55 protein-coding genes and 3 pseudogenes (2 of these 58 cut by a window edge) are annotated in these 56,487 nt (G+C 61.8%); 49 read left to right on the forward strand and 9 right to left on the reverse strand.

Going from position 1 to position 56,487, the window contains the following annotated elements; genetic code table 11:
* Both M5B99_RS14150 and M5B99_RS14155 read left to right on the forward strand, forming a co-directional pair.
* Positions 1–701, forward strand: the 3' portion of a protein-coding gene (locus M5B99_RS14150) for an ABC transporter ATP-binding protein (RefSeq protein WP_248796982.1). Its footprint begins 232 nt before the window's first position; only the last 701 of its 933 coding nucleotides appear in the window; the start codon falls outside the window, past its left edge; its stop codon occupies positions 699–701.
* A complete protein-coding gene (locus M5B99_RS14155) occupies positions 698–1,477 on the forward strand; it encodes an ABC transporter permease (RefSeq protein WP_248796983.1) in 780 nt (259 codons plus the stop codon). The genes M5B99_RS14150 and M5B99_RS14155 overlap by 4 nt, the downstream gene beginning before the upstream one ends.
* Positions 1,478–1,483: 6 nt before the next feature.
* Here the strand turns inward: M5B99_RS14155 and M5B99_RS14160 are convergent, their stop codons facing one another.
* Entirely contained in the window at positions 1,484–2,005 is a 522-nt protein-coding gene (locus M5B99_RS14160) for a DUF2062 domain-containing protein (protein WP_248804599.1), read from the reverse strand.
* 136 nt (positions 2,006–2,141) lie between these two features.
* On the opposite strand from M5B99_RS14160, the gene M5B99_RS14165 reads away from it, so the two are divergent.
* The 14 genes and pseudogenes from M5B99_RS14165 to M5B99_RS14230 all read left to right on the forward strand — a co-directional run bounded on the left by M5B99_RS14165 (position 2,142) and on the right by M5B99_RS14230 (position 15,052).
* Complete coding sequence (locus M5B99_RS14165; RefSeq protein WP_248804600.1) at positions 2,142–4,358, forward strand: DNA internalization-related competence protein ComEC/Rec2; 2,217 nt, start codon at positions 2,142–2,144, stop codon at positions 4,356–4,358.
* A gap of 116 nt (positions 4,359–4,474) precedes the next feature.
* The gene (locus M5B99_RS14170) at positions 4,475–5,110 is read left to right on the forward strand and encodes a MotA/TolQ/ExbB proton channel family protein (RefSeq protein ID WP_248804601.1); all 636 of its coding nucleotides are present in this window, start codon (positions 4,475–4,477) and stop codon (positions 5,108–5,110) included.
* The gene (locus M5B99_RS14175) at positions 5,107–5,535 is read left to right on the forward strand and encodes an ExbD/TolR family protein (RefSeq protein WP_248804602.1); all 429 of its coding nucleotides are present in this window, start codon (positions 5,107–5,109) and stop codon (positions 5,533–5,535) included. Before M5B99_RS14170 ends, M5B99_RS14175 begins: the two co-directional genes overlap by 4 nt.
* The gene (gene lpxK, locus M5B99_RS14180) at positions 5,535–6,545 is read left to right on the forward strand and encodes a tetraacyldisaccharide 4'-kinase (RefSeq protein ID WP_248804603.1); all 1,011 of its coding nucleotides are present in this window, start codon (positions 5,535–5,537) and stop codon (positions 6,543–6,545) included. Before M5B99_RS14175 ends, lpxK begins: the two co-directional genes overlap by 1 nt.
* A 25-nt stretch (positions 6,546–6,570) precedes the next feature.
* A complete protein-coding gene (locus M5B99_RS14185; protein ID WP_007931663.1) occupies positions 6,571–6,756 on the forward strand; it encodes a Trm112 family protein in 186 nt (61 codons plus the stop codon).
* Positions 6,753–7,517, forward strand: a complete 765-nt coding sequence (gene kdsB, locus M5B99_RS14190) for a 3-deoxy-manno-octulosonate cytidylyltransferase (protein ID WP_248804604.1) — start codon at positions 6,753–6,755, stop codon at positions 7,515–7,517. Before M5B99_RS14185 ends, kdsB begins: the two co-directional genes overlap by 4 nt.
* A complete protein-coding gene (locus M5B99_RS14195) occupies positions 7,517–7,981 on the forward strand; it encodes a low molecular weight protein-tyrosine-phosphatase (protein WP_248804605.1) in 465 nt (154 codons plus the stop codon). Before kdsB ends, M5B99_RS14195 begins: the two co-directional genes overlap by 1 nt.
* Positions 7,978–8,997, forward strand: a complete 1,020-nt coding sequence (gene murB / locus M5B99_RS14200; protein ID WP_248804606.1) for a UDP-N-acetylmuramate dehydrogenase — start codon at positions 7,978–7,980, stop codon at positions 8,995–8,997. The genes M5B99_RS14195 and murB overlap by 4 nt, the downstream gene beginning before the upstream one ends.
* 361 nt (positions 8,998–9,358) lie before the next feature.
* Complete coding sequence (locus tag M5B99_RS14205; protein ID WP_177144212.1) at positions 9,359–9,829, forward strand: (2Fe-2S)-binding protein; 471 nt, start codon at positions 9,359–9,361, stop codon at positions 9,827–9,829.
* Complete coding sequence (locus tag M5B99_RS14210; protein ID WP_248804607.1) at positions 9,826–12,144, forward strand: xanthine dehydrogenase family protein molybdopterin-binding subunit; 2,319 nt, start codon at positions 9,826–9,828, stop codon at positions 12,142–12,144. The genes M5B99_RS14205 and M5B99_RS14210 overlap by 4 nt, the downstream gene beginning before the upstream one ends.
* Positions 12,144–13,130 carry an XdhC family protein gene (locus M5B99_RS14215; RefSeq protein ID WP_248804608.1) on the forward strand — a complete coding sequence of 329 codons (987 nt, stop codon included), beginning with the start codon at positions 12,144–12,146 and terminating at the stop codon, positions 13,128–13,130. The genes M5B99_RS14210 and M5B99_RS14215 overlap by 1 nt, the downstream gene beginning before the upstream one ends.
* Positions 13,123–13,719, forward strand: coding sequence for an NTP transferase domain-containing protein (locus M5B99_RS14220; protein ID WP_248804609.1), 597 nt, complete (start codon positions 13,123–13,125; stop codon positions 13,717–13,719). Before M5B99_RS14215 ends, M5B99_RS14220 begins: the two co-directional genes overlap by 8 nt.
* 470 nt (positions 13,720–14,189) lie before the next feature.
* Positions 14,190–14,444, forward strand: a pseudogene (locus tag M5B99_RS14225) (DUF2515 family protein); the annotation flags it as partial.
* Positions 14,441–15,052, forward strand: a pseudogene (locus M5B99_RS14230) (hypothetical protein). The pseudogenes M5B99_RS14225 and M5B99_RS14230, both read left to right, overlap by 4 nt.
* A 104-nt stretch (positions 15,053–15,156) precedes the next feature.
* Here M5B99_RS14230 and rne read toward each other — a convergent pair.
* Complete coding sequence (gene rne, locus M5B99_RS14235) at positions 15,157–18,450, reverse strand: ribonuclease E (protein ID WP_248804610.1); 3,294 nt, start codon at positions 18,448–18,450, stop codon at positions 15,157–15,159.
* Positions 18,451–19,162: 712 nt separating this feature from the next.
* On the opposite strand from rne, the gene rluC reads away from it, so the two are divergent.
* Genes rluC through M5B99_RS14250 form a run of 3 tightly spaced genes read left to right on the forward strand, consistent with a single transcriptional unit; the run spans position 19,163 to position 21,787 of the window.
* Complete coding sequence (gene rluC, locus M5B99_RS14240) at positions 19,163–20,119, forward strand: 23S rRNA pseudouridine(955/2504/2580) synthase RluC (protein WP_103496768.1); 957 nt, start codon at positions 19,163–19,165, stop codon at positions 20,117–20,119.
* Positions 20,109–20,771: an HAD-IA family hydrolase gene (locus M5B99_RS14245; RefSeq protein WP_248804611.1), complete on the forward strand. Its 663-nt coding sequence runs from the start codon at positions 20,109–20,111 to the stop codon at positions 20,769–20,771. The genes rluC and M5B99_RS14245 overlap by 11 nt, the downstream gene beginning before the upstream one ends.
* Positions 20,772–20,791: 20 nt before the next feature.
* Positions 20,792–21,787 (forward strand): S49 family peptidase, encoded by a 996-nt coding sequence (locus M5B99_RS14250; protein ID WP_248804612.1) that lies wholly within the window; start codon positions 20,792–20,794, stop codon positions 21,785–21,787.
* Between the two features lie 125 nt (positions 21,788–21,912).
* Here M5B99_RS14250 and M5B99_RS14255 read toward each other — a convergent pair whose 3' ends face one another.
* Positions 21,913–22,491 carry a Maf family protein gene (locus tag M5B99_RS14255; RefSeq protein WP_248804613.1) on the reverse strand — a complete coding sequence of 193 codons (579 nt, stop codon included), beginning with the start codon at positions 22,489–22,491 and terminating at the stop codon, positions 21,913–21,915.
* Between the two features lie 106 nt (positions 22,492–22,597).
* Between M5B99_RS14255 and M5B99_RS14260 the strand changes: the two genes are divergently transcribed.
* The 22 genes from M5B99_RS14260 (at position 22,598) to lpxO (ending at position 42,065) form a co-directional block, all read left to right on the forward strand.
* Entirely contained in the window at positions 22,598–23,125 is a 528-nt protein-coding gene (locus M5B99_RS14260) for a YceD family protein (RefSeq protein WP_100940760.1), read from the forward strand.
* Positions 23,126–23,138: 13 nt separating this feature from the next.
* Entirely contained in the window at positions 23,139–23,321 is a 183-nt protein-coding gene (gene rpmF, locus M5B99_RS14265; RefSeq protein ID WP_003179396.1) for a 50S ribosomal protein L32, read from the forward strand.
* Between the two features lie 3 nt (positions 23,322–23,324).
* Positions 23,325–24,335, forward strand: a complete 1,011-nt coding sequence (gene plsX / locus M5B99_RS14270) for a phosphate acyltransferase PlsX (RefSeq protein WP_263860513.1) — start codon at positions 23,325–23,327, stop codon at positions 24,333–24,335.
* 127 nt (positions 24,336–24,462) lie between these two features.
* Positions 24,463–25,401 (forward strand): ACP S-malonyltransferase, encoded by a 939-nt coding sequence (fabD, locus tag M5B99_RS14275; protein WP_248804614.1) that lies wholly within the window; start codon positions 24,463–24,465, stop codon positions 25,399–25,401.
* Between the two features lie 16 nt (positions 25,402–25,417).
* A complete protein-coding gene (gene fabG / locus M5B99_RS14280) occupies positions 25,418–26,158 on the forward strand; it encodes a 3-oxoacyl-ACP reductase FabG (RefSeq protein ID WP_121133400.1) in 741 nt (246 codons plus the stop codon).
* A gap of 196 nt (positions 26,159–26,354) precedes the next feature.
* Positions 26,355–26,591, forward strand: coding sequence for an acyl carrier protein (acpP, locus tag M5B99_RS14285; protein WP_248797004.1), 237 nt, complete (start codon positions 26,355–26,357; stop codon positions 26,589–26,591).
* Between the two features lie 111 nt (positions 26,592–26,702).
* Entirely contained in the window at positions 26,703–27,947 is a 1,245-nt protein-coding gene (gene fabF, locus M5B99_RS14290) for a beta-ketoacyl-ACP synthase II (protein WP_248804615.1), read from the forward strand.
* Positions 27,947–28,762, forward strand: coding sequence for an aminodeoxychorismate lyase (gene pabC, locus M5B99_RS14295; protein ID WP_248804645.1), 816 nt, complete (start codon positions 27,947–27,949; stop codon positions 28,760–28,762). Before fabF ends, pabC begins: the two co-directional genes overlap by 1 nt.
* 1 nt (position 28,763) lies before the next feature.
* The gene (mltG, locus tag M5B99_RS14300) at positions 28,764–29,996 is read left to right on the forward strand and encodes an endolytic transglycosylase MltG (protein ID WP_248804616.1); all 1,233 of its coding nucleotides are present in this window, start codon (positions 28,764–28,766) and stop codon (positions 29,994–29,996) included.
* Between the two features lie 19 nt (positions 29,997–30,015).
* Complete coding sequence (gene tmk, locus M5B99_RS14305; protein ID WP_248804617.1) at positions 30,016–30,648, forward strand: dTMP kinase; 633 nt, start codon at positions 30,016–30,018, stop codon at positions 30,646–30,648.
* Positions 30,641–31,627 (forward strand): DNA polymerase III subunit delta', encoded by a 987-nt coding sequence (locus M5B99_RS14310; protein ID WP_248804618.1) that lies wholly within the window; start codon positions 30,641–30,643, stop codon positions 31,625–31,627. The genes tmk and M5B99_RS14310 overlap by 8 nt, the downstream gene beginning before the upstream one ends.
* Positions 31,628–31,670: 43 nt before the next feature.
* Entirely contained in the window at positions 31,671–32,027 is a 357-nt protein-coding gene (locus tag M5B99_RS14315) for a PilZ domain-containing protein (protein ID WP_248804619.1), read from the forward strand.
* Between the two features lie 12 nt (positions 32,028–32,039).
* Complete coding sequence (locus tag M5B99_RS14320) at positions 32,040–32,828, forward strand: TatD family hydrolase (RefSeq protein ID WP_248804620.1); 789 nt, start codon at positions 32,040–32,042, stop codon at positions 32,826–32,828.
* Between the two features lie 542 nt (positions 32,829–33,370).
* The gene (locus tag M5B99_RS14325; protein WP_191485062.1) at positions 33,371–34,009 is read left to right on the forward strand and encodes a TetR/AcrR family transcriptional regulator; all 639 of its coding nucleotides are present in this window, start codon (positions 33,371–33,373) and stop codon (positions 34,007–34,009) included.
* Positions 34,010–34,190: 181 nt separating this feature from the next.
* On the forward strand, positions 34,191–35,159 hold the full coding sequence (locus tag M5B99_RS14330; RefSeq protein WP_248804621.1) for a GTP 3',8-cyclase MoaA: 969 nt from the start codon (positions 34,191–34,193) through the stop codon (positions 35,157–35,159).
* A gap of 195 nt (positions 35,160–35,354) precedes the next feature.
* Positions 35,355–35,972 (forward strand): DUF4823 domain-containing protein, encoded by a 618-nt coding sequence (locus M5B99_RS14335; protein WP_248804622.1) that lies wholly within the window; start codon positions 35,355–35,357, stop codon positions 35,970–35,972.
* Between the two features lie 2 nt (positions 35,973–35,974).
* Positions 35,975–36,541: a DUF1285 domain-containing protein gene (locus tag M5B99_RS14340; RefSeq protein ID WP_248804646.1), complete on the forward strand. Its 567-nt coding sequence runs from the start codon at positions 35,975–35,977 to the stop codon at positions 36,539–36,541.
* Between the two features lie 102 nt (positions 36,542–36,643).
* Positions 36,644–37,357, forward strand: coding sequence for a GntR family transcriptional regulator (locus tag M5B99_RS14345; protein WP_248804623.1), 714 nt, complete (start codon positions 36,644–36,646; stop codon positions 37,355–37,357).
* Positions 37,354–38,358: an ADP-ribosylglycohydrolase family protein gene (locus M5B99_RS14350; RefSeq protein WP_248804624.1), complete on the forward strand. Its 1,005-nt coding sequence runs from the start codon at positions 37,354–37,356 to the stop codon at positions 38,356–38,358. The genes M5B99_RS14345 and M5B99_RS14350 overlap by 4 nt, the downstream gene beginning before the upstream one ends.
* Before the next feature lie 115 nt (positions 38,359–38,473).
* Positions 38,474–39,940 carry a purine-cytosine permease family protein gene (locus M5B99_RS14355; protein WP_248804625.1) on the forward strand — a complete coding sequence of 489 codons (1,467 nt, stop codon included), beginning with the start codon at positions 38,474–38,476 and terminating at the stop codon, positions 39,938–39,940.
* Positions 39,933–40,853, forward strand: coding sequence for a PfkB family carbohydrate kinase (locus M5B99_RS14360; RefSeq protein ID WP_248804626.1), 921 nt, complete (start codon positions 39,933–39,935; stop codon positions 40,851–40,853). Before M5B99_RS14355 ends, M5B99_RS14360 begins: the two co-directional genes overlap by 8 nt.
* Positions 40,854–41,165: 312 nt before the next feature.
* On the forward strand, positions 41,166–42,065 hold the full coding sequence (gene lpxO / locus M5B99_RS14365; protein WP_248804627.1) for a lipid A hydroxylase LpxO: 900 nt from the start codon (positions 41,166–41,168) through the stop codon (positions 42,063–42,065).
* 81 nt (positions 42,066–42,146) lie between these two features.
* On the opposite strand, the gene M5B99_RS14370 is transcribed toward lpxO, so the two are convergent.
* Both M5B99_RS14370 and M5B99_RS14375 read right to left on the reverse strand, forming a co-directional pair.
* Positions 42,147–42,749 carry a hypothetical protein gene (locus tag M5B99_RS14370; protein WP_248804628.1) on the reverse strand — a complete coding sequence of 201 codons (603 nt, stop codon included), beginning with the start codon at positions 42,747–42,749 and terminating at the stop codon, positions 42,147–42,149.
* Between the two features lie 123 nt (positions 42,750–42,872).
* Positions 42,873–43,612, reverse strand: a pseudogene (locus M5B99_RS14375) (LysR substrate-binding domain-containing protein); the annotation flags it as partial.
* Between the two features lie 11 nt (positions 43,613–43,623).
* Here M5B99_RS14375 and M5B99_RS14380 point away from each other — a divergent pair.
* The 3 genes from M5B99_RS14380 to M5B99_RS14390 all read left to right on the forward strand — a co-directional run bounded on the left by M5B99_RS14380 (position 43,624) and on the right by M5B99_RS14390 (position 44,557).
* Positions 43,624–43,878 carry a DUF4865 family protein gene (locus M5B99_RS14380; protein ID WP_248804629.1) on the forward strand — a complete coding sequence of 85 codons (255 nt, stop codon included), beginning with the start codon at positions 43,624–43,626 and terminating at the stop codon, positions 43,876–43,878.
* Positions 43,868–44,008, forward strand: a complete 141-nt coding sequence (locus tag M5B99_RS14385; protein ID WP_248804630.1) for a hypothetical protein — start codon at positions 43,868–43,870, stop codon at positions 44,006–44,008. The genes M5B99_RS14380 and M5B99_RS14385 overlap by 11 nt, the downstream gene beginning before the upstream one ends.
* A 63-nt stretch (positions 44,009–44,071) precedes the next feature.
* Entirely contained in the window at positions 44,072–44,557 is a 486-nt protein-coding gene (locus tag M5B99_RS14390) for a GNAT family N-acetyltransferase (protein WP_248797022.1), read from the forward strand.
* Between the two features lie 108 nt (positions 44,558–44,665).
* Here M5B99_RS14390 and M5B99_RS14395 read toward each other — a convergent pair whose 3' ends face one another.
* The 3 genes from M5B99_RS14395 to copC all read right to left on the reverse strand — a co-directional run bounded on the left by M5B99_RS14395 (position 44,666) and on the right by copC (position 47,420).
* Entirely contained in the window at positions 44,666–46,036 is a 1,371-nt protein-coding gene (locus tag M5B99_RS14395; RefSeq protein ID WP_248804631.1) for a gluconate:H+ symporter, read from the reverse strand.
* Positions 46,037–46,189: 153 nt separating this feature from the next.
* Positions 46,190–47,041, reverse strand: coding sequence for a copper homeostasis membrane protein CopD (gene copD, locus M5B99_RS14400; RefSeq protein WP_248804632.1), 852 nt, complete (start codon positions 47,039–47,041; stop codon positions 46,190–46,192).
* A 4-nt stretch (positions 47,042–47,045) separates the two neighbouring features.
* Positions 47,046–47,420 carry a copper homeostasis periplasmic binding protein CopC gene (copC, locus tag M5B99_RS14405; protein ID WP_248804633.1) on the reverse strand — a complete coding sequence of 125 codons (375 nt, stop codon included), beginning with the start codon at positions 47,418–47,420 and terminating at the stop codon, positions 47,046–47,048.
* Positions 47,421–47,584: 164 nt separating this feature from the next.
* Here copC and M5B99_RS14410 point away from each other — a divergent pair, with 164 nt between their 5' ends.
* From M5B99_RS14410 to M5B99_RS14430, 5 genes are all read left to right on the forward strand, one after another.
* Positions 47,585–48,130 carry a histidine phosphatase family protein gene (locus tag M5B99_RS14410; RefSeq protein WP_248804634.1) on the forward strand — a complete coding sequence of 182 codons (546 nt, stop codon included), beginning with the start codon at positions 47,585–47,587 and terminating at the stop codon, positions 48,128–48,130.
* A 239-nt stretch (positions 48,131–48,369) separates the two neighbouring features.
* On the forward strand, positions 48,370–48,912 hold the full coding sequence (locus M5B99_RS14415; protein ID WP_248804635.1) for a cysteine hydrolase family protein: 543 nt from the start codon (positions 48,370–48,372) through the stop codon (positions 48,910–48,912).
* A 290-nt stretch (positions 48,913–49,202) separates the two neighbouring features.
* Positions 49,203–51,254, forward strand: coding sequence for a hypothetical protein (locus tag M5B99_RS14420; protein WP_248804636.1), 2,052 nt, complete (start codon positions 49,203–49,205; stop codon positions 51,252–51,254).
* A 230-nt stretch (positions 51,255–51,484) separates the two neighbouring features.
* On the forward strand, positions 51,485–53,695 hold the full coding sequence (locus M5B99_RS14425) for an autotransporter outer membrane beta-barrel domain-containing protein (protein ID WP_248804637.1): 2,211 nt from the start codon (positions 51,485–51,487) through the stop codon (positions 53,693–53,695).
* 310 nt (positions 53,696–54,005) lie between these two features.
* Positions 54,006–55,487, forward strand: a complete 1,482-nt coding sequence (locus tag M5B99_RS14430; RefSeq protein WP_248804638.1) for a hypothetical protein — start codon at positions 54,006–54,008, stop codon at positions 55,485–55,487.
* A 49-nt stretch (positions 55,488–55,536) separates the two neighbouring features.
* Here M5B99_RS14430 and M5B99_RS14435 read toward each other — a convergent pair whose 3' ends face one another.
* Positions 55,537–56,487, reverse strand: the 3' portion of a protein-coding gene (locus tag M5B99_RS14435) for a fimbrial protein (protein ID WP_248804639.1). Its footprint extends 126 nt past the window's final position; the window shows 951 of its 1,077 coding nt (coding positions 127–1,077); the start codon falls outside the window, past its right edge — the gene reads right to left on this strand; its stop codon occupies positions 55,537–55,539.

The following is a 56,487-nucleotide window of genomic DNA, read 5'->3' on the forward strand; positions in this document are numbered from 1 at the left end:
GCTGCATTGGCGTGGTGCCGCAGGAGTTCAACTTCAACCAGTTCGAGAAGACCTTCGATATCGTCGTGACCCAGGCCGGCTATTACGGCATTCCGGCGAAAATCGCCAAGGAGCGCGCCGAACAGTACCTGACCCAACTGGGCCTGTGGGACAAGCGCGACGTACCGTCGCGGTCGTTGTCCGGCGGCATGAAACGTCGCCTGATGATCGCCCGGGCGCTGGTGCATGAACCGCGCCTGTTGATCCTCGACGAGCCGACCGCGGGGGTCGATATCGAACTGCGTCGTTCGATGTGGACCTTCCTCACCGAACTGAACCAGAAAGGCATCACCATCATCCTCACCACCCATTACCTGGAGGAGGCTGAGCAGTTGTGCCGTAATATCGGCATCATCGATCACGGCACCATTGTCGAAAATACCAGCATGCGCCAGTTGCTCAGCCAGCTGCATGTGGAGACCTTCCTGCTCGACCTGAAGAACGATCTGCAGCAGCCGCCGCAATTGATCGGCTATCCGAGCAAGTTGCTGGACAGTCGCACCCTGGAAGTCCAGGTCGACAAGGACGCGGGTATCACGGCGTTGTTCGGGCAGTTGGCCACGCAGCAGGTCGAAGTCCTGAGCCTGCGTAACAAAACCAATCGCCTCGAGGAGCTGTTCGTGTCCCTGGTGGAAAAAAACCTGTCGAAGGTGGCGGTATGAGTTCGGAACTGCAACCCAACCTGGTCGCGCTCAACACCATCGTTTACCGCGAAGTCCGGCGGTTTACCCGGATCTGGCCACAGACCCTGCTCCCCCCGGCCATCACCATGGTCCTGTACTTCGTGATCTTCGGCAACCTGATCGGCCGGCAGATCGGCGGCATGGGTGGCTTCACCTACATGGAGTACATCGTGCCGGGCCTGATCATGATGTCGGTGATCACCAACTCCTACGGCAACGTGGTCTCGAGTTTCTTCGGCAGCAAGTTCCAGCGCTCCATCGAAGAGTTGATGGTTTCGCCGGTCTCGCCCCATACCATCCTGATCGGCTACACCCTCGGCGGTGTCCTGCGCGGGCTGATGGTGGGGATCATCGTGACCTTGCTCTCGCTGTTCTTCACCCACTTGCAGGTCCATCACCTGGGCGTGACCCTGCTGGTGGTGATCCTGACGGCGACGATCTTCTCGCTTCTGGGGTTCATCAACGCGGTCTTTGCACGTAATTTCGACGATATCTCGATTATCCCGACTTTCGTGCTGACGCCGCTGACCTACCTCGGCGGGGTCTTCTACTCGATTACCCTGCTGCCACCGTTCTGGCAGACCGTGTCGCTGGCCAACCCGGTGCTGCACATGGTCAACGCCTTCCGCTACGGCATTCTCGGGGTGTCGGACATCCGCATCAGCGTGGCCATCACCTTCATGCTGGTGGCGACGGTAGCCCTCTACATCGGTTGTGCGCGGTTGCTGGTCAGCGGCCGCGGTATGCGTCAGTAAGGGTTTTCATGGACGACGGCGTCGCTCCTGGCGCCGTTTCCATTGCCTGGCCACCCACCAGCGCCAGTAGCTCATGGTCAGGTAGTAACCCAGCGCGCCGAGCGTCATTCCCAATACCAGCGAACCGAGCAACAGCGGTTGCCAGAGCGTCGACAGTTGCCCGCTGATCCAGGCCCAGGTCAACTCGTCCGGCAGGCCGCGGGGTGGCACGTGCAGCAACCAGGCACCGAGCTGGTAGGCACAATAGAAAATCGGCGGAATCGTCAGCGGATTGGTCAGCCACACCAGGCTGACGGCAATCGGCATATTGCCACGCACGAGAATTGCCAGGAACGCTGCCAGCAGCATCTGCAAGGGCATCGGCATCAAGGCCGCAAACAAACCCACCGCCATGGCCCGCGCCACCGAGTGCCGATTGAGGTGCCAGAGGTTCGGATCGTGGAGCAGGGGACCGAAAAAACGTAAGTGTTTGTGTTCCCTGATGCGGGTCGGGTCCGGCATGTAGCGTTTGAATAAGCGACGCGGCATAAGGCTTCTCGGGCGATTCAGGCGGGCAGTATGCCCGGATTTTACGGGCGGCCGATTCAGACTTTGTGACAGTAAATAAAGCACCGTCCGCGTAACCCGGCTATTCCGAGAACTGAACGGGTTCAAGGAGGGGGTTATGCGCACAGGGATGTTGGCGTTGGCAGCGGGGTTTGTGGCCTTGCGTTTCCTACCACAACTGCCACCCGGCGGGCTGTTGCTGGTGCTGCCGGTACTCGGGCTGATGTTGTTGCCGTTTCGCACCTACCCGCTGGCGTTGTTTCTGTTCGGCTGCAGTTGGGCCTGCTTCCAGGCGCAGCGGGCGCTGGACGATCGGCTGGCGCCGGTGCTGGACGGCCAGACCCTGTGGGTGGAGGGCCGGGTGGTCGGTTTGCCGCAACGGGATGAACAGGTCGTGCGCTTCGAACTGGAGGGTGCGACTTCGCGCCGGGCACCGCTGCCGGCGCGTTTGCGCTTGTCCTGGTTCGGCGGCCCGGATCTGCGCAGTGGCGAGCGCTGGCGCCTGGCGGTGCAGCTCAAGCGTGGACAGGGTTTGCTCAATCCCGCCGGGTTCGACTATGAGGCCTGGCTGCTCGCCCGGCGCATCGGCGCCACCGGCACGATCAAGGATGGGCAGTTGCTGGCGCCCGCCAGTGGCGCCTGGCGCGATGGGATCAGGCGGCGCTTGCTGCAAGTCGATGCCCTGGGGCAATCGGCAGCCCTGGTGGCACTGGTACTCGGTGACGGTTCAGGTCTGTCGGCGCAGACCTGGCGTGTGCTGCAGGACACCGGCACCCTGCATCTGCTGGTGATTTCCGGCCAGCATATCGGCCTGTTCGCGGGACTGGTCTACACCCTGATCGCCGGACTGGCGCGTTACGGCCTGTGGCCGGGCCGTTGGCCCTGGCTGCCCTGGGCGTGTGGTCTGGCCTTTGCGGCGGCATTGGGTTACGCACTGCTGGCCGGGTTCGGCGTGCCGGTGCGCCGGGCCTGCGTGATGCTCGCCATGGTGCTGTTGTGGCGTTTGCGCTATCGCCACCTGGGGGCGCTGGTGCCGCTGCTGGCGGCCTTGAACCTGGTACTGTTGTTCGACCCGCTGGTGAGTCTGCAGGCGGGATTCTGGTTGTCCTTTGCCGCCGTGGCGGTGCTGATCTTCACCTTCAGTGGACGACTGGGCGCCTGGAGCTTCTGGCAGAGCTGGACCCGTGGGCAATGGGTGATCGCCCTCGGCCTGTTTCCGGCGCTGCTGTTACTGGGCCTGCCGGTCAGTCTCAGTGCACCGCTGGCCAACTGGATCGCGGTCCCGTTGGTCGGCCTGCTGGTATTGCCCCTGGCCTTGTTCGGCACACTGCTGTTGCCGCTGCCCTGGCTGGGGGAGGCGCTGCTGTGGCTGGCCGGCGGTTTGCTCGGCGGATTGTTTCAAGGGCTCGAATGGCTGGCCGCGCAAGTGCCGGCCTGGGTCCCGGCGAGCGTTCCACTATGGGCCTGGGCGCTGAGTGGCCTGGGTATCCTGCTGCTGTTGCTGCCTGCCGGCATGCCCTTGCGCCCTTTGGGTTGGCCGCTGGCGGCGCTGGCGGTATTTGCACCTGCAACGCAAGTGGCGCCGGGCGAGGCCGAGGTCTGGCAGCTGGATGTCGGCCAGGGGTTGGCGATCCTTGTCCGAACCCGTGGGCACAGCCTGTTGTACGACGCCGGACCGCGCTTCGGCGAGTTTGACCAGGGGGAGCGGGTGGTGCTGCCGTCTTTGCGCAAGCTGGGGGTGCGCAGGCTCGATACGCTGCTGCTCAGCCATGCCGATGCCGATCACGCCGGCGGGGCCCTGGCCGTGCGCCGCGGCTTGCCGGTGGGCGAGGTGCTCGGCGGCGACATCGAGGGTTTGCCCGCGGCGTTGCAGGCCCAGCCGTGTATCAACGGCCGGCACTGGCAGTGGGACGGTGTGCGTTTTGCCCTGTGGCGCTGGTCCGAGGCCCGGGACAGCAACCAATCTTCCTGCGTCTTGCAGATCGAGGCCAATGGCGAACGTCTGCTGCTGACCGGTGATATCGATGTCGAGGCCGAACGAGCCTTCCTCGACAGTCCGCTGGCGATAAGCAGCGACTGGCTGCAGGCTCCCCATCACGGCAGCCGCAGTTCCTCGTCAGTGGTTTTCCTGCAACGCCTGTCCCCCCGTGGGGTGCTGGTTTCCCGTGGGCGCGGCAATGCCTTCGGCCATCCTCACCCGCAGGTCATCGCGCGTTACAAAGCCTTGGACATGGCCATATTCGACAGCGCGGAACAGGGCGCGGTGCGTCTGATGCTCGGTCGTTTCGACGAGCCGCGGGCCCTGCAGGCCGAGCGGCGTTTCTGGCGGCAATAGCCTGGGGCTTTTCAATAACCCAGGGTTATTAAAGTACTCCGGGTTGCGACATCACGATCTTCGGCCCGTGCACCCCCTATGTTAGAGTGGCGCACTTTTTCGAGGGGACTGTCACTGTGTGGGAATTGGTCAAGTCCGGCGGCTGGATGATGCTGCCGATCATTTTGAGTTCCATCGCTGCAACGGGCATCGTTGCCGAGCGCCTGTGGACGCTGCGGGCCAGCCGCGTGACCCCGGAGCATCTGCTCGGGCAGGTCTGGCGCTGGATCAAGGACAAGCAACTGGACAAGGAAAAACTCAAGCAACTGCGTGCCGATTCCCCCCTGGGCGAGATCCTCGCCGCGGGCCTGGCGAACTCCAAGCATGGTCGCGAGATCATGAAAGAGTGTATTCAGGAAGCCGCCGCCCGGGTCATCCATGAACTGGAACGCTACCTCAGCGCCCTCGGCACCATCGCCGCCATGTCGCCCCTGCTCGGGCTGCTGGGCACGGTGCTGGGCATGATCGATATCTTCAGTTCGTTCATGAGTACCGGCATGACCACCAACGCCGCCGTGCTTGCCGGGGGTATTTCCAAGGCGCTGGTCACCACGGCTTCGGGTCTGATGGTCGGGATTCCGGCGGTGTTCTTCCATCGTTTCCTGTTGCGCCGGGTCGATGAGCTGGTGGTGGGCATGGAGCAGGAAGCGATCAAGCTGGTCGAGGTGGTGCAGGGCGATCGCGACGTCGACATGCCAGAGGGCAAAGCGTGAAATTCCGCCGCAAGCCCCTGGAACCGGTGGATATCAACGTGACGTCGTTGATCGACGTGGTGTTCGTCCTGCTGCTGTTTTTCGTCACCACCACCACCTTTACCCGCCAGACCGAGTTGCGGGTCGACCTGCCGCAGGCGGTCAGCGGCTCGCCGGCCGAGGACCATATTCCCAAGCAACTGGACATCGCCATCAGTGCCGATGGCGTCTACACGGTGAACAACCAGCGCCTGCCGACCAATGACCTGGCCAGCCTGATGGAGGCGGTGCAGAAAGAGTCCGGCGGCGATACCAGCCTGCCACTGTCGATCAGCGCCGATGGCAAGACCCAGCACCAGGCGGTGATCACCGCAATGGATGCGGCCGGCAAACTGGGCTTCAGCCATCTGCGCATGACCACCGTCGAAGCGGCGCCGGCACCCTGATGAGCTTCTCCGAGCGTCTGCTCGCCGCCTGGTACGACGGTCATCCGGCGTTGGTCCTGCTGCGTCCGCTGGAGTGGCTGTATCGCCGGGTGGTCAATGGCAAACGCGCGCGTTTCGTCGCCGGCGAAGGCGCGATCTACCAGCCGCCGGTGCCGTTGGTCGTGGTGGGCAATATCACCATCGGCGGCACCGGCAAGACCCCCATGATTCTCTGGCTGATCGAGCATTGTCGGCGGCGTGGCCTGCGGGTCGGCGTGGTCAGTCGTGGCTACGGCGCCAAGCCGCCGCAGCTGCCCTGGCGCGTGCGGGCCGACCAGGCCGCGGCGGTAGTCGGTGACGAACCGCTGCTGATCGTCCAGCGCAACGGCGTGCCGTTGATGATCGACCCGGACCGCAGTCGAGCGGTGCAGGCCTTGCTGGCGACGGAGAAGCTCGACCTGATCCTCTCCGATGATGGCCTGCAGCATTACCGCCTGGCCCGCGATCTGGAACTGGTGCTGATCGATGCCGTGCGGGGCCTGGGCAACGGCCGTTGCCTGCCCGCCGGGCCGCTGCGAGAACCGATTGAACGCCTGCAAAGTGTCGATGGCGTGCTTTACAACGGTGCCAGTGAGGACCGTGCGAACGGCTTCGCCTTTCGCCTGCAACCGACGGCGCTGGTCAACCTGCTGACCGGCGAGCGCAAGCCGGTCGATTATTTTCCACCCGGACAGGCCGTGCACGCGGTCGCCGGTATCGGTAACCCGCAACGTTTCTTCAATACCCTCGAAACGCTACACTGGCAGCCTGTGCCCCATGCTTTTGCCGACCATGCCGAGTACAGCGCCGGCGCCTTGAGCTTCGAACCGACGCTGCCGCTGGTGATGACCGAAAAGGATGCGGTGAAATGCCGGGCCTTCGCGGCGCCCGACTGGTGGTACCTGGCAGTGGATGCGTTGCCGTCCGAGGCCTTCACGGCCTGGTTCGACACCCAGCTGCTGCGCCTGTTGCCCGACCGTCTCTTGCCCTAAACCCGTTTTTATCCAGGGAACCCTCATGGACACCAAACTGCTCGACATCCTCGCCTGCCCGATCTGCAAAGGTCCCCTCAAGCTCAGCGCCGACAAGACCGAGCTGATCAGCAAGGGCGCGGGCCTGGCCTATCCGATCCGCGACGGTATCCCGGTGATGCTGGAAAGCGAAGCCCGTACCCTGAGCACCGACGAGCGTCTGGACAAATGACCACCCCGTTCGTCGTCGTCATTCCGGCGCGCTTTTCCTCCACCCGCCTGCCGGCCAAGCCGCTGCAACTGATCGCCGGCAAGCCGATGATCCAGCACACCTGGGAACAGGCGCGCAAAAGCAGCGCCCAGCGGGTGGTGGTGGCCACCGATGATGTGCGTATCGTCGAGGCCTGCCGGGCCTTTGGCGCCGAAGTGCTGCTGACCCGCGAAGATCACGAGTCCGGTACCGATCGCCTGGCCGAGGTGGCCACTTTGCTGGGCTTGGCGGCGGATGACATCGTCGTCAACGTCCAGGGCGACGAGCCGTTGATTCCGCCGGTGGTGATCGATCAGGTCGCGGCCAACCTCGCGGCCCATGGCGAAGCGCGCATGGCCACCCTGGCCGAGCCGATCCACGACCTGGAAAGCCTGTTCAACCCGAACGTGGTCAAGGTGGTCAGCGACATCAATGGCCTGGCGCTGACCTTCAGTCGCGCGACCTTGCCCTGGGCACGGGATGACTTTGCCATCAGTCGCGAGCAACTGCCGCCAGGCGTGCCGTTCCGGCGGCATATCGGCATCTACGCCTATCGTGCCGGCTTCCTGCATGACTTCGTCAGCTGGGGCCCGTGCTGGCTGGAAACCACCGAGCGCCTGGAGCAACTGCGGGCGCTGTGGCACGGTGTGCGGATTCACGTCGCCGATGCCCTGGAAGCGCCACCGACCGGTGTCGATACGGCGCAAGACCTTGATCGCGTTCGTCGGTTGCTGGAGGCCTGATGCGGGTTCTGTTTGTCTGCCTGGGCAATATCTGTCGTTCGCCCACGGCCGAAGGTGTGTTGCGGCACAAATTGCGTGAGGCCGGCTTGGCCGAACAGATCGAAGTGGCCTCCGCCGGTACCGGTGCCTGGCATGTCGGCAAGTCGCCGGACAGCCGCAGCCAGCGGGCGGCGCGGATACGCGGCTACGATCTGTCGGCCCAGCGTGCCCGGCAGGTCGGCGCGGCGGATTTCAATCGCTACGACCTGATCCTGGCCATGGACCAGAGCAACCTGCGCAACCTCAAGTTGCTGCAGCCGGCCCAGGGCAAGGCCGAACTGGATCTGTTCCTGCGCCGTTATGACGGGGCGGTGGAGGAAGTGCCGGACCCGTACTACGACGAAGAACATGGTTTCGAACAGGTGCTGGACCTGATCGAACAGGCCTGCGATCGGCTGGTGATCGAACTCAAGGGGCGTCTATGACCCTGCAAGTGCAAGCCGGGGTTTCCCTCAAACCCTATAACAGCTTTGGTGTCGATGTTCGTGCGCAGTGGTTCGCCGAGGCCCATAGCGATATCGATGTCCGTGAGGCCCTGGCCTATGCCGCGCAGCATCAACTGCCGTTGCTGGTGATCGGCGGTGGCAGCAACCTGCTGTTGACGGCGGATATCCCGGCGCTGGTATTGCGCATGGGTAGTCGCGGGATTCGGCTGTTGAGCGATGACGGCGTCAATGTGGTGATCGAAGCCGAGGCCGGCGAGCCCTGGCATCCCTTTGTGCTGTCGACCCTGGCCCAGGGCTGGAACGGCCTGGAAAACCTCAGTCTGATTCCCGGCACCGTCGGTGCCGCACCGATGCAGAACATCGGTGCCTACGGGGTCGAGATCAAGGATGTGTTCGCCGGCCTGACCGCGCTGGATCGCGAGACCGGTGAGTTGCGCGAGTTCTCCTTGCAAGAGTGCCAGTTCGGTTATCGCGACAGCCTGTTCAAACACGCCGCCGGGCGCTGGTTGATCCTGCGTGTCCGCTTTGCCTTGAGTCGTGCCGAGCACCTGCACCTGGGTTACGGCCCGGTGGCCACGCGCCTGACCGAGCAAGGTGTCAATCAGCCGACCGCTATGGACGTGAGCCGCGCCATTTGCAGCATTCGCAGCGAAAAGCTCCCGGACCCGGCAGTGTTGGGCAATGCCGGCAGTTTTTTCAAGAACCCGCTGGTTTCGGCGGCGTTGGCGGCCGAGCTGAAGTTGCTGCATCCTGGCCTGGTGAGTTATCCACAGGCCGACGGCCAGGTGAAACTGGCGGCGGGTTGGCTGATCGAGGCGGCGGGCTGGAAGGGCTTTCGCGACGCAGACGCCGGGGTGCATCGCTTGCAGTCGCTGGTGCTGGTCAACTATGGCGCGGCGAGCGGCCTGCAACTGCTGGCGCTGGCGCGGCGGATCCAGGCTGACATTTTGCAACGCTTTTCCGTTGAGCTGGAAATGGAGCCGAACCTCTACTGAGGCTATGCTCTTAGCGATAGTGGTGTCAGATCACTATCGCTATCGCTCGGTGTTTCGTCGCAATCTGTCGTCGTACGCGAAACCCCGTAGGCGCTGGCTTGCTGGCGATGGTGCTGCGGCATTCACCGCCGTTATCACGGACAGGCCCGATTCAGAGCGATCCAGCGTACACCAGGCTTTTTCCCGAATACGGCTTTCCCTTCGCCGACCAACGGCGTAAAAACAGATCCCATGAAAGGCCCGATGAAGCGTTCGCTTCATGAGAGAGCCCCTTAGCCTGAGTCGATCCGCCCTGTGTCGAACCGTGGCACTCAACGGCGGATGGCTCGACCCCATAACCATGAACTATGCGGGCGTGCCCATGATTACCCTGAAACTCAACGGTCAAGACCATCCACTGGACGTCACCGAGGACATGCCGCTGCTCTGGGCGATCCGCGACGTGGCGGGTTATACCGGGACCAAATTCGGCTGCGGCATGGGCCTGTGCGGTGCTTGTACCGTGCACATCGACGGCCTGCCGGTGCGCTCCTGCATCACTCCCGTCGGCTCCGTGGCGGGGCAGAGCGTCAGTACCATCGACAACCTGCACAGCGATCCGGTCGGCCAGGCGGTGCAGCAAGCCTGGCTGGACGGTGGCGTCGCCCAGTGCGGCTTCTGCCAGGGTGGGCAGATCATGTCGGCCACGGCCTTGCTCAAGGTCAACCCCAAGCCCAGCGATGCCCAGATCGAAGAGGCCATGCTCGGGAATATCTGTCGGTGCGGGACCTATAACCGCATCAAGACGGCCATTCACCAGGCCGCCGCCCATCTGCAGGAGGCCAAGGCATGAATACGTCGCTGAACGATTTCGTCCTGAGCAATCTCAGCCGGCGCGGCTTTCTCAAGGGCGTCGGCGCCACCGGCGCGCTGGTGCTGGCGGCGAGCTGGGGCTTGCCCGAGGCCTTTGCCGAAGGCGAGCAGAAATATGGCGCCGACCATATGCCCAATGGCTGGGTCGATGATCCCAAGGTCTATGTGAGTATCGAGGCCGACGGTAGCGTGACGGTGATCTGCAACCGTTCCGAAATGGGCCAGGGCGTGCGCACCAGCCTGAGCATGGTGGTGGCCGATGAGCTCGAGGCCGATTGGGCGCGGGTCAAGGTCAGGCAGGCACCGGGCGACGAAGTGCGTTTCGGCAACCAGGATACCGACGGTTCACGCAGCATGCGCCATTGGTACGAGCCGATGCGGCGTTGCGGCGCGGCGGCGCGGAGCATGCTCGAACAGGCGGCGGCCGCGCAATGGAAAGTGCCGCTGGCGGAATGCCGGGCGCAGTTGCACAAGGTTATCCACAGCCCGAGCGGCCGTGAGCTCGGGTATGGAGCCCTGGCGGTGGCTGCCGCCGCGTTGGCCGTTCCGGCCCGCGACAGCCTGAAGCTCAAGCCAGCGTCGGAATTCCGCTATATCGGCAAGGAGTCGAACCGGGCCATCGACGGGGCGGATATCGTCAATGGCCGGGCCTTGTATGGTGCCGACGTGCATTTCGACGGCACTCTCTACGCCACCGTGGCCCGGCCGCCGGTGTATGGGGGCAAGGTCAAGTCCTTCGATGCCGCCGCGACGCTGAAAGTCCCGGGAGTGCTCAAGGTCGTGGAAATCGAAAGTCGCCCGTTGCCTTCCGAATTCCAGCCGCTGGGCGGGGTGGCGGTAATCGCCAGCAACACCTGGGCGGCGATCAAGGGCCGCGAGGCGCTGACGATCGTCTGGGATGACGGGGTCAACGCCAGTTATGACTCCGTTGCCTATCGCCAGGAGCTGGAAGCGTCGGCGCGCCAGCCCGGCAAGGTGGTACGCGATACCGGTAATGTCGAGGAGGCCCTGAAGCGCGCTGACAGCCAGTTCGAAGCCGGTTATTACCTGCCGCACCTGGCCCAGTCGCCGATGGAACCGATGGTTGCCATCGCCCGTTTCAACAACGGCCACTGCGAAGCCTGGGCGCCGACCCAGGCGCCCCAGGTGACCCGCGAGCGGATCGCCGAGCGCCTGGGGATCGGCTTCGACCAGGTCACCGTCAACGTGACCCTGCTCGGCGGCGGTTTCGGGCGCAAGTCCAAGCCGGACTACATCATCGAGGCGGCCATTCTTGCCAAGGAAATGCCGGGCAAGGCCGTGCGCGTGCAGTGGACCCGCGAGGACGATATCCACTATTCCTATTTCCACACCGTGTCGGCGGAATACCTGCGGGCCAGCCTGAACAAGGACGGCACGCCGTCCGGTTGGCTGCACCGCACCGTGGCGCCGAGTATCAGCGCACTGTTCGCGCCGAATATGAACAACGAGGGCGCCTTTGAACTGGGCATGGGCTTCACCAACATGGCCTACAACATTCCCAACGTGCGCCTGGAAAACCCCGAAGCGAAGGTGCATACGCGGGTGGGCTGGTACCGCTCGGTATCGAATATCCCCCATGGTTTCGCCATCCAGAGTTTCGTTGACGAACTGGCCCACAAGGCCGGCCAGGACCCCTTGGCCTATCAGCTCAAGTTGTTGGCGCCGGATCGCCAGATCGACCCGCGTACCCTGAGCGATCAGTGGAACTACGGTGAGTCCCCCGAGCGTTATCCCATCGATACCGGGCGTATGCGCGCGGTCCTGGAAACCGCGACCCAGGCCGCCGGTTGGGGACGCCAGCTGCCCCCAGGGCGCGGCCTGGGTCTGGCGGTGCATTACAGCTTTGTCACCTACGTGGCGGCGGTGATCGAGGTCGAGGTCAAGGACGATGGCAGCCTGATCGTGCACAAGGCCGATATCGCCGTGGACTGTGGCCCGCAGATCAACCCGGAGCGGATCCGCTCGCAGTTCGAAGGGGCCTGCGTCATGGGCCTGGGCAACGCCGTGCTGGGTGAGATCAGCTTCAAGAAGGGCAAGGTCCAGCAGGACAACTTCCATATGTACGAAGTGGCTCGCATGTCCCTGGCGCCGAAGGTGGTGGCAGTGCATCTGGTCACACCGCCGGGCGAGGTGCCGTTGGGCGGTGTCGGTGAGCCGGGTGTGCCGCCGATTGCGCCGGCGCTGTGCAACGCGATCTTTGCCGCCACCGGCAAGCGTATTCGCAACCTGCCGGTGCGCTACCAGCTGCAAGGCTGGAACCAGGTGAAAGCCTGATGGACAGCGTCGATCTGAATGTCTTGCGCAGTGTCCTGCAATGGCGCCGCGCGGGGCAGCGGGTGGTGCTGTACAGCGTGGTCCAGACCTGGGGCAGCGCGCCACGGCCGCCGGGGGCGATGCTGGCCCTGCGCGAGGACGGCGTGGTGATCGGCTCGGTGTCCGGAGGTTGCATCGAGGACGACCTGATCCAGCGTTTGCAGGATGGGCGCCTGCCGGAAGACGGGCCACCGGTGCAACTGGTGACCTATGGCGTGAGCCGTGACGAGGCGGCGCGTTTTGGCCTGCCCTGTGGCGGGACCTTGCGCCTGACCGAGGAGCGGGTAGGCGATCCGGGTTGGGTGGCGCAATTACTGGCGCGCTGCGAGGCCCATGAGATTGTCGCCCGGGAGCTGAACCTGGCCACCGGCGACGTGACCTTGAGCGACGCGGGCAAAACCGACACCCTGAGCTTTGACGGTGAGCGCTTGCGGGCGATCTACGGTCCTCGTTGGCGCTTGTTGTTGATCGGTGCCGGCCAATTGTCGCGCTATGTGGCGGAAATCGCCCGGCTGCTGGATTTCGAAGTACTGATCTGCGATCCACGCAAGGAATTCGTCCATGGCTGGGAAGAGCAACAGGGGCGTTTTGTGCCGGGCATGCCCGATGAGGCCGTGCTGAATATCCAGACCGACGAGCGCACGGCCATCATCGCCCTGACCCACGACCCGCGGCTGGACGACATGGCGTTGCTCACGGCATTGAATTCCAGGGCGTTCTACATTGGTGCATTGGGTTCGCGGGTCAACAGCCAGAAGCGCCGGGGCAATCTGGCAATGCTCGGCTTGACCCCGAATGCCATTGCTCGGTTGCATGGCCCGATTGGTTTGCATATCGGTAGTCATACGCCGGCGGAGATTGCCTTGTCCTTGATGGCGGAAATCGTGGCGATCAAGAACGGTGTCGAGTTGCGGCAGAAAAAGCCGGAGTTGGCGACCCATGAGTGAGTCGGTTGCGGCCATTGTCCTGGCGGCGGGGCAGGGCAGCCGTTTTCGACAGGCGGCGGGGGCCGATCAGGACAAGTTGCTGGCGTGCTGTGTGGGCCGTGATGGTGTGAAGCGGGCGGTGTTGGAGCATGTGCTGCTGAGTTTGCCGCAGGGGCTCGGAGCCCGGTTGCTGGTGACAACGGCGGATCGCTTGGAGGTCATTCATCTGGCGCAGGTGTATGGCTGTCGGGTGCTGCTGATCGAGTCGACGGGTATGGGCGACAGCCTCGCCGCCGCCGTGGCGGCGACGGCCGATCAGGCGGGGTGGCTGGTGCTGCTGGGAGATATGCCGTTTATCCTGCCGGAGACGGTTGTGCTGGCCTTGGCCGGTATTGAAGACGATGCCATTTGCGTGCCGGTTTTTCAGGGCGAACCTGGACATCCGGTCGGCTTCGGACGCTCGTTTGGACCTGCCTTGATGGGCTTGTCGGGCGACCGTGGAGCCAAGCCGTTGTTTGCGCGAGGCCGAGTGCGAGGGTTGCCTGTCGACGATCAGGGCGTGCTTTGGGATGTGGACAGTCCTGAGGGTCTGATATTTTCGAAGGCTTGAGGGGGCAACGTATCGAGCGACACGCGACATGCGATACTGGCCCTGATTTCTTCCTGTCGTCCTAAGCTTGCGTGGGACATTTCTCGTTCCGTCTCTGCTGCCTTGAATTACCTCTGTGCCCCTGTAGGTTGCGTTGATGCAGCTCATTCCTGAGTCGGTGCAACCCACGGTTAACAGTGTGCGCCCCCGGCATGTGGCGCCGGCAAGAGGGTGTTCACGCAATGGCAACCGGATATTTTATTTGCCAATGGGACAAGACCACCTGCGGTGGCACGGTGCTGGAAGGCGAATCCCGCATGAGAATGCTTACCCGGAATCAGGCGCTCGAGGGGGATCGGGTTTCCTGCGGGGTCGACGGTAAGACCTACGTGATCCTTGGCGGAATTGCGCACATGAGGAGAGACGGACGCTGTCTGGCCGGCACCCTGGACAGTCACAGCGGTTGTCCCTGCAAAGCCAGGCTGATCCCTTCTTACGTCACGGGCATCCCGTCAGGTGTCGCTCAAGCCATCGAATTGACCTTGACCAGCCAGTGTCATGCTGTCGATGACGGTCGCACCGTTAGTCTTGGTAACAACCCCCTTGCCGACCTGTCCGATATCAACCAGCGGATGGTCTTCGTGCTCAGGGCCGCGGCACAGTTTGACGAACTGCTGCATAACAGCCATCGCTACAAAATCGAACAGGCAATCCAGGAGATTGCCGCCGGCCATGGTGTGCGATGAGCAGGCTCACCCGGATTGGTCGGCAACGCGTCGGATTAGTCTTGTTGATCGTCGCCCTCCTGGCGTTGGCGGCGATTGAAGAGCTAACGGAAAAGGAAATCGCGTTGGTGATTGGCGAGCCTTACGAAGCCATGCGCCAACGCTCCAGCGCGAGCATTGATCCAGCCATTCCGGGACATTCTTGGTTCAGTATTCCCAAGTCGGATGCCCGCCTGCGTCTTGCGGACCCTCAATATGGGTTTGTAACCCCCCAGGCCCTCTTCTTCACGGTTATGTACAATAACGAGGTGGTCGAGGGGGTTCGCATGTCCCCGCAAATCGAACCTCTATTGCTCGACGACACCCTCAAGATCGTGCTGGATTTGCAGGAGTAATGGCGCAACGCGGGCTGGACACCCATCCGGGTTGCGCAAGATCCACCGTTCGCCGATACACCGCAATGGCGTGCCCAATTACGCGATGTGAAAAAGGGCGGTGTTGCTTACTGGCAAGCAGGCAACCGATACAAAGCGATGTTGGTGGTTCATCGATTCAAGGATAAGAAACGTCCCACGGAGGAGCGCTACCTCATCACACTGGAGCTTAGCAAGTCACGGGGGGAGCGATGACCTTGTTCGCCTGTCGCTGACTGAACGATAGCCTTCCGTAGGATTCGGACAAAAAAAGCCCCGCCTGCATCACTGCAGGCGGGGCTTTTCAACAGCCGTCAGAGTCAGGCGAGGGGTTTAGGCTCGTGGGCTGCTTCCGGGGCTTTGTGGTTGTGTTCAACCACTTCTTCGACAGACTGCAGGTTTTCGTCGACGGTCGGTGCAGCCGCTTCGCTTTCAGCCGGTACGAATTGCGCTGGAGCCTCAGGCACAGGCGCCGGTTCGGCAGCAACCACGGCTTCTACTGCGGGGGCAGCAGCGGCACGTTCGGCAGCTTCCTGGGCCAGACGCTCTTCTTCACGCTTGCGACGACGCACTTCACGCGGATCGTTCGGTGCGCGACCGTTGCTGGTCAGGGCGCTGGCCGGAGCCGCCTCGACAGCCGGCGCAGCGACTTCAGCCACAGTGGCAACCACCGGAGCAGGCTCTGGCTGGGCAACCACGGCCGGCTCTTCAGCCACCGGAGCTTCAGTCACAGGCGCTTGCGGTGCGACCGCTGGCTCGGACCATTGGAATGCGGCCTGGACTTCCTGAGCCGGCTCTGGCGCTTGTTCAGCAACCGGAGCTTCGACGACAGGGGCCTGGGCCACAGCTTCTTCAACGACTGTCGCCGCGACCACTGCGGTTTCGATGGCCGGTTCAGGCGCCACGAATACTGGCAGCTCCGCGACCACGGCCGGTTCGGCAGGGGCTTCAACCGCAGGCTCAACCGCCTGAACCGGAGCAACTTCCACTTCCGGTACCGCCGGGGCTTCTACCGGGGTAGTGGCTTCAACGACCGGAGCTTCAACCGCGGGTGCTTCCTGGGTCGCGGCAGTGGCCAGTTCGGCCTGCTGATGCGCCTGGGCTTCGGCTGGAGCACTGATCACGCTGCTGGCGACGGCGGCGGTCACGGCCAGGCCGGCAGCCAGTTCGGCAGCGGTGGCGGCTTCGTGATGTTCTTCGCTGCCTTCTTCCGAGCCTTCGATCACATTGCCGTTGGCATCACGCTGACGCTCGCGACGGTTGCTGCGACGACGCTGACCACGGGAGCGGCGACGTGGACGATCGCCACCTTCGGCGTTGTCCTGGCTGTCGTCCTGCAGTTGCTCTTCGCCCTGCAACACTTCCTCTTCACCGGCAGCTGCAGGCTGCTCGGTACGCGGTTGGCGTTCTTCACGCGGTGCACGCGGCTGACGCTCTTCACGTGGCGCACGGGCCGGACGTTCTTCCGCGACTACCGCTGCGGTTGCAGCTGTTGCGGCGGCAGCGACGGCCGGTGCGGCATCCAGCGGCTCACGCAGTTCACGCACGCGTTCTTCACGTTCGCCACGTGGCTTGCGATCTTCACGCGGGGCACGTGGGGCACGCTCTTCACGCGGCGCACGTGGCGCACGTTCCTCGCGGGCTACGGCCGGTGCTTCGTCACGCACTTCGCGGACTTCACGCGGTGCACGCTCTTCCCGTGGGGCGCGTTCTTCACGCGGCTCGCGCGCTGCACGTTCTTCACGGGGCGCACGCTCTTCACGCGGCTTGCGCTCTTCATCGCGGCGACCGTTACGGTTGCGGCTCTGCTGGCGACCGTTGCGACGTTCTTCGTTACGGGCCGGACGCTCGGCTGCCGGTTTTTCAACCACGGCCGGTGCAACAGGCTCTTCCTTGCTGGCGAACAGGCTGACCAGCGACTTCACCAGACCCTTGAACAGGCTTGGCTCGGCCACGACCGGCGCAGGAGCGGCCACCGGCGCCGCTACTTCTTCGGCCGGAACCGGCGCGTTGGCGCGGACCGGCGCGGTCTTGACCGCCGCCTCCTGGCGAACCAGGGTACGGGTGGCCGCGGCCGGCTGGACTTCTTCCACTTCGGCAGCGGCAGCGGCGATTTCGTAGCTGGACTGGTTGGTGTGGGCTTCCGGGCTGTCATCGCGCAGACGTTGCACTTCGAAGTGCGGCGTCTCCAGGTGATCGTTCGGCAGGATCACGATGCGCGCACGGGTGCGCAGTTCGATCTTGGTGATCGAGTTGCGTTTTTCGTTGAGCAGGAAGGCGGCAACCGGGATCGGCACCTGGGCGCGGACTTCGGCGGTGCGGTCCTTCAGGGCTTCTTCTTCGATCAGGCGCAGGATCGCCAGGGACAGCGATTCGACGTCACGGATGATGCCGGTGCCGTTGCAGCGCGGGCAGACGATGCCGCTGCTTTCGCCCAGGGACGGACGCAGGCGCTGACGGGACATTTCCAGCAGGCCGAAGCGCGAGATGCGACCGACTTGTACGCGGGCACGGTCGGCTTCCAGGCACTCGCGGACCTTTTCTTCCACGGCGCGCTGGTTCTTGGCCGGGGTCATGTCGATGAAGTCGATGACGATCAGGCCGCCGATGTCGCGCAGGCGCAACTGACGGGCGATTTCCTCGGCGGCTTCCAGGTTGGTCTGCAACGCGGTTTCTTCGATGTCGCTGCCTTTGGTGGCGCGCGCCGAGTTGATGTCGATGGACACCAGGGCCTCGGTCGGATCGATAACGATGGAACCGCCGGAAGGCAGTTCGACGACACGCTGGAAGGCGGTTTCGATCTGGCTTTCGATCTGGAAACGGTTGAACAGCGGCACGCTGTCTTCGTACAGCTTGATCTTGCTGGCGTACTGCGGCATTACCTGGCGGATGAAGGTCAGGGCTTCGTCCTGGGCTTCAACGCTGTCGATCAGCACTTCGCCGATATCCTGGCGCAGGTAGTCGCGGATGGCGCGGATGATCACGTTGCTTTCCTGGTAGATCAGGAAAGGCGCGGAGCGATCCAGTGAGGCTTCTTTGATGGCGGTCCAGAGTTGCAGCAGGTAGTCGAGGTCCCACTGCATTTCTTCGCTGCTGCGGCCAAGGCCGGCAGTGCGCACGATCAGGCCCATGTCGGCCGGAGCCACCAGGCCGTTCAGCGCTTCACGCAGTTCGTTGCGCTCTTCGCCTTCGATGCGCCGGGAGATACCGCCGGCACGCGGGTTGTTCGGCATCAGTACCAGGTAACGACCGGCCAGGCTGATGAAGGTGGTCAGGGCGGCGCCCTTGTTGCCACGTTCTTCTTTTTCGACCTGGACGATGACTTCCTGGCCTTCGCTCAGGACGTCCTTGATGTTGACGCGGCCTTCGGGGGCTTTCTTGAAGTATTCGCGGGAGATTTCTTTCAGCGGCAGGAAGCCGTGGCGCTCAGAGCCGAAATCGACAAAGGCAGCCTCGAGGCTCGGCTCGATGCGAGTAATCCGGCCTTTATAGATGTTGGCCTTCTTCTGCTCGCGTGCACCGGACTCGATGTCCAGGTCGTAGAGGCGCTGGCCGTCTACCAGGGCAACACGCAACTCTTCGGGTTGAGTTGCGTTAATCAGCATTCTTTTCATGTAGTACCGTCGGTTTCCGGGCTGCCGGAAACGGCGTTCGGCACACACGACTTCTCACGGTCGGTGTCAGGTGCGTCAGGAGTGGTTGGCCATTCCTGTGTCGGGCGAGGTTCGTCCAGAGGGGGCGAAGTCGCGACTCACGCGTCCTGCTTCTTGGGGTGACAAAAGACACCTCACAAGCAAAAGCTCTGTCAGGAGGAGGAATCAACCGCGGGTGTGGACGATATGAAGCGTCTTGATAAAGCCTAATGCTACACAGTCCGACGGTTGTGCATCTCCACCCTACACGTATCCCTGATAATTCGGGTGCGGCCGCGCGCAGAATCCGCAGCGGGTTGGCATTTACCGTGTTTTCCAAAAGGGGAAAGCACGCTCATGGCTAATTAGGCGTTGTTTCCGATGCCTTCGCCCAGGTGTGACTCGTGACCGACTGCACTTTGTGAACTGGCCGTTAATACCGGCTCGGGAAACGAGTGTTGACTCAGTTTTCCGGCGCGCTTCAGGCCTTATGTCACCTGCGCTCGTTACGATCGCGAACCTTTCCTCGAACGGCGAAAGCCCCGTAGGACGGCCTCGCATCCTGATGAATTGCGTTGGGCAGGGCCGGCTGTTGGCCGTTGGTCCTCTGTCCAGCCGCTTTTGGCGGCGTTCGCGACTATAGCAGCAATGATTAAGTGCTTCAATTCCATAAAAAATTGTTATCATTGCCGACATGACGACGACTACCCCCCCGACTCCAGGCGTACAACTGCTTGAGGTCTCGCCGGAATATGCCGGCCAGCGCATTGACAATTTCCTTCTCGCTCGGCTCAAGGGTGTGCCCAAGACCTTGATTTACCGCATTTTGCGCAAAGGCGAAGTGCGGGTGAACAAGGGGCGCATCAAGCCCGAGTACAAACTCCAGGCCGGCGATATCGTGCGGGTTCCGCCCGTGCGCGTCCCTGAGCGCGACGAGCCGGTGCCCCTGGCCCAGGGCCTGTTGCAGCGCCTGGAGGCCTCGATCGTTTTCGAAGACAAGGCCCTGATCGTGATCAACAAGCCGGCCGGCATTGCCGTGCACGGCGGCAGCGGCCTGAACTATGGCGTGATCGAGGCCTTCCGCCAGTTGCGTCCGGATGCCAAGGAGCTGGAACTGGTCCATCGCCTGGACCGCGACACTTCCGGCCTGCTGATGATTGCCAAGAAACGCAGCATGTTGCGCCATCTGCACGAGGCGCTGCGCGGCGACGGTATCGATAAACGCTACATGGCCCTGGTCCGCGGTAACTGGGCGGCTTCGATCAAGCAGGTGCGTGCCCCCTTGCTCAAGAGCAACCTGCGCTCCGGCGAGCGCATGGTCGAGGTCAACGAAGAAGGCAAGGAAGCGCTCACGGTGTTCAAGGTGCTGCGCCGTTTCGGTGATTTCGCCACTATGGTCGAGGCCAAGCCGGTCACCGGCCGTACCCACCAGATTCGTGTGCACACCTTGCATGCCGGGCACTGCATTGCCGGTGACAGCAAGTACGGTGACGATGGATTCACCAAGGAAATTCGCGACCTGGGCGGCAAGCGTCTGTTTCTCCACGCCTATATGCTGACCGTGCCGCTGCCCGATGGTGGCGAGTTGAAGTTGCAGGCGCCGGTGGATGAAATGTGGGCCAAGACGGTGGAGCGACTGAGTGCGGTCTGAATACAAGCTGCTGATTTTCGATTGGGACGGCACCTTGGCTGATTCCATTGGTCGGATTGTCGAGGCAATGGGGGTGGCGGCCGCTCGTTCGGGTTTTGTCCTGCGCGATGAAACGGCGGTCAAGGGTATTATCGGTCTCGGTTTGCCGGAGGCGATCTGCACCCTGTACCCGTCGATCAGCGATGAAGAGTTGGTGGTTTTTCGCCAGCACTATGCCGACAGCTACATTGCCCTTGAAACGGTTCCTTCGCCGCTGTTTCCAGGGGTCCTGGAGTCCATGGAAGCGTTTCGCGCCGCCGGCTTCCAGTTGGCGGTCGCGACCGGCAAGAATCGTCGCGGTCTGGACCGAGTGTTGAAGGCCCATGGCTGGCTGGATTATTTCGATATCACCCGCGCTGCCGATGAAACCGCCAGCAAGCCGCATCCGCTGATGCTCGAGGAGATTCTCACTCATTGCGCTGTCCCGGCTTCCCAGGCCCTGATGGTCGGGGATTCGGCGTTCGATTTGCAAATGGCGCGCAATGCTGGCATGGATTCAGTGGCCGTGGGTTATGGTGCCTTGTCGCTGGATGAGTTGCGGGTGTTCGAACCGCGCTTGGCGATTGACAGTTTTCCACAGTTGCATGCCTGGCTCGATGGCCGGGTCAATTGAATTCGTTGGGGTGAGTACGCATGTCTGATGAATGGAGCGCGCCGCCAAAGGCGAATGCCGAATCGGGTCCAGGTGACGACAGGAGCTGGAAGCTGCTGGAAAAGACCCTGCTGGCCGGTGTGCAGGAGCAGCGGCGCTCGCGGCGCTGGGGGATCTTCTTCAAGTTGTTGACCTTTGTGTATCTGTTTGGCGCGCTGGTGATGTTCTCGCCGCTGATCAATCTGGAGAAGAGCGCCAGTCGCGGGGCGCACTACACGGCCCTGATCGAAGTGCGTGGGGTGATCGCGGACAAGGAGTCGGCCAGTGCCGACAATATTGTCGGCGGTCTGCGCACGGCCTTCGAGGATCCCAAGGTCAAGGCGATCATCATGCGCATCAACAGCCCGGGCGGCAGTCCGGTGCAGTCGGGTTATGTGTTTGACGAGATTCGTCGCCTGCGTGGCCTGCACCCGGACACCAAGGTGTATGCGGTGATTTCCGATGTCGGTGCGTCCGGGGCCTACTACATCGCCAGTGCGGCGGATGAGATCTATGCCGACAAGTCCAGCCTGGTCGGTTCCATTGGTGTGACGGCGGCCGGCTACGGTTTTGTCGGTGCCATGGAGAAGTTGGGTGTTGAGCGGCGTGCCTACTCCTCAGGGGAGCACAAGGCGTTTCTTGATCCGTTCCAGCCGGAGAAGGCTGACGAGACCAAGTTCTGGCAGGGTGTGCTGGACACCACTCACAACCAGTTCATTGCCAGTGTGAAGAAGGGTCGTGGTGACCGCCTGAAAGATAAGGACCACCCGGAGCTGTTTTCCGGCTTGGTCTGGTCCGGCGAGCAGGCGCTGCCGCTGGGGTTGATCGATGGCCTGGGCAGTGCCAGTTCGGTGGCGCGGGATGTGATCGGCGAGAAGGAACTGGTGGACTTTACCGTTCAGGAGTCGCCTTTCGATCGCTTCTCGAAAAAGCTCGGTGCCAGCGTCGCGGAGCAGTTGGCGATGTGGATGGGCTTCCAGGGGCCGACCTTGCGCTGATATTCGTGCGGCAATAAAAAAACCGGTCGCCCATGACCGGTTTTTTTATTGGTGGAGCGCAGGGGGATGTAGCAGCAAGCTTGCTCGCGATCAGTCGGCAGGCTGAGGGGCTTGCAATGAAAAGATTACGGAATCTGCACACCCTCGGCCAGCAGCATGTCCACAAGGCGAATCAGAGGCAGTCCGATCAGGCTGGTGGCATCCGGCCCTTCCGTGCTCTGGAACAGGCTCACGCCCAATCCCTCGGCCTTGAAGCTGCCGGCGCAGTCATAGGGTTGTTCGGCCTGCAGGTAGCGTTCGATGCGCTCGACCTCCAGGCTGCGCATCTGCACGCTGAAGGGGACGCAGTCCACCTGGCATGCGCCGGTCCGGCTGTTGAGCAGGGCCAGGCCGGTGAGGAAGCTGACGCGGCTGCCGCTGGCGGCCAGCAGTTGTTCGCGGGCCTTCTCGAAGCTGTGGGGCTTGCCGAGTATCCGTCCGTCGAGTACCGCGACCTGGTCCGAACCGATGATCAGGTGCGCCGGATGATGGGCGGCCAGGGCCCGGGCCTTTTCCTCGGCCAGGCGTTTGACCAGTTCGATGGCCGCTTCGCCAGGGTGCTGGCTTTCGTCGATATCCGGCGAGGCGCAGGTGAAAGGCAGGCGCAGGCGGGTCAGCAATTCCCGGCGATAAGCCGAGCTTGAGGCAAGTAACAAGGGCAGCATGCGGTTCTCCTGAAGAAGGCCGCCGATTCTAGTCGGCTCGCCAGCTGACGGACAGGGCCTAATTTCCTTTGACAGTGGCAGGGTGCATCCCTAGAATGCTGCGCCTATGTTGAATGACCCGATTCCACCTCACGTTGACCCGCGCAAATTGGCTGATCGTGGCACCACCCTTCAAGGTGAGCTGCTGCTGGCCGATTTGGAGAGACTCTGCGACTCGCTTTCCGACACTGTCGGTACGGTGCAGGCTAAATTCGTTTTTGAACGAGATGAACGTAAGGCCGTGATGATTCACAGCTTTATCGACACCGAGGTCAAAATGGTTTGCCAGCGTTGTCTTGAGCTGGTCACCCTGCCGATCCACAGCGAATGCAGTTATGCTGTGGTGAAGGAGGGTGCGAATACCCAGTCGTTGCCGAAAGGTTATGACGTGCTGGAACTGGGCGAAGATCCTTTGGATCTGCAGGCATTGATCGAGGAAGAGCTTCTGCTCGCCTTGCCCATTGTGCCTGCTCATCATCCGGAAGAATGCCAGCAGCCGGCGGGGCTCGATGAGCCCGAACCGAGCGAGGACGAGGTAACGCGGTCCAACCCGTTCAGTGTATTGGCGCAGTTAAAGCGTGACCCAAACGTTTAGGAGTTAATCAATTATGGCTGTTCAGCAGAACAAAAAATCCCGCTCCGCCCGTGACATGCGTCGTTCGCACGACGCCCTCGAGGCAAGCACCCTGTCCGTGGAAAAGACCACCGGTGAAGTTCACCTGCGTCACCACGTATCGCCAGAAGGCGTATACCGTGGCCGTAAAGTGATCGACAAGGGCGCTGACGAGTAAATCTTGTCCGCTCAGATCATCGCGATCGACGCAATGGGCGGGGACTTCGGTCCCCGCAGCATTGTCCAGGCCAGTATTGCCTGCCTGTCTGCTACGCCTTCGCTGCACCTGACCCTTGTCGGTCAACCTTCCCAGCTTGAACCCCTGGTCCCCAGTCATCCGGCTGTGGATCGCGCGCGCCTGACGATTACTCCCGCCAGCGAAATCATCACCATGGACGAGCGTCCGTCCCAGGCCCTGCGGGGCAAGCCGGATTCGTCGATGCGCGTGGCCTTGCAACTGCTGCGCGATGACAAGGTCCAGGCCTGTGTCAGCGCCGGCAATACCGGTGCCTTGATGGCCTTGTCGCGGCATGTGCTGAAGACCCTGCCGGGGATCGATCGTCCGGCGATGGTTGCGGCCATCCCGACCCAGCGCGGCTATTGCCAGTTGCTGGACCTGGGGGCGAATGTCGATTGCAGTGCCGAGCATCTGTTCCAGTTCGCTGTGATGGGCGCGGTGGCCGCCGAGGCCCTGGGCGTGGTGCGGCCGCGTGTCGCGCTGCTGAATGTCGGCACCGAGGACATCAAGGGTAATCAGCAGGTCAAGCTGGCGGCGATCCTGTTGCAGCAGGCGCGAGGGTTGAACTATATCGGCTTCATCGAAGGCGACGGGCTGTATCGCGGCGAGGCCGATGTGGTGGTGTGCGACGGTTTTGTCGGCAATATCCTGCTCAAGTCCAGCGAAGGCCTGGCGACCATGATCGCCACGCGGATCGAGGCGCTGTTCAGGCAGAGCCTGGCCTCGCGGCTGGTCGGTGCCCTGGCCTTGCCGCTGCTCAAGCGCCTGCAGGCCGACCTCGCCCCGGCGCGGCATAATGGCGCGAGTTTTCTCGGCTTGCAGGGCATTGTCATCAAGAGTCATGGCTCCGCCGGGGTCGAGGGTTTCCAGAGCGCGATTGCGCGAGCCCTGATCGAGATCCAGGAAAACCTTCCCGAGCGCCTGCACGGTCGCCTGGAGGCGCTATTGCTTTAGGCGTTTTCCCGTGGGAATGCTTAAATGTGACCGCTCAGTTCAATCAGCCATCCAAACTGACAGTTTCTTGCGTCCGCCACGGCGGGACGTCAATTCTTCGACGACAAGATCATTAGGGGCTTGTTACATGTCTACATCCCTCGCATTCGTCTTTCCAGGACAGGGTTCGCAGTCCCTCGGCATGCTCGCCGAGCTGGGCGCGCAATACCCGCTGATCCTGGAGACCTTCAAAGAAGCCTCCGCCGCCCTGGGCTATGACCTCTGGGCGCTGACCCAGCAAGGGCCGGAAGAGCAACTGAACCAGACCGACAAGACCCAGCCGGCCATCCTCACCGCCTCCATTGCCTTGTGGCGCCTGTGGCTGGCCGAAGGCGGTGCGCGTCCGGCCTACGTCGCCGGCCACAGCCTGGGCGAGTACAGCGCGCTGGTCGCCGCCGGCAGCCTGAGCCTGGGTGATGCGGTGAAGCTGGTGGAACGCCGTGGTCAACTGATGCAAGAAGCGGTTCCGGCCGGGCAGGGCGCCATGGCGGCGATCCTCGGGCTGGACGATGCCGATGTGATTGCCGCCTGTGCCGAATCGGCCCAGGGCGAAGTGGTCAGCGCAGTGAACTTCAACTCGCCAGGCCAGGTGGTGATCGCCGGGGCCAAGGCCGCCGTCGAGCGCGCCATGGATGCCTGCAAGGCCAAGGGTGCCAAACGCGCCTTGCCGCTGCCGGTCAGCGTGCCGTCGCATTGCGAACTGATGCGCCCGGCCGCCGAGCGCTTTGCCGAATCCATTGCCGCCATCGACTGGCAGGCACCGCAGATCCCGCTGGTGCAGAACGTCAGTGCCCAGGTGGCGCCGGACCTTGCGACCCTCAAGCGCGACCTGCTGGAACAACTCTACAAGCCGGTGCGCTGGGTCGAGTCGGTCCAGTGCCTGGCGGCCAACGGTGCCACTGAACTGGTCGAATGCGGCCCCGGCAAGGTGCTGGCCGGCCTGAACAAGCGTTGCGCCGACGGCGTCAACACGTCCAACCTCAATACCCCGGATGCCTTCGCCGCCACGCGCGCGGCGCGGGCCTGAATCAGGAGAAGCCTGCATGAGTCTGCAAGGTAAAGTTGCACTGGTCACCGGCGCCAGCCGTGGCATCGGCCAAGCCATCGCCCTCGAGCTGGGGCGTCTTGGTGCCGTGGTCATCGGTACCGCGACCTCGGCCTCGGGCGCCGAGCGGATTGCCGCGACCCTCAAGGAGCATGGCATCCAAGGCACCGGCCTGGAACTTAATGTAACCAGCGATGAGTCGGTTGCCGCGGTCCTGGCGAGCATCAGCGAGCAGTTCGGAGCGCCGGCGATCCTGGTCAATAATGCCGGTATCACCCGCGATAACCTGATGATGCGAATGAAAGATGACGAGTGGTACGACGTGGTCGATACCAATCTCAACAGTCTGTTCCGCCTGTCCAAGGGTGTTCTGCGTGGGATGACCAAGGCCCGTTGGGGGCGAATCATCAATATTGGTTCGGTTGTGGGTGCCATGGGCAACGCAGGCCAAGTAAACTATGCAGCAGCCAAGGCCGGCCTCGAAGGTTTCAGCCGTGCATTGGCGCGTGAGGTCGGTTCGCGCTCGATTACGGTAAACTCGGTGGCTCCAGGGTTCATCGACACCGATATGACCCGCGAATTGCCCGAGGCGCAGCGTGAAGCCTTGCTGACGCAGATTCCGCTGGGTCGTCTGGGCCAGGCCCAAGAGATCGCGCAAGTGGTCGCTTTTCTGGCGTCGGACGGTGCGGCTTACGTGACTGGGGCTACAATCCCGGTGAACGGCGGGATGTACATGTAATTCAAATGTGACGGATTGCTTCAAAAAAATGTCATACCAGCTGTCTAAAATCCGTTATAAAGCTGCAACTTATTGAGAGGCAGAGGGCAAAGGGGGACAAAGGCTGAAGCTTTCGGTTGAAAAGCTGAAAAGCCTTTCTATACACTTACCCACCGGCCAGCTGCCTGAATTTTTCCATTAGGAGTGAAAACAAGGTATGAGCACCATCGAAGAACGCGTCAAGAAAATCGTTGCCGAGCAACTGGGCGTCAAGGAAGAGGAAGTGACCAACAAAGCTTCCTTCGTTGAAGACCTGGGTGCCGACTCCCTTGACACCGTTGAGCTTGTGATGGCTCTGGAAGAGGAATTCGAGACCGAAATCCCTGACGAAGAAGCTGAAAAAATCACTACCGTACAAGCCGCTATCGATTACGTTACGGCCCATCAGGCGTAATAGTTTGTAATCGTTGCCTGCTGTCATGGAAAAACCGCACTGCCACCACGGCGTGCGGTTTTTTCTTTAGGTGTGAGGCAAAGTGTCGTCAACAGGATAAAGGAGAGTGCTGTGTCGCGTAGACGCGTCGTAGTCACCGGTATGGGGATGTTGTCGCCATTGGGTACCGATGTTCCGAGTACCTGGCAAGGCATTCTGGCTGGCCGTAGTGGCATTGGTCTGATCGAACACACGGACCTTTCTGCCTATACCACCCGTTTTGGCGGCTCGGTAAAAGGTTTCAATGTCGAAGAGTATTTGTCGGCCAAAGAAGCCCGCAAACTCGACCTGTTCATTCAATACGGCCTGGCAGCCGGTTTCCAGGCGGTGCGTAATGCCGGTCTCGAAGTCACCGATGCCAACCGTGAGCGCATCGGCGTGGCCATGGGTTCGGGTATTGGCGGTCTGACCAATATCGAGGAAACCTGCCGCACGCTGCACGACCAGGGCCCACGGCGGATTTCGCCGTTCTTCGTGCCCGGTTCGATCATCAATATGATTTCCGGTTTCCTGTCCATCCATCTGGGGGCCCAGGGACCGAACTATGCCATTGCGACGGCCTGCACCACGGGCACCCACAGCATCGGCATGGCGGCGCGCAACATTGCCTATGATGAAGCCGATGTGATGATTGCCGGCGGTGCCGAAATGGCCGCCTGCGGTCTCGGCATGGGCGGCTTCGGCGCCTCGCGCGCGCTGTCCACGCGCAATGACGAGCCGGCCCGTGCCAGTCGTCCGTGGGACAAGGGGCGTGACGGTTTTGTCTTGTCCGACGGTGCCGGCGCCCTGGTGCTCGAAGAGCTGGAGCATGCCAAGGCCCGTGGCGCGACCATCTACGCCGAGCTGATTGGCTTCGGTATGAGCGGTGACGCCTACCATATGACTTCGCCACCCGCTGACGGTGCCGGTGCGGCCCGTTGCATCACCAACGCGATGCGCGACGCGAAGCTGAACCTGGATCAGGTGCAGTACATCAATGCCCATGGCACCTCGACCCCGGCCGGCGACCTGGCCGAAGCCGAGGCGATCAAGCGGGTGTTCGGTGAGCAGGCCTACAAGCTGGCGATCAGCTCGACCAAGTCGATGACCGGTCACCTGTTGGGCGCCGCCGGTGCCATCGAGGCGATTTTCAGCGTGCTGTCGATTGCCGACCAGGTGGCACCGCCGACCATCAACCTCGACGAGCCCGATGAAGGCTGCGACCTGGATTTCGTGCCCCACGAAGCCCGGCGCATGCCTATCGATGTGGTGCTGTCCAACTCCTTCGGTTTTGGCGGTACCAACGGCTCCCTGGTGTTCCGCCGGTTCGCCGGATGATGGAGAGCTGGGTCGACGGCCGGCCGGGCGATGCGTTGTCCCTCAAGGACCGCGGCCTGGCCTACGGCGATGGTCTGTTCGAGACCTGCGCCGTCAAAGGCGGTCGGCCGCTGCTGCTCGAGCGGCACCTGCAACGCCTGGCTGAAGGCTGTCGACGCCTGGGTATCGCGGCGGATCAGCCGTTGGTTCGCCGCGAGTTGCTTGCCTACGCTGCCGCACTCGGGGAGGGCGTGCTCAAGCTGATCGTCACCCGTGGCGACAGCCAGCGCGGCTACGCGACATCGGCACAGGCGTTGCCGCGGCGTCTCCTGCAAGGCAGTCCCTCGCCGACTTATCCACAGGCCTACGCGCAGCAGGGTATTGGCCTTTTTCCCTGTACCACGCGTTTGTCCGAACAGCCCTTGCTGGCCGGGCTCAAACATCTCAATCGCCTGGAGCAGGTCCTGGCCCGTGCCGAATGGCAGGATGCCGAACATGCCGAAGGCCTGATGCTCGACACCTCGGGTCGGGTGATCGAGGGTGTGTTCAGCAATCTGTTTCTGGTCAGTCGGGGTGTGCTCTTTACCGCTGATCTGAGCCGTTGCGGGGTGGCGGGGGTGATGCGCGCGCAGTTGTTGGAAGAAGCGCAGGCGCTGGCGATCCCTGTCGATATTTCCGACATCAGCCTGGAGCAATTCCGGCAAGCTGATGAAGTCTTTCTCTGTAATAGTGTCTACGGTGTCTGGCCTGTTCGGGCTTTTGCCGACCTGAGCTGGTCGGTTGGCCCGCTCACCCGTAAACTGCAAGGCATTGCCCGCGCGCTATTGGAAGTCTGAATTGAGACGTAAATTCTTGCTGCTGCTGCAAACCGTTCTGGTGCTGACCGGTTTGCTGCTGGGCGGTTCTGCCTGGAAGCTGTATTCGGCGCTGGAGCAGCCCCTCAACCTGACGCAGGAACAGCTACTGGATGTCCCGGCCGGGGCAACACCGACCGGCACCTTCAATCGCCTCGAGTCCGAAGGTTTGCTCAAGGACGCCTTCTGGTTGCGCCTCTACTGGCGCTTCAACCTGGCCGGCGTGCCGTTGCACAGTGGCGAGTACCGACTCACGCCGGGCATGGATGTGCGTTCGCTGCTGTCCCTGTGGCAGCGCGGCGAAGTGGTGCAGTACAGCCTGACCCTGGTCGAAGGCTGGAATTTCCGCCAGGTACGTGCGGCTCTGGCCAAGAACGAAAAGCTTCAGCAGACCCTGGCCGGTCTCAGTGACAGCGAGGTCATGACCAAGCTGGGACACAAGGACGTGTTCGCCGAAGGTCGCTTCTTTCCTGACACCTACCGCTTCGTGCGTGGCATGACCGATGCCGAGCTGCTGGAGAAGGCTTATGACCGCCTTGATAGTGTCCTGGCCCAGGAGTGGCAGAAACGTTCCCCTGATGCGCCTTACACCGAGCCTTACCAGGCCCTGATCATGGCTTCGCTGGTGGAAAAGGAAACCGGCGTGCCCCAGGAGCGTGGCCAGATCGCCGGGGTATTCGTGCGTCGGATGCAGCAGGGCATGTTGTTGCAGACCGACCCGACGGTGATCTACGGCCTGGGCGAGCGTTACACCGGCAAGCTCACCCGTGCCCACTTGCGTGAGGCCAACCCCTACAATACCTACATGAACGCCGGCTTGCCGCCGACGCCGATTGCCATGGTCGGACGCGAGGCGCTCCATGCCGCGTTGAACCCGGTGCCGGGCAACAGCTTGTATTTCGTCGCGCGTGGCGACGGCAGCCATGTCTTCTCCGACGACCTGGACTCCCATAACAACGCGGTGCGCGAGTTCCAGCTCAAGCGCCGCGCCGATTACCGCTCCAGCCCCGCGCCGACTTCTGCTCCGGTAACTGCGCCTGCGCCGACGGTGCCGGCTTCTGCTCCGGCAACGGCGCCTGAGCCGACGGCTCCGACTGCCGCCCCGGCGACAGCGCCGGCCCCCGACGCGTCCGAGCCGGCGCCGAAACCCGCGGCGGCACCGGTTGTCGAACCTGTGCCCGCGGCCACCGACGCCGAGGCGAAAGACTCGCAATGACCCTGATTAAGGATTGCCCGTGACTGGCTTGTTTATCACCCTGGAAGGCCCGGAAGGTGCCGGCAAAAGCACCAACCGCGATTACCTGGCCGAGTGCCTGCGGGCCCAGGGCGTTGATGTCCTGCTGACCCGCGAGCCCGGCGGTACCCCGCTGGCCGAACGGATCCGCGAACTGCTGCTGGCGACCAGCGACGAGGCCATGTGTGCCGATACCGAGCTGTTGTTGGTATTCGCCGCGCGCGCCCAGCATCTGGCCATGGTGATTCGCCCGGCGCTGGCCCGTGGCGCGGTGGTGCTGTGCGACCGGTTTACCGATGCCACCTATGCCTACCAGGGCGGTGGTCGTGGCCTGTCCCAGGAGCGTATCGCCACTCTGGAAAGTTTTGTCCAGGGCGAGCTGCGCCCGGACCTGACCCTGGTCTTCGACCTGCCGGTGGAAGTCGGTCTGGCCCGTGCCAGCGCCCGCGGTCGGCTGGACCGTTTCGAGCAGGAAGGTCGGGTGTTTTTCGACGCCGTGCGCAGCACCTACCTGAAACGCGCCGCCGCCGATCCGTCGCGCTACCGGTTGGTGGATGCGGCCCAGTCGCTGGCCCAGGTGCAACGATCCCTCGACCGCCTGCTGCCGGAAATCCTGGAGCGGCACCGTGGCTGAAGCCTATCCCTGGCAGGACGGCCTCTGGCAGCAGATGGCCGGACGCCCACAGCATGCCCATGCCTATCTGTTGCATGGCCCGGCGGGTATCGGCAAGCGCGCCCTGGCTGAACGGCTGATGGCGCTGCTGCTGTGCAAGAGCCCGGTGAATCTCAATGCCTGCGGGCACTGCAAGTCTTGCCTGTTGCTCAACGCCGGCAGCCATCCGGACAATTACATCCTGGAACCGGAAGAAGCCGACAAGGCGATCAAGGTCGACCAGGTCCGTGACCTGGTCAGCTTCGTGGTCCAGACCGCGCAACTGGGCGGGCGCAAGGTGGTGCTGATCGAGCCGGTGGAGTCGATGAACATCAACGCCGCCAACGCCTTGCTCAAGAGTCTTGAGGAGCCTTCCGGTGATACCGTGCTGTTGTTGGTCAGCCACCAGTCCAGCCGGTTGTTGCCGACCATCCGCAGCCGTTGCGTGCAACAGGCCTGTCCGCTGCCAAGCGAGGCCATGAGCCTGCAATGGCTGGCGACGGCGTTGCCGGACAGCAGCGCGCAAGAACGTATCGAATTGTTGACCCTGGCGGCGGGCTCGCCCCTGGCCGCGGTCAGCCTCCAGGCCCAGGGCGTTCGCGAACAGCGGGCGCTGGTGGTCGACGGAGTGAAGAAATTGCTCAAGCAACAGCAATCGGCTACCCAGTTGGCCGAAGGGTGGAACGCGATCCCGCTGTTGTTGCTGTTCGACTGGTTCTGCGATTGGTCGAGTCTGATCCTGCGCTATCAACTGACCGAGGATGAAGCCGGCCTGGGGCTGGGGGACATGCGCAAGGTGGTGCAATACCTGGCGCAGAAAACTGCCCGGGACAAGGTGTTGTCGATCCAGGACTGGATTCTCGCCCAGCGCCAGAAGGTCTTGAGCAAGGCCAACCTCAACCGGGTGCTGTTGCTCGAAGCGCTGTTGGTGCAATGGGCAGCTTTACCTACCCAACACTGAGGCGATGGGCCTAGAATCGGCTATCTGCATGACCGGAGCGAGTATGAACGAACCCATTGGTCCCGGCCCGCGCAACGGTATCCTGTCCCTGACCATCAAGGACAAGTCCGTGTTGTACGCGGCGTATATGCCTTTTATCAAGAACGGCGGCTTGTTCATCCCCACCTCAAAAAACTATAAGTTGGGCGACGAGGTGTTCATGTTGCTCAACCTGATGGACGAACCGGAAAAGATCCCGGTCGCCGGCAAGGTCGCCTGGATCACCCCCAAGGGGGCCCAGGGCAACCGTGCGGCGGGAGTCGGCGTGCAATTCAACGACGGCGACAATACCGCCCGCAGCAAGATCGAAACCCATCTGGCCGGTGCCCTGAAGTCCGACCGTCCCACTCATACGATGTAGTTGTCGCCTTTTATGCTTGTAGATTCCCATTGCCACCTCGACCGTCTTGATCTCGCCGAACATTCGGGCTCCCTCGATGCCGCGCTCGACGCGGCGCGCCAGCGCGGGGTGGGGCACTTCCTGTGCATTGGTGTAAGTGTCGACAATGCCGCCGACGTGAAGGCCCTGGCCGAGCGTTATGCCGATGTCGATTGTTCGATCGGCGTGCACCCGCTGGACGTCAAGCCCGACGCCGCGCCAGCGCTCGATTGGTTGCTGCGCGAGCTTGAGCATCCAAAGGTCGTGGCCATTGGCGAGACCGGCCTGGATTATCACTACGAGCCCGAGGCGGCCGAACTGCAGCAGGCATCCTTCCGTTTGCACCTGCAAGCGGCCGGGCAGACCGGCAAGCCGGTGATCGTCCACACCCGTGGCGCACGTGCCGATACCCTGGCGTTGCTGCGCGAGGCGCAACTGCCCCAGGCCGGCGTACTGCATTGCTTCACCGAAGACTGGGAGATGGCCAGGGCCGCACTCGACCTGGGTTTCTACATTTCCCTCTCGGGCATCGTTACCTTCCGCAATGCCGATGCCTTGCGCGACGTCGCGCGGCAAGTGCCGGCCGATCGCCTGCTGGTGGAAACCGACTCGCCGTACCTGGCGCCGATTCCCCATCGCGGCAAGCCCAACCTGCCGCAGTATGTGCGCGAGGTCGCCGACTACCTGGCGATGCTGCGCGGGGTGCCCTACGAGCAGTTCGCCGAGCAGACCACCGCGAACTTCAAGCGCCTGTTTCCGTTGGCGCATGTGCGCTCTGCCTGAGCGCGAGATACCTGTAGAAGCGGTGCTTGTGTGGGAGCGGAGCTTGCCCGCGAAGCTTTTGGCGATCTTGAAGGCCTCTTCGCGGGCAAGCTCCGCTCCCACGCAAGCCCGGCTTCGACAAGGTTGGATGTTTTGCTCAAATCATGGGCAAAAAAAACCCGGGCTCTGGGGGGGGAATCCGGGTTAAGACCATTAGGAGTAAAACAAAGGCACACGATCCTTCGGCACCTTTATCAACGCGTCACTTGGGGGAGATGTCGCGCCGACACTTCAAGTATTGGTCAGGATCGCCCGACGTCCAGTTACCATTGCTTATTTTTTAAACAGATTTGGAATACAGGCACTTCTATTGAGTTCTCTTCGTGCCAGCTGGCTTTTTCGTGGCCGACGACAGCGACGATCCATGACTGTGGCGAAGCCTTTCTGACCGAGGCGGCCTGATTCGTCGACAGTGAAAACGAAAAGCCTCGGATGATTCGTGCAATTTGGCGCGAGTCAGGCATAATACTTGGCTTCGATTTTGCCCCTACAGACCTTTTCTTATGCATAAAGAACCCCGTAAGGTCCGTGAGTTTCGTCGCCGCGAGCAGGAAATTCTCGATACCGCGCTAAAGCTGTTCCTCGAACAAGGTGAAGACAGTGTCACCGTCGAGATGATCGCGGATGCCGTCGGTATCGGCAAAGGCACCATCTACAAGCATTTCAAATCCAAGGCGGAAATCTACCTGCGCCTGATGCTCGACTACGAGCGTGATTTGAACGAGCTGCTGCACTCGGCGGATGTCGACAAGGACAAGGAAGCCCTGTCCAGGGCCTACTTCGAGTTCCGCATGCGCGATCCCCAGCGCTATCGCCTGTTCGACCGCCTGGAGGAAAAAGTGGTCAAGGGCCACCAGGTGCCGGAGATGGTCGAGGAGCTGCACAAGATCCGCGCCTCCAACTTCGAACGCCTGACCCTGCTGATCAAGGGCCGCATCAGCGAAGGCAAGCTCGAGGACGTGCCGCCGTACTTCCACTACTGCGCCGCCTGGGCCCTGGTGCATGGCGCTGTCGCGCTGTACCACTCGCCGTTCTGGAGCAATGTGCTGGAGGATCAGGAAGGGTTCTTCCAGTTCCTGATGGATATCGGCGTGCGCATGGGCAACAAGCGCAAGCGCGATCCCGAAACACCGGTCACCTAACCCTCTGCGCCTGTGCGCGGCGTATACTTGGCAGAGTTCTGCAGGAGTCGGCTGACGTGATTCAACTTGAAGTCCGCGTCGCCTGAATCGCCGGCAAGCCGGCTCCTACGGATAGGACTTGTCAAAGCTTGATTTTTGAGTCAAGTTTTGCGCGTTCCACCGTCCATCGCCGGAGTGTTCCATGATCGTTGATCGTCAAGGCAGGCGTTTTCGCAACCTGCGCATCAGTCTGACGTCCGCCTGCAACTACGCCTGTACCTACTGCGTGCCCAATGGCAAGCGGCTGGTGGCTGCCCAGGATGAGCTGTCGGCGCAGGCCATGGCGCGTGGCGTGGCCTACCTGATCGAGGCGGCGGGGATCGAGCGCTTGCGCATCACCGGTGGCGAGCCGCTGGTCAGCCCGAAGCTGGAAGCCTTTATGGGCGCGGTCGGCCAGATGGGCCTGGAAGACATCAGCCTGACCACCAACGGCCAGTTGCTCGCGCGCAAATTGCCACTGCTGGTGGACGCCGGGATCAAACGGATCAACGTTTCCCTCGATACCCTGGACGCCAGCGCTTTTCGCAGCATCGCCCGTGGTGGCGACCTGGCCAGCGTGCTCGACGGCATGACCCAGGCGCGGGCGGCGGGGCTGAAGATCAAGGTCAATATGGTGCCGTTGCGCGGACAGAACCTGGATCAGGTGATGCCGCTGCTGGATTACTGCCTTGAGCACGGCTACGAGCTGCGCTTTATCGAACTGATGCGCATGGGCCACCTGGCCAGTGACGGCAATGCCTTTCTCCAGCAGTTCGTCAGCCTCCAGCAGTTGCTCGGCCTGATTGGCGAGCACTACGAATACCTGCAGGCCGATGCGCCGGTGGATGCCACCGCGGTGCGTTATGCGATTCCGGGACGCGGTCACTTTGGGGTGATCGCCAACGAAAGCGTGCCGTTCTGCCGGACCTGTTCGCGCTTGCGACTGTCGTCCACCGGTTGGCTGCATGGCTGCCTGTCGTCGAGCAACCGGCATTATGTCGGCGACCTGCTCGACAAGCCTCGCCACGAGGCGCTGCCGGCGTTGCAGCGGCTGCTGGTCAAGGCCTTGGGCGACAAGCAGGAAGTGGCCTTCTCGGGCGGCGCAACGGTGATGAAGATCATCGGCGGCTGACCACAGCTTTGAGAACACTGGCGATTTAATTGTGGGAGCGGAGCTTGCCCGCGAAGAGGCCCTTGAGACCACCAAAAGCTTCGCGGGCAAGCACCGCTCCCACAGGTTTACATCATCTTCCTGGCTGATCTGGCGCGGAAGCTGCATCCACGCGACTAATCGCCGGTTTTCCGTCACCGGCCTCTGGAGGGTGGGATGCGTAGCCTGGTTGTGCTGCTGGCGTTTTTGACGCTGGGCGGCTGCATGAAAGTCAGTGATATGGGGGAAGGTGTCCGCTATGAGATGAGCGATGCCGGGCTGCTCGACCATAGCGATACGCACCGGATCCACTCATTCCGCCTCCAGCCGGACTCCTTTATCTATATTGCCCAGGGCTCCTTCACGCCACCCGGCAGTGCCTACCCGCGCCCCAATGTGGTGGCTGAAGAAGCGTTCAATGGTTTCATCGAGTACTTCCCCATGGTGCGCCGCGCCCGTGGGCCCCTCGGCCTGGACCAGGCCATGGCCGAAGCCCGTTCCGCCGGCGCGCACTACCTGCTGTACACACGCTTCGCCAAGGCTGACGACCGTATCGGCAACTCCGACGAATGGGCCGACCAGCAATCCGTCGACCGCCTGGGCGTGGATACCGGGGTGATCCAGATCATGTTGATCGAGACCGGCACCCAATACCTGATCGACACCGCGCGGATCAAAAGCCGTGGTGGCTTGCTGACGTTCCACAACAACAAGCCCGAAGACCTGATTGCCGCGCCCTTGGCCGAATATGCGCGTAGTCTGTTGGGCATAGGTGAACAGTGGATGTCGGATTGAGTATGAGCGAGCCGGGCAAGGCCAACGACCTGTTGGCACAAATTCCCAAGACGGAAAAGGGCCTGCCGCCGGTCCACTTGTGGAATCCACCGTTCTGCGGCGATATCGACATGCGTATTGCCCGTGACGGCACCTGGTATTACCAGGGCACGCCGATTGGCCGCAAGCCGATGGTCAAGCTGTTCTCCACCATCATGCGCCGCGACGGCGATGATTATTTTCTGATCACGCCGGTGGAAAAGGTCGGGATCAAGGTCGACGATGCGCCTTTTGTCGCGGTGACCCTGGAGGTCGAAGGGCAGGGCGAGGCACAGCAGCTGCGCTTTACCACTTATGTCGATGAGCAGGTGACGGCCGGTCGCGACCATCCGATCCGGGTGGTGATCGATCCGATCAGCCAGGAGCCGGCGCCTTATGTGCATGTACGCACTAATCTTGAAGCACTGATTCACCGCAATGTGTTCTACCAACTGGTGGAGCTGGCGGTGAGCCGGCAAATCGACGGCCAGTCCTGGCTGGGCGTGTGGAGCGGCGGCGAGTTTTTTCCGATCGGCCTCGAGCCTGAATGATTTCCGCCTGTCGGCGATGGCACCCTGAAGAACACCACCATTCATCTCCCTGAAACATAAATCTCTTGCGTCCCCAGGTCTGTTTCGGTTATCAATTTGTACATGATTAGACATGTCCGATTTGATAAGAAAAAAAAGGTGGTCGATGAGCTGATCCGGCGCATCGAGAGCGGTCTTCTTGAAGACGGCTTGCTGTTGCCGGGTGAACATCAGTTGGCCGAAGAATTCTCAGTGAGCCGTGGCACGCTGCGCGAGGCTTTGGCCGAGCTCAAGCGGCGCAACTATATCGCGACCCAGAGCGGCGTGGGCTCCATTGTCACCTACGATGGCATGCCCCTCGACCAGCGCGCCGGCTGGGCCCAGGCCCTGGCCGACAGCGGGGCGCTGATCAACACCGAGGTGTTGCGCCTTGAAGCGGTGGTGCGACCGGAGCTGTTCAGTCGCTACGGCACCGAACAGTTCATCGCCCTCGATCGGCGCCGGCGCAATACCGAAGGCACCGCGGTCTCCCTCGAACACTCACTGATACCGGCCAACGGCGGCCTGGAAGGCCTGCCCCGTGTCGGCCTGATCGACAATTCCCTGACCATTACCCTGGCGGCCTACGGTTATGTCGGTGAGCGCGGCGATCAATGGATCGGCGCCGAACCGCTGTCCGCCGAAGATGCCGAGCTGCTCGGGCGTCCCCCGGGCACGGTGTTTCTCAAGGCCTTGCGCACCACCTACGACAAGCAGGGACGTTTCATGGAGCAGGTCGAAAGCCTGCTCGATCCGCTGCATTTCCGCCTGCACCTGGCGTTCGGAAACCCGACATGACCCCGATTCATCGTGCCCTCGGCGCCTTCTATGGTCTTGCCCTGGGCGACGCCCTGGGCATGCCGACCCAATCCCTGAGCCGTGCCCAGATCCAGGCCCGTTTCGGCAGCATCACCACGCTGGTCGACGCCGGTCCCGACCAGCCGATCGCGCCGAACATGCCCGCCGGCTCCATCACCGACGACACCGAACAGGCGATCCTGGTCGGGCAGTTGCTGATTGACGGCCACGGTCATATCGAACCGGCCCTGTTGGCCGAGCGCCTGATCGCCTGGGAAGCGACGATGCAGGCCAAGGGCTCGCGGGATCTGCTCGGACCGTCGACCAAGCGTGCCATTGAAATGATCCTGGCCGGCCACAGCCCTGAGGAAGCCGGGCGCTATGGCACCACCAACGGGGCGGCCATGCGTATCACACCGGTGGGTATCGCCGCCGATATCGCCCAGCCTCGGCGCTTTCTCGAGGCGGTGATCGAGGCCTGCCAGGTCACCCACAACACCAGCCTGGGGATCTCCAGCGCCGCGGCTGTCGCCGCAGTGATTTCCTGCGGCCTCAATCGCCTGAGCCTGGAACAGGCGCTGGATATTGGCACCGAGATGGCCCTTACCGCCGAACAGCATGGTCATTGGGTTGCCGGCGGGCGCCTGGGGCCGCGGATTCGCTGGGCTCGTCAGCTCAGCCGCGATTGCCCCGGCAGCGAGCTGGCCGACCTGCTGTATGACGTGGTCGGCACCTCGGTCGCTTCCCAGGAATCGGTGGTGGTGGCCTTCGCGCTGGCGCAACGGGTCGCGCTCGGCAAGCTCAACGCCTTCGACGCGCTCTGTCTGGCCGCCAGCATCGGCGGCGACACCGACACCATCGCCGGCATCCTCGGCGCCATGCTCGGGGCTTGCGACGGCCTGGACTGCTGGCCCGCCGAGATGATTGCGAAAGTCATCGAAGTCAATGCACTGGAACTGGTGCCATTGGTTCAGGGGCTGATCGCCCTGCGCAACGCCTGACACATAACAACACGCAATGGACTGCAGACGAAGGGGGCCCGGAAGTGGCCCAGGGTTTTCTACACCTTCCGCACTGCCCAACAATCACAACAATTGGCATCAGGAGCTGAATACCATGACCTCATCAAATGCCGGACAAACTGCCGGCCAACTGGAAACCCGTGGCATAGAGCCGGTCCCGGAAGCCGAGTGCAACGGTCATCCGCTGCAACTGTTCTGGGTCTGGTTCGCGGCCAACATCAGTATTCTCGGCCTGCCGCTGGGGGCGACCCTGGTGGCCTTTCGCGGGCTGGCGATCTGGCAGGCGATCATCGTCGCGATTCTCGGCGCGGCGGGTTCCTTCGCCGTGGTGGGGATCATCTCCATCGCCGGGCGTCGTGGGCATGCGCCGAGCCTGACCCTGTCGCGGGCGATCTTCGGCGTGCGCGGCAATATCGGCCCGACCATCGTTTCGCTGATGTCGCGCCTGGGTTGGGAAACGGTCAACACCACCACCGCGGCGTTCGTGCTGCTGTCGTTGTGTTCGATCCTGTTCCACTCGCCGGTAGAGGCCAAGAGCGCGCCGCTGCTGACACTGCTGTTTATCGCCATCTTCGTGCTGCTGACCCTGTCGGTCTCGGGCCTGGGACATGCCACCTTGCTGGTGATCCAGAAGTGGGCGACCTATGTCTTCGGTGCCCTGAACATCCTGGTGGGCGGTTTCCTCTGCGCGACCATCGACTGGAGCGCGGTGTTCAACGCCACCCCGGCACCGATGAGCGCGATGCTGATCGGCATCGGCACCATGGCGGCGGGCACCGGGATCGGTTGGGCCAACGCCGGCGCCGACATGTCGCGCTACCAGCACAAGAGCGTCAAGGCGGTCCGCCTGGTGGCCTCGGCGGCCTTCGGCGCGGGTATCCCGCTGGTACTGCTGATCACCCTCGGCGGCCTGTTGTCGGTGGGCAACCACGACCTGGCCCAGGCGACGGACCCGATCATCGCGATCCGCGACATGCTGCCGACCTGGATGGCCGTGCCGTACCTGATCACCGCATTCGGCGGGCTGCTGTTGTCGAACAACCTGTCGGTGTACTCGGCGGGTCTGACCACCTTGACCCTGGGCCTGAAGGTCAAGCGCGTGCACGCGGTGATCGTCGATATCGTCGCGATCTTCGCCGGCTCCATCTACTTCATGTTGATCGCCGACAGCTTCTACGGCCCGTTCATCACCTTCATCTCGCTGCTGGCTGTGCCGATCACCGCCTGGGTCGGGATCTTTGTGGTCGACCTGGTGCATCGCCAGTACTACAGCGCCAGGGACCTGCTGGACGTCAGTCCGAGCAGTGCCTACTGGTATAGCGGCGGTATCGAATGGCGCGCCTTCGGCGCCTGGGCCGTGGCGATTGTTCTGGGCTTCAGCTTCACCACCATCGGCACCACCGCCGAGACCCTCTGGTTCCGCGGTTTCCTTTCCGACTCCTGGCTGGGTCACAACGGCCTGGGTTGGATCGTCACCTTCCTGGTAGCCGGCGGTATCTACGCCGTGCTCGGCGGTGCGGCGGATCGCCGTGCGGCCTTTGTAGAGAATGCCAATGGCTAAGTTGCTGCATACCGGCCAGGTCATGGTTGACCTGGTCATGTCCCTCGACCAACTGCCGGTGAGCGGTGGCGACACGCTGGCGAATGCCGCCAGCTTCGAAGCCGGCGCCGGTTTCAATGTCATGGCCGCGGCCCGACGCAACGGTTTGCCGGTGGTCTATCTCGGGCGCCACGGTAACGGGCGCTTTGGTGAGATCGCCCGCCAGGCGATGGCGGCGGAGGGGGTCGAGATCGCCCTTGAGCGCGATGGCGAGAAGGACACCGGGCTTTGCGTGTCGCTGACCGAAGCCAGTACCGAGCGCACCTTTATCTCCTATATCGGTGCGGAGGGCGGTATCTCGGCGCAAGAGCTGGCGAGGGTCTCGGTGCAGGCTGACGACTACGTCTATGTCAGCGGCTACAGCTTGCAATACCCGGACAAGGCGCCGGCGCTGCTGGAGTGGGTGTTGGCCTTGCCGAAGGCGGTGACCGTGGTGTTCGATCCGGGTCCCCTGATCAACTCGCCGGACGCGGCAACCATGGCGGCATTGTTGCCGCGTATCGATATCTGGACCAGCAACAGCGTCGAATCCCTGCGCTTTACCGGTGCGCAGGATATTGCCGGCGCCCTCGACAGCCTGACCGAGCGCCTGGCCACCGGCGCGCTGCTGGTGGTGCGTGACGGTCCGAACGGTTGCTGGGTCAGCCGGGCGGGGGAGCACCGGCATGTGCCCGGTTTCCAGGTGCGGGCGGTGGACAGCAACGGCGCGGGCGATGCCCATTCCGGTGTGTTCCTCGCCGGACTGGCGGCGGGGCTCGATGCCGCCCTGGCGGCCCGTCGCGCCAATGCGGCGGCGGCCCTGGCGGTCACCCGCTGGGGGCCGGCGACTTCGCCGGGGATGCAAGAAGTGGATGCAATGCTGGCTGAAGGCTGAATCCGGCTCCTGTAGGAGCAAGCTTGCTCGCGATCCGCCGGCAGGCGGGGATTTTGGTGGCGCTCCGTGGATCGCCATCGCCGGCAAGCCGGCTCCTACAGGGATGGAGTGCGCCAGTGAAGCTGTAAGGAAATCCGGTGATAGATAGTGATTTTGCTTTCGTCCGGAAGACGAAACACTGGAAACCCATACGCCAGCTGTTCTACCCTAGCGCGTTGGCTACCTTTGCGACGCCTGGACCCGGCCTGTGTGCACCGGCTCACCCGGCGCATGAGAAGGTAGCGTGTTCTTCCGACCTCTGTGACGACGCCCGTGAAACTCATCATTATCGCTATCTACGTCTTGTCTATCGCGTACGTACACCTGCGCGGCAAGGTCCGGCACAAGCTGGGCCGACAACTGAGTGACCACTCGACCTTCCTGGCCCCGATCAACTGCTTCCTCTACCTGTTCTCCAAGGTGCCGAGCCGTCCGTATCTGGATCCGGCCGACTTCCCCGAACTCAAGCCGCTACAGGACAACTGGCAGGAAATCCGCACCGAAGCCCTGGCCCTGCTGCGTGCCGGTGAGATCAAGAAGTCCGAGACGCCCAACGACGTGGGCTTCAACTCTTTCTTCAAGACCGGCTGGAAGCGTTTCTACCTCAAGTGGTACGGCGACAACCATCCCTCCGCCGTCGAGCTGTGCCCGCGCACCACGGAACTGCTCAACAGCATCGGCAGCATCAAGGCCGCGATGTTCGCCGAGTTGCCACCGGGTTCGCGCCTGGTTCGCCACCGCGACCCCTATGCCGGCTCCTTGCGCTATCACCTGGGCCTGGAGACGCCGAACGATCCGGGCTGCTACATCAACGTCGACGGCCAGGACTACCACTGGCGCGACGGCGAGCCGGTGATGTTCGACGAGACCTTTATCCACTACGCCGAAAACAAGACCGAGCAGAATCGCGTGATCCTGTTCTGCGATGTCGAGCGTCCGTTGAAGTATCGCTGGGCGACTGCGTTCAACCGCTGGTTCAGCCGCAATGTGATGTCCGCCGCCGCCTCGCCGAATGATGCGAACGACAAGACCGGTGGGATCAACAGGTTCTTCACCAAGATCTACGGCATTCGCCTGCGGGGCAAGGAATTGAAGAAGCGCAATCGCACACGCTATTACCTGGAAAAGTGGGCGATCTTTGGCGGCTTGCTGGCGCTGTTCCTGCTGATCTAGTTTCTGCCGTGGCCTGACGAATTCGGCCGGGCCCCATGGAATGGGAGCCCGGCCGATTTGCTTCAGGTGTTACCCCGCTGTTTAGAGGCCATCCTGCGGGTGCAGGGTGCGCTTGACCAGGTCCGCGGCACTTTTCTGCTGCCAGACTTTCCAGTATTCCGCGCGTTTCTCTTCGACACTGCTCTTGTTGCTCTCGAACCAGGCCAGGGAGCGCGGCGAGTTGCCGACCAGTTCGGTGTCCTTGACCCAGCTGGCGAAGTCCTTGCCGGTGCTGGTGTATTCAGCGTTGGGGTCGGTGCTGATCGGCCACAGGGAGAAACGGGCTTTCCAGACGCCCATGCGCGGGGTGACCAGGCTGTAGTAGGTCTTGCCCGGGGCCAGGTCGGCCTCGAGGAAATCGGCGGCTTCGGAGACCACCATGAAGGTATGCTTGCCCGGGGTGGTCGGGTAGTTGACTTTGCTGCCGTTGGCCATGATGCCGATGAATCGGGTTTGCCCGCCGGTCACGTCATACAGCGAAGCATCGATCATCTTGCCGACGAACGAGGAACGCATGAAGACCACCTGGGCGTTCTCCGGCCCGGCGGCCGGCAGGGTTTGCGTGGCGGACACTTGCATCGGATTGCCGGCGCAACCGCCCAGCAATGCAGCAGCGGCCAATACCCACAGATACATGAAACGCATCGATCTCTCCTTGGTTTGAACTTGAGTTTCCCTACTCGGGGCGCAGCGGCGAAAACCTGTCCGCCGCTACGGACATCTTTCAGGCCCGTCTTTAAATCATGAAGGCATTTTGCTATCAAGTATTTATTCAATCGGCCTGATCGATTGGCGTTCCAATACTCCACGAAACGCCGCACTCAGTGCCCGCAAGGTTTCCTGCGAGCGGGCATCGGTCGGCCGCGCATGCAGGATGACTTCAGTGATCGGCAGGGCCGGCAGCCCGAGTTGCTCGCCGACCTCGATCGCACCGACCGGTGCCACCCGCCTGGCCAGCGCCGCCACGCCGAGCCCGGCGCTGACCGCCGCGCCCACCGCCATCACGCCGCCGCCGACAAACACTTCGGTCCAGGGGATGCCCGCGTCGTCCAGCACCCGTACCGCCAGATGGCGTACGCCGCAGGGCGCGGCCATGGTCGCCAGGCGCAGGGCGCTGCCGGGGGTGTGCTGCCAGGTGGGCGCGGCGAACCAGCCGAAGCGTTCCACCACCAGCACCTCGCCGTCGTGACGATCACCTTCGCCGCGCACGATGGCCGCATCCAGTTCGCCACGATCGAAGGCGGCGCTGAGGTCCCGGGAGGAGGCGATGCGCACCTCGATGATCAGCAGGGGATCGTAGTGCGCCAGACGACTCAGCAGGGTCGGCAGGTCCGGCCCGGCGACATGGTCACTGATACCGATGATCAAGCGCCGATTCGGCGTGGCACTCATATCCCCCAGCGCCCGCTCGTGGGCCTGGAGCAAGGCGCGCGCGGCGTGGATAAAGTGTTCGCCCGGAGGCGACAGCCTGACATGCCGGGGGGGCGTTCCAGCAAGCGGTAGCCCAGAGGCCCGGGCCTTGTACCGCGAAGCCTTGCCGGTCGCGCCGGAGGCCGACCGCGTGCGCTTGCTGGCGGCGGAGGTGGCGCGTAATCAGGCCATCGTTCGCCAGGACGATACGGTCGCGGTGTTCCTCGCGCTGGATACCGCGGCCTGGCAGTTGATCCGGATCACTCTGTCGGCGTCCGAACCGGATCGCCGTCGCGCCGGCAAGGCGTATGAGGTGCTGTACCTGGCACAACCGGGTCTCGAGCAGCTGCGCCATGGGGCGTGAAGAGGAGGGGAGCGGACATTGGCCGCGCCTGGAGAGCTTGGGTATTCATCTGTTCGGACCGGGTGTCGGTGCCGGGCCGATCCTCGGCGTGACGCTGCTGACCGGCCTGCGGATGGTGAATTTTCATTGAAGTGATTCAAGCCGTCGCACAATCCGCATAGCATGGGCGACTTCACCGACTCTGGAAGCGCCCATGTCCCTTGAAATACGCGAAGCCCGGCCCAGCGATGCGCCGCAGATCCTGGCCTTTATCACGGAACTGGCCGAGTACGAACGGGCCCGTCATGAAGTGATCGCCAACGTCGTGGATATCGAGCGCAGCCTGTTTGGCGAGGGCGCCACGGCCCACGGCCTGATTTGCCTGCGTGACGGCGAGCCGGTCGGTTTCGCGGTGTTTTTCTTCAGCTACTCCACCTGGCTCGGGCGCAATGGCCTGTACCTGGAAGACCTCTACGTCTCACCGCAACAACGCGGCGCCGGCGCCGGCAAGAAGCTGTTGCGGCATCTGGCGAAGATTGCCTGTGCCAATGACTGTGGGCGCCTGGAGTGGAGCGTGCTGGATTGGAACGAGCCGGCGATTCGCTTCTACGAATCCATCGGCGCGCAGCCCCAGAGTGAATGGGTGCGCTACCGGATGGATGGTGAGGTGCTGAAGAGCTTTGCCTATTCGCAGGACTGAGCAGCAATCCTGAACTCACTACGGAATCTGCAACCGCCGCGAAACCTGTAGGAGCCGGAACGGGTCGATGGCCCGCCGGCACGGCGTCGGGCAATCATCGGCTGCGGGTTACTGGAACCACCGCCACAACAACAGCGTACCGATCAGCCCGACCACTGAAACAATGGTCTGCAATACCGACCAGACCCAGATCGTCTGCTTGAGCTGCAAGCCGAAGTACTCGCGGACCATCCAGAAGCCGGCGTCGTTGACGTGGCAGAAGAACACCGAGCCGGCACCGATGGCCAGGGCCACCAGCGAGGCCTGGGTGGTTGCCAGGCCGGCCATCAGCGGCGCGAGGATACCCGCCGTGGTGGTGGTCGCCACGGTGGCCGAACCGGTGGCCTGACGCAGCGCCACGGCGATCAGCCAGGCCAGCAGGATGTAGGACATATTGGCGCCGCTGGCGACCTTGCTGATGGTGTCGCTGATCCCGGCTTCCAGCAGGGTCTGTTTCAGGCCGCCGCCGGCGCCGATGGTCAGCAGCAGCATGGCAATCGGCCCAAGGCTCTTGCGCAGCACGCTGCCGACCTGGTCACGGGCCATGCCGATCGACCAGCCCAGGCAGATCACGGCTGCGATCACCGCAAGGCCCAGGGCGACCAAAGGCTCGCCGAGGAATTTCAGGGTCAAGGCGAGGTTGCTTTGCGGCGCCATGGCCACCTTGGCCAGGGTGCTGCCGAGCATCAGCAGCACCGGCAGCAGGATGATCAGCAGCGAGATGGCGAAGCTCGGTTGGCGTCGGGTCTGCACCTTGGCGGTGAACAGCGCGCCGATTTCGGCTGGCTCCTGCACATCCAGGCGCTTGGACAGCCAGATGCCGTACAGGGGGCCGGCGAGGATCACCGCCGGTACGGCGATGCAAAAGCCCAGCAGCATGGTCATGCCGAGGTCGGCGTGCAAGGCGCTGACCGCGATCAGCGGGCCTGGATGCGGTGGCATCAGCGCGTGCAGGGTGGTCATGCCGGCCAGGGCCGGGATCGCCACCTTGAGCAGCGGTTGGCCGGACTGGCGGGCGATCACGAAGATGATCGGCACCATCAGCACCAGGCCGACTTCGAAGAACAGCGGCAGGCCGATGATCATCGCGACCATGGCCATGACCCAGGGCAGGGCCTTGCCCCGGGCATGGCGCAGAAGGGTCGAGGCAATGCGGTCGGCGGCCCCGGATTCGGCCATCAGCGCGCCGAGCATGGCGCCCAGGGAAATGATGATCCCGGCTTCGCCGAGCAGACTGCCGGCCCCCTTGCTGAAGGCCTTGGCCACTTCTTCAGCGGGCAGTGCGGCGCCGATCCCGGCGACGAAGGTACCGATCAGGATGGACAGGAACGGCGGCAGTTTGGTCAGGCTGATCAGCACGATGATGGTGGCGATCGCCAGCAGGCAGCAGACGATCAGGCGGGTGTCGTGGGCAAGCCACGCGGCATGTGAAAGATCCAACGGGAACCCCTTCTTGTATTATTTTGTTACGCGGTTGGAAGGAATATACCTGAAGGATTCATATAGATGATTAGATGAGCCAGGTTTTTTTGCGAACGGGAGTATGAAAGTCCGGACGGCTCCACGCTGTTCGCCGGCCATGCCCGGGCGGGCTCAGGCCATCAGCATCGGCGGTAACGTACCCAGCAGCGATACCGCGAGAATCGCCCCCAGCCCGAGCAGCCATTCGACCGTCACACTGGTGCGCAACACGCTGAAGCGTCCGCGCGGGCTCATCACCCGGTTGAACAGGGCCAGCCCGAGCATCAGCGCGACCATCAGCACCTTGATCAGCAGGATCAGGGCGAAGCCGCTGAACAGTGGCGTCGGCCAGACGGCGCCAGTGAGCACACGGACATTGATCAGACCGGTGACGATAATCACCGCGACCAGCAGATAGCCGAGTTCGCCGAAGCGTCGCAGGACCCGCTTGATGTCGTGTTCCGCCGGCTGGCTCAGCAGCAGGGCGAGCAACATCAGGCCGCCGACCCAGGCACCGACGCCGCTCAGGTGGATAAACTGGTTGAGCATCAGCAGGCGCCCGTCGAGGCCTTCGAGCATGGCGCCGTGGCCGACCGGGGCGAGGGTTGCCAGCAGCAGGAAACCGAGCAGCAGGTTGACGGCCGGGCGGGCGTCGGCCAGCAGGCTGAGCAACAGCAGCAGGCACAAGCCCAGGTGCCAGCTCCAGACCTGACCGAAAAAGGTCTTGCCCAGGACCAACTGCAAGGTGGCGGGATTCAGGGCGTCGGCCCAGTCGCCGGTCATATTGGCGGTGGTCAGCAGCAACCAGCCCGCGGCGCTGAGCAGGCCCAGCAGCGCCAGCCAGCGCTTGATCCCGAGCAGCGGTTGATCCAGTGCCGGGCTGGCCGCGCTGCCGATCAGCCAGGGCCTGAACAGACAGGCCCCGAACAACGACAACACCACGGCGAAATGCAGGAAGCGGCACAGGACCATGGCGTTTTGCATAGACTCAGTTGCCCACCTTGAAGCTGTAGCTGCCTTCGCTCTTGTGGGTATCGACCGACACGGCGTGCCACACGACCTTGTACTCGCCTGGCGGGAGGGGCGCGGCTGGGGTCAGGATCAGGGTTTTCTTGTCGGCCGGATCGGTGGCGATGCTTTTCAGCACGACTGCCTTATCGGCGCTGCTGACTTCGACCTTGGTCAAGGCCGCCTCGACCCCTTCGCTGAACACCAGGCGCAATTCGCCGGGGGCGCTGACGGTGGCGTTCTTGGCCGGGTTTTCGCTTTTCAGGTGGGCATGGGCGAAGGCGGCGTTCGCACCGGCCAGGCCGGCCAGCAGAAGCAGGGCGCCGAGGGTTTTCTTGAACAGGGCAGCAGACATCGATCAGTTCCTCGTGGGATGAAATCAGCTGACTATACTAGCTGGCTCTGCAGCCGAACGTCGCATTCAAGCCTTTGTTCCCTTGAGCGATACTTGCAATACGGGCCAGGTGACTTCCCGGTATGTTGAGCCACGACACGGACTGCCTTTCGGAACACACCCTTATGTCGATTCGTTTGAGCTTTGTTTGCCATGCCCGCACCGAGGCCCAGCGCCTGGGACGTTTCCCTCTGGACGAACCGGTCGAGCCCAAGGGCTTGCTCAAGGCCGCTGAACTGGCGGCGCGCCTGAAAAAGCCGGTGCGCATCCTCAGCGCCCCGGAAACCCGGGCCTGGCAGACCGCCGAGGCGCTGGGCAGCGAAGTCGAAATCGTTCCTGAGCTGGGTGACCTGGATGTGGGCGAATGGCAGGGTGTCGCGCTGGCCGACTTGCAGGAGAGCGAGCCCCAGTTGCTGGCGGCCTGGACTTCGGACCCGACGCAGGTACCGCCGGCGGGGGAGTCGGTGACGGCGTTGTGCGCCCGGGTCGGGGCCTGGCTCGACGGCTTTCGCGAGGAGGGGCATTTTATCGTGGTCACCCATCCGTTCGTGATCCGCGCGGCGCTGCTGCATGCCCTGGGGGCCGGCCCGGCTTCCTTCAATGCGATCGATATCGAGCCGTTATCGGTGGTCGACCTGCGCCGTAACGGGCACTGGCGGTTGCGCTTCTGAGCCTGTGTGCTGTCGCCTTTTTCGCCAGGAGGGGATTGCCATATTCGAACCGTCCGTAGCATGATCGAACCCATGAATCGCAATCTGCTGAACCTCACCCGGACCACCACGACCGCCCATGGCGGGCGTGAGGTCGGTGCGTGAGTCGGTAAACGCAGTGAACCCAGGCCCCGCCAGCAATGGACGGGGCCTTTTGGTTTCTGGGCCTTTGCTGGCATCACACGGAAGGAGAAGTCCCCATGCAAGCAGAGAGTACACAGCGTTCGGCCCTGTTGATCATCGATATGCAGGTCGGTTTGTTCCATGGCCCCGACCAGCCCTGGGAAGGACAGCGGGTGCTGGAGAATATCAATCGGCTGATTGGCAAGGCGCGGCAGGCCAATGCGCCGGTTTTCGCGGTCAGGCATAGCGGGCCGGAAGGTTCGCCGATTGCACCGGGCACTGCTCTGTGGCAATTGGTGCCGGAGCTGCAGATGGATCCCGCGTCGGATCATTTGCTCGACAAGACGCGCCCCAGTTGTTTTTTCAATACCGGGTTGGCCGAGCAGCTGGATGATGCCGGGATCGGGCGCTTGGTGATCGTCGGGATGAAGACTCAGTATTGTGTCGATAGCACTAGCCGCTTGGCCCGGGATCTGGGTTTCGAGGCGGTGCTGGTCGGCGATGCCCATACCTGCATGGACACGCCCGGGCTGTCGGCGCGGGCGATTATCGAGCATCACAACGCGACCTTGAACGGCGCGTTTGTGCAAGTGCTGGGTACGGAGGATGTGCACTTCTGAAGGGCGACCGCTGCGCGGTCATCGCTGGCAAGCCAGCGCCCACAAGGGGCTGCTGTGAACGCTGGATTGGAGTGAGCACAGGCTTCTGTGGGAGCCGGCTTGCCGGCGATAGCGCTCGATCAGAAAAATGCGTTCAAACGGCAAAACCTGTTATTTCTGACAGTATCCGCCGTCTGAAATAGGGTGTTAAATCGCTGTCAGGCCATCAGTGGCCGGCGAAAACCTTCGAAGTGTCCGTGGGCTGTTGTCTCGATCAGGTGGCTGAATTTATTCACGGTCATGGCTTATCCATGGCTGAACATGATTCGAGTCAAGAGCGAGACCAGGCGATGACCAAGGTATACAGAACACGTCAAGGCGAAGAAAAACGGCGGGCCTACAGCAGGTCATTGATAGAGCCAAGACTTGCCGGAGAAATGACCCCTCCCGATATTCTCGATGCAGTGCCCTTTCATCCAGACGGGCTGCTTCCAAGGACAGCACTCGATGCTCCGATACGCATCCAGATTCCCGAGTTTCAACTCGGCCCCATCCCGTCTGACGGGGATACCTATACCACGGAACTGGTATTGCAGTGGCGACGGGAAAGTGACATTGAGTTCCAAACGATCAGCGACATGTTTGAGCTCAAGAATGATGGAACAGTGACTTTTCCTTTGCCGCTCCGAATTGAAATGGAAAAATTCGCAGGCTTGGAAGGTCAGTATATCTTTCGCTATTATGCAACGCTTTGGGCCGGTAACAATGACTGGTCCCAAGAGGTGCGCATTCGCCTTGATAGAACAGCACCCTATGGTCACCTGCCAGATCCTCGAGATACCCCGCCTCCTATAGAATTTACTTCGACGCCCATTACTGACGCGACCCTGTCTGCTCAAGATGGAGTGGAATGCATCATTCCGGATTTCGATGATCCCGATAAAGGCCGCATCATCGCTGCGATAGGTTGGTCCAACGCGCCTCCAGATCCTAATGAAACTATCATCCCTGCCGTCTCTGGCCTGTTACCTGGCAGCCGAAAAATGACAGTTACCAGGGACAAGATCGAACGCCTTGGATCCGGTACTCATTATGTGACCTATGTGCTGGTTGATCCTGCGGGCAATGTCAGCAAGTTGTCGCGGGTACAGAACGTTCCCGTGGCGCTGGGCGCGTTACCGACCAATCTGCAATTGCATAGCGTGCCTCTGGCGGCTGATGGCCTGATCAACCGCGCCGATGCCTTTTATGGGGTGACAGTTGATATTCCGCTCTACACCAATCATGAACCGACCGACCATATCTTTGTCGAATGGGGTGCCACGACGCTGCCGGGGTATCCGGTGGGGGAGGTACCGCCGGCGGTCATTCGGGTTCCGGTTTCCTGGACTCGCTTGAAAGCCGAGTACGACTTTAGCAGCGCAGGTGTGCAGACCGTCAAGGTCGGCTATCGGGTCGATCGTGCTCCCCAGGTCGAGTTCCGCCCGACGCCCCGGACGATCGATGTCGATGTCGATTTCTCCACGACCGGGCCCATCGAGCCCGGCGATCCGGATCCCGATCCGGTCAGTCCTCGTCTGGGTCTAGTGACCGTCTACAGCTCCACCGATGAGGAAGATGAACTGGCAGAGGCGGATTTCGGTGAGCCCGCGACCGCCAAGTTCAAAGCGCCTGATCCGACAGTCGATGGCGACATCTTCACCTTGTATTGGAAAGGCGTAGCCGTGGACGATGTTTATGAGGCCGATGGTGCGGAAACTCCCGGTGTCACTGACATCAGCATTATTGTTACATGGGACGAAATTGTCGAGGGGGGGTTAGATCCCGCACTCCCGGTGCACTATGTGATGAGTAATGATGACTTCCCCAATAATGATCGAGAGTCGAGAACGACCCATGTCAGGGTCCGTGCCATTCGAATCGTGCTCGACCCGCCCTTGATTCCCGATATGGGTAGTTCTCCCGTGCTCAACTGCAACCATTTGCGTAGCGTGGGGGGCGTGGTGGGGTACCGGGTGAAAATACCCGCATCGTCTCATCTTGAGCCGGGTAAGGAGATCACCATGCGTTGGAGACCTTTTGACTCGAGTGGAACGACCCCAATTAACAACGCAAACAAGACGACGACTATTCCAATTCCGAATGACGCGCCCACGGCCGGTATCGATTGGTTTATTGAGTACGCGGCACATGTTTTACCGACGGACCCAGGCGTGGGTGATTCTCGCCATGCTTTTGTCGAGATTGATTATAGCATTGAGGATGTGAGGGCACCTTCAGAAAAATTCCGCAAGATGATGTCCATTGCACTGGGTTCAGATAATGCATATTGTGATCTGGATAGTGTTGTACCGGCGCCTTGAGAGACATGAATGCCCGGGGCAGGTCAGTGCTGCCCTGGGTATTGATAAGGTGTTGAGTAGGTGATTGGAGGGGGACTTAAAGAATTATCCGGCATTGAATAGGATAATTCCTACATAGCGTACAAGGAGTAATCTGTAGCCTGCGGCACCTGTTAAGTGGTGTCGTATGTGGTTGTTGGAATTTACCTACGACGCTGGTGTTGAACCGGAACTTCTATACGGTATTCTCCATGACGTATGTAAAACCCCTTTTCCTGCGCCCATTGACCCGAGCATTGCAGTTGCTCTCTATCACGCCTTTGCTGATGGTCAGCCAACAGTCGCTGGCAAGAATCATCGATGGCGGCAGGCCAGTGGTAATCGATGGCACTGTGCCCGTGGAAGCCTATACTCTGCGCAACAATGCCCAGCTTACCGCCAATGGCGCGGTGACTAATGAGATCCTGGTACAAACCGGTTCTCAACTCAATTTGAACGGTTCGGCCGTCACCGCCAGCGGTATCAACGACGGTGTCCGGTTGTCGCAAAGCAGCGCGACCATCAACGGCAGCCACATCGTCAGCAGCCGTAGCGGGCTCTTCCTGGGGCACGACATCGGCTCTGGCAGCGGTTCCCAGGCTACCGTTGCCGACAGTTCAATTACCGGTGGCACCCGCGGCGTGACCGTCGCCAGCCTGGGCGTGCTCGATCTGTCGCGAACGGTTGTCACCGCGACCAATACCGATGGCCTCGGTTTGCAAATGACCGAGTCCTCGGTGGTCGCGCGCGACAGCACGATCAGTGGTGGGCTGAACGGTATCCTGATGTTGTCCAGCGGTGATGTCACCGCGCCGCGTACCCTTGAACTCGACGGTACCCATGTCGAGGGCTTCACGGGGGCGGCGATCAAAGTGACCGATCCCGCTGCAACCTCGGAGCCGGCCGATATCCTTGTCAGAAATGGCTCCACCCTGGTCGGCGGCAACGGTGTCATATTGGACGTCAGGAACAGCGCCATCGCCAATATGACCGTGGACAACAGCAACCTGGTCGGCGATGTGGTCGTCCAGGCCGGCAGCACCGCCAATGTCACCTTGCAGAACTTCGCCACCCTGACCGGGCGCCTGGAAAACGTCGATACCCTGACGCTCAACAGTCAGGGCAAGTGGGTCATGGTCGAGGACGGGCAGTTGACGAACCTGGCCATGGGCGGTGGTTCGGTACAGTTTGGTCAGCGCGGGGATTTCTACACCTTGTCGGTGGAAAATCTCAGTGGCAACGGCAACTTCATCATGAGTACCAATTTTGCCAATGGCCAGACCGACTTCCTGAACGTGACCGGCACTGCCACTGGTAGCCATACCCTGGATGTGACCAGCAGCGGCGCCGACCCGTCGTCCAACCAGCAGATCCATGTGGTGCATAGCGCCAGCGGTGATGCGTCGTTCGCGCTGCTTAATGGCCGGGTGGACCTGGGCACCTATTCCTATGACCTGCTCAAGGTCGGCGCCAATGACTGGTACCTCGATGCCGCGAGCAAGATCATCAGCCCGGGGACGGATTCGATCCTGTCGTTGTTCGACGCTTCGCGCACCGTCTGGTACGGCGAATTGAGCACCCTGCGCGGTCGCATGGGCGAAGTACGGATGAACAGCGGCCAGACCGGCGGCTGGATGCGCGCCTACGGTAACCGTTACGACGTGTCCGCCAACTCGGGGATGGCTTACAAGCAAGACCAGCAGGGCCTGTCCTTTGGCGTGGATACGCCGCTGCCGTCGGTAGGCGACGGGCAGTGGGTGTTCGGTCTGCTGGGCGGTTACAGCCATTCCAACCTGGATATGAAGTACGGTACGACGGGTGAGGTCGACAGTTTCTATATCGGTTCCTACGCCACCTGGCTCGACGCCGACAGCGGTTACTACTTCGACGGCGTGCTCAAGTTGAACCGCTTCCAGAATGAATCCAATGTCAGCCTCAGTGACGGCACGCGGGCCAAGGGGAGCTACAACACCAATGGCCTGGGCACGACGCTGGAATTCGGGCGGCATATCAAGCTGGACGACGGCTACTTCGTCGAGCCCTATGTCCAGGCGGCCGCGCTGACGGTGCAGGGCAAGTCCTATTCCCTGGACAATGGCATGAGCGCCGATGGCAACCAGAGCCGTTCCCTGCTGGGCACGGTCGGTTCGACGGTGGGGCGTGATATCGACCTGGGCGGCGGTCAGATCCTCCAGCCGTACCTGAAAGCGGCCCTGGTGCATGAATTCGCCAAGGACAATGAAGTGCGGGTCAACAGCACCACCTTCAACAACGACCTGTCCGGGTCCCGCCTGGCCTTGGGCGGCGGTGCGGCGATGAAGGTGAACGACAAGGTGCAGATGCATGCCGATCTCGATTACAGCCACAGCAGCAAGATCAAGCAGCCGTGGGGAGTGAATATCGGGGTTGAATACAAGTGGTGATACATTGACTTGATGACCGAGGGCTGGATATTTCCAGCCCTCGGTCGTTTCAGAGCAGTTGGATTGGATAGGAAAAGCGAATCTGGCCTGGTTGTTGAATTTTGATTTTTCTGGGTGTTGTGGAGCGGTCGGTTGCGAGATCGGAATATTAAATAATGAATTTATTATATCCATTTTGTTTAATAACCTAGCAGATCTAATAGTATCCAGTTCAGCAGGGGCGGTGTTAAATGTTTCTCATTGGATCATCGGTTAATAGAGCAGGTTGACGATCCATTGACGTGATTTCCTTATTTGAAGGAGCGCCGGCATGCCTGAAATCAATTCCTCCACTCGGATTTTGAGCAAACCGATAGTGAGGGTGCTGCTGCCTGATAGTCCCGACTGGGATGAAACCGGATTATTGCCGGCTGATCTGGCAAACAAACCTTTGTCTGTTGAGATTCCAGCTTGGACAGATACGCCGATTGCTGGACTAAAATCATTCTTACGAGTCTATTGGAATACTATAGTTCTGGTTTATGAAAAGGACTGGGAGGTAGGCGATTGGGGGGGGGGCTCCAGCCCGCCTCCCGCCGATTTGTTTTTTGATCTTGCAGCAGACTATGTCATTCATGGTGTGCATGAGCTGAAGTATGAAGTGACTTTGTTTAGTGGTAATTATGACCCCTCCTACGGTTTGACGGTCACCATTGATGAAGTTGCGCCGATCCTGAATAGTAACTCTACGCTGATTTTCGATACGGATCATGTGACCGAACAATACCTGGCGGACAACAATGACAAGGTACAGGCCGGTGTCCCTCCTTATAGCGGTGGGGCTCCTGGCGATGTGATCACCTGGTATTGGAACAAGGATCCGTTTTCGGTGGTAGATGCGGATAGAGTGGATTCGAGAACGCTATATCGTGGTGAGAGCGGTCAGCCGCGGCCGCTGGATTTCCTGGGTGATATGATCCTGGCACGAGGCGATGGGGATTTTTATGCGTTCTATCGTTTGCGCGACCGTGCGGGTAATCCAAGTTCTTACTCATCACCCTTTCGCTTGAAGGTTGAAGCTCAGCCGGTCCCGCGCAATTTACCCGCGCCCCGCGTGGCCGAGGCTTCGGGAAGCCCGGGTGCCGAGCAAAGTACCTTGAAAGCTATCGACGGCGTCGCCGGGGTAACCATCATCATTCCAAACGAAGCCGTCTTCAAACCCGGTGATACTCACTCGGTTCAATGGGCGGCACCTGGTACCGTGGGGAGTTTGAAGGTCGAGGTCGCGGATGACAGCAGCGGGCTGCGGTACAAGATTCCCAGTACCCATATTGCCCAGCATATGGGTAAAACCATTCCCGTCTATTATCAGGTCGTCGGCATTCCACCGAATAACAATGATGATTCCAGGACACAAAACCTGACCGTTCAGGCGATTGATAACTGGCGAACCATTCAGTGTACAGTCCCTGCCGGCTCGACCAGCCAGCTGAGCGTGGTCAAGGTGGTTGAATCCGGCAAAGCGGTTTTTTCGTTGCCGCGCTGGACATTTATGGCGGTCGGTCAGTTGGTGACCATCACACTCTCGGGAGTCGATAGTACTTCGGGATCGCAATTGAATCTGGTGGTACGTGACCAACGACCGGTGAGTGCTGCGGAGCTTGGCGCGAATGCCGCCACGGTGGATGTTCTTGTCAATGTCATCCAACGCTTTCAGGTGAATCAGGCGCTGACGGTCAAGGTGGCGGTGAGTTTCGATGACGGCGGATCCCGGCTCGATTTTCCAAACCTCAATCTGAGGCTCGTTACCTGACGCTATCTTGTGCCACCTAACAGCCCCCGTGCTCGGGGGCTGTTTCCAATCAGTGGAAACTGATCGTGAAGTTCAAGGAGCCTTTTACCTCTCCTGCATTGACCCTTGCGCCGGTCTGGTAGAGACGTGCACTCAGGTCCAGCACGGTGCTGCCCGGCGCAATGGCGGCCAGTGGCACTTCGCGTTGCAGGGGCACGGGAGTCAGACCGTCAGCTTTCAGGATCTGAATGCCCACGCCACTTGCCGTTGAACCCGAACCCAAGGTGAAACCTCCTTCCACACCGGGGATCGGCACCGAGCCATTGGCCGTCTCAAGCCGAATGTTGGCCCAGGCTATATTGACATCACCGGGGTCCGCGTCGCAGTTGTCCAGTGTAATGTTGAAGGGCACCGCCGGCGTCGCATCGCCCACTCCCTTGAAGTCTGACGTTCGCCAGTCCCCCAAAGAGACCGGATTGGCACTCACGGTTGAAATACCGCACTGGGCCTGGATGACGGTCCCGCTCAATTGAAAATCGAACCCTTTGCCAATGTTGGAAAAAAGGCTGCCGAAAATGGCACTGTCGAAGGTGTGCGGGCCGGGTGCGATAGGGCCTGTCTTGATCAGGGTGAGTTTTCCACGCAAGTTGTCGATGCGCAGTGGCGTCGTATCCGGTACCGCTGCACTGAGCAGGGCGTTGAAAGGGACCGTGGGGGCTTGGATAGGGACGAATGCATCGCTTGCGACACCATCGAAGGGATGCATCAACTTGATGCGTGCACCGATGCCATCGATCCCGGTCAAAAACACCTTGCCGGTGACATCTTCACCGTTGACAGGCGGCAATGTGCCAGGGAAGAGCGGGGCGCTGGCGGTGGCGTTGAATGTCAGCGTCGATCCGAGATCGTTCTCGCAGTGGATGATCTGGCCCTCGGTACTGGGGATGGCAAATGTCCGGTCGAACTCACCGATGACATTCCCCGCTGCCGCATCCCGGGGTACGTAGACGGTACCGGCGTT

It is taken from the genome of Pseudomonas sp. MWU13-2100 (assembly GCF_023242365.1).
Lineage (GTDB): Bacteria > Pseudomonadota > Gammaproteobacteria > Pseudomonadales > Pseudomonadaceae > Aquipseudomonas.

Bases quoted from the DNA above. Each gene is read 5' to 3' on its own strand.
- M5B99_RS14320 (WP_248804620.1), top strand. From the start codon at position 32,040: ATGCTTGTAGATTCCCATTGCCACCTCGACCGTCTTGATCTCGCCGAA.
- M5B99_RS14390 (WP_248797022.1), top strand. From the start codon at position 44,072: ATGTCCCTTGAAATACGCGAAGCCCGGCCCAGCGATGCGCCGCAGATC.
- acpP (WP_248797004.1), top strand. From the start codon at position 26,355: ATGAGCACCATCGAAGAACGCGTCAAGAAAATCGTTGCCGAGCAACTG.
- rne (WP_248804610.1), bottom strand. From the start codon at position 18,450: ATGAAAAGAATGCTGATTAACGCAACTCAACCCGAAGAGTTGCGTGTT.
- M5B99_RS14360 (WP_248804626.1), top strand. From the start codon at position 39,933: ATGGCTAAGTTGCTGCATACCGGCCAGGTCATGGTTGACCTGGTCATG.
- M5B99_RS14415 (WP_248804635.1), top strand. From the start codon at position 48,370: ATGCAAGCAGAGAGTACACAGCGTTCGGCCCTGTTGATCATCGATATG.
- M5B99_RS14185 (WP_007931663.1), top strand. From the start codon at position 6,571: ATGGACACCAAACTGCTCGACATCCTCGCCTGCCCGATCTGCAAAGGT.
- M5B99_RS14340 (WP_248804646.1), top strand. From the start codon at position 35,975: ATGAGCGAGCCGGGCAAGGCCAACGACCTGTTGGCACAAATTCCCAAG.
- M5B99_RS14330 (WP_248804621.1), top strand. From the start codon at position 34,191: ATGATCGTTGATCGTCAAGGCAGGCGTTTTCGCAACCTGCGCATCAGT.
- M5B99_RS14160 (WP_248804599.1), bottom strand. From the start codon at position 2,005: ATGCCGCGTCGCTTATTCAAACGCTACATGCCGGACCCGACCCGCATC.
- M5B99_RS14205 (WP_177144212.1), top strand. From the start codon at position 9,359: ATGATTACCCTGAAACTCAACGGTCAAGACCATCCACTGGACGTCACC.
- M5B99_RS14325 (WP_191485062.1), top strand. From the start codon at position 33,371: ATGCATAAAGAACCCCGTAAGGTCCGTGAGTTTCGTCGCCGCGAGCAG.
- M5B99_RS14165 (WP_248804600.1), top strand. From the start codon at position 2,142: ATGCGCACAGGGATGTTGGCGTTGGCAGCGGGGTTTGTGGCCTTGCGT.
- M5B99_RS14420 (WP_248804636.1), top strand. From the start codon at position 49,203: ATGGCTGAACATGATTCGAGTCAAGAGCGAGACCAGGCGATGACCAAG.
- rluC (WP_103496768.1), top strand. From the start codon at position 19,163: ATGACGACGACTACCCCCCCGACTCCAGGCGTACAACTGCTTGAGGTC.
- murB (WP_248804606.1), top strand. From the start codon at position 7,978: ATGACCCTGCAAGTGCAAGCCGGGGTTTCCCTCAAACCCTATAACAGC.
- M5B99_RS14350 (WP_248804624.1), top strand. From the start codon at position 37,354: ATGACCCCGATTCATCGTGCCCTCGGCGCCTTCTATGGTCTTGCCCTG.
- copC (WP_248804633.1), bottom strand. From the start codon at position 47,420: ATGTCTGCTGCCCTGTTCAAGAAAACCCTCGGCGCCCTGCTTCTGCTG.
- M5B99_RS14345 (WP_248804623.1), top strand. From the start codon at position 36,644: ATGATTAGACATGTCCGATTTGATAAGAAAAAAAAGGTGGTCGATGAG.
- M5B99_RS14260 (WP_100940760.1), top strand. From the start codon at position 22,598: ATGTTGAATGACCCGATTCCACCTCACGTTGACCCGCGCAAATTGGCT.
- M5B99_RS14220 (WP_248804609.1), top strand. From the start codon at position 13,123: ATGAGTGAGTCGGTTGCGGCCATTGTCCTGGCGGCGGGGCAGGGCAGC.
- rpmF (WP_003179396.1), top strand. From the start codon at position 23,139: ATGGCTGTTCAGCAGAACAAAAAATCCCGCTCCGCCCGTGACATGCGT.
- M5B99_RS14250 (WP_248804612.1), top strand. From the start codon at position 20,792: ATGTCTGATGAATGGAGCGCGCCGCCAAAGGCGAATGCCGAATCGGGT.
- M5B99_RS14155 (WP_248796983.1), top strand. From the start codon at position 698: ATGAGTTCGGAACTGCAACCCAACCTGGTCGCGCTCAACACCATCGTT.
- pabC (WP_248804645.1), top strand. From the start codon at position 27,947: ATGGAGAGCTGGGTCGACGGCCGGCCGGGCGATGCGTTGTCCCTCAAG.
- M5B99_RS14425 (WP_248804637.1), top strand. From the start codon at position 51,485: ATGACGTATGTAAAACCCCTTTTCCTGCGCCCATTGACCCGAGCATTG.
- M5B99_RS14355 (WP_248804625.1), top strand. From the start codon at position 38,474: ATGACCTCATCAAATGCCGGACAAACTGCCGGCCAACTGGAAACCCGT.
- fabD (WP_248804614.1), top strand. From the start codon at position 24,463: ATGTCTACATCCCTCGCATTCGTCTTTCCAGGACAGGGTTCGCAGTCC.
- M5B99_RS14335 (WP_248804622.1), top strand. From the start codon at position 35,355: ATGCGTAGCCTGGTTGTGCTGCTGGCGTTTTTGACGCTGGGCGGCTGC.
- M5B99_RS14195 (WP_248804605.1), top strand. From the start codon at position 7,517: ATGCGGGTTCTGTTTGTCTGCCTGGGCAATATCTGTCGTTCGCCCACG.
- copD (WP_248804632.1), bottom strand. From the start codon at position 47,041: ATGCAAAACGCCATGGTCCTGTGCCGCTTCCTGCATTTCGCCGTGGTG.
- M5B99_RS14410 (WP_248804634.1), top strand. From the start codon at position 47,585: ATGTCGATTCGTTTGAGCTTTGTTTGCCATGCCCGCACCGAGGCCCAG.
- M5B99_RS14210 (WP_248804607.1), top strand. From the start codon at position 9,826: ATGAATACGTCGCTGAACGATTTCGTCCTGAGCAATCTCAGCCGGCGC.
- M5B99_RS14385 (WP_248804630.1), top strand. From the start codon at position 43,868: ATGGGGCGTGAAGAGGAGGGGAGCGGACATTGGCCGCGCCTGGAGAGC.
- M5B99_RS14370 (WP_248804628.1), bottom strand. From the start codon at position 42,749: ATGCGTTTCATGTATCTGTGGGTATTGGCCGCTGCTGCATTGCTGGGC.
- M5B99_RS14315 (WP_248804619.1), top strand. From the start codon at position 31,671: ATGAACGAACCCATTGGTCCCGGCCCGCGCAACGGTATCCTGTCCCTG.
- fabG (WP_121133400.1), top strand. From the start codon at position 25,418: ATGAGTCTGCAAGGTAAAGTTGCACTGGTCACCGGCGCCAGCCGTGGC.
- M5B99_RS14430 (WP_248804638.1), top strand. From the start codon at position 54,006: ATGCCTGAAATCAATTCCTCCACTCGGATTTTGAGCAAACCGATAGTG.
- kdsB (WP_248804604.1), top strand. From the start codon at position 6,753: ATGACCACCCCGTTCGTCGTCGTCATTCCGGCGCGCTTTTCCTCCACC.
- lpxK (WP_248804603.1), top strand. From the start codon at position 5,535: ATGAGCTTCTCCGAGCGTCTGCTCGCCGCCTGGTACGACGGTCATCCG.
- M5B99_RS14215 (WP_248804608.1), top strand. From the start codon at position 12,144: ATGGACAGCGTCGATCTGAATGTCTTGCGCAGTGTCCTGCAATGGCGC.
- M5B99_RS14255 (WP_248804613.1), bottom strand. From the start codon at position 22,491: ATGCTGCCCTTGTTACTTGCCTCAAGCTCGGCTTATCGCCGGGAATTG.